The organism is Aeromonas sp. 130281 (assembly GCF_056642115.1).
The window spans coordinates 1-56,313 of sequence record NZ_JBWVQS010000011.1 but is presented as its reverse complement, the minus strand read 5'-3'; the positions used below and the strand labels follow the sequence as shown (position 1 = coordinate 56,313).

General features: G+C 63.2%; 49 protein-coding genes and 2 pseudogenes (1 of these 51 only partly in view). 24 read left to right on the top strand and 27 right to left on the bottom strand.

All coding sequences use genetic code 11. The features are described 5' to 3' along the window. Positions 1-339 carry the end of a methyl-accepting chemotaxis protein gene (locus AC1IN8_RS19575; RefSeq protein WP_479760247.1) on the top strand. The gene continues 1,656 nt to the left of window position 1, outside the view, so the window shows 339 of its 1,995 coding nt (coding positions 1,657-1,995); its start codon lies beyond the left edge, outside the window; the stop codon is at positions 337-339. A 62-nt stretch (positions 340-401) separates the two neighbouring features. On the opposite strand, the gene AC1IN8_RS19570 is transcribed toward AC1IN8_RS19575, so the two are convergent. Together AC1IN8_RS19570 and AC1IN8_RS19565 are read right to left on the bottom strand one after the other, a co-directional pair. Further along, a complete protein-coding gene (locus tag AC1IN8_RS19570; RefSeq protein ID WP_139436257.1) occupies positions 402-815 on the bottom strand; it encodes a hypothetical protein in 414 nt (137 codons plus the stop codon). A gap of 147 nt (positions 816-962) precedes the next feature. After that, positions 963-1,964 carry a sensor domain-containing diguanylate cyclase gene (locus tag AC1IN8_RS19565; RefSeq protein WP_247627465.1) on the bottom strand — a complete coding sequence of 334 codons (1,002 nt, stop codon included), beginning with the start codon at positions 1,962-1,964 and terminating at the stop codon, positions 963-965. A gap of 399 nt (positions 1,965-2,363) precedes the next feature. Here AC1IN8_RS19565 and glnK point away from each other — a divergent pair, with 399 nt between their 5' ends. Both glnK and AC1IN8_RS19555 read left to right on the top strand, forming a co-directional pair. After that, positions 2,364-2,702 carry a P-II family nitrogen regulator gene (glnK, locus tag AC1IN8_RS19560; RefSeq protein WP_139436253.1) on the top strand — a complete coding sequence of 113 codons (339 nt, stop codon included), beginning with the start codon at positions 2,364-2,366 and terminating at the stop codon, positions 2,700-2,702. Between the two features lie 25 nt (positions 2,703-2,727). Continuing rightward, the gene (locus AC1IN8_RS19555) at positions 2,728-3,969 is read left to right on the top strand and encodes an ammonium transporter (RefSeq protein WP_319914175.1); all 1,242 of its coding nucleotides are present in this window, start codon (positions 2,728-2,730) and stop codon (positions 3,967-3,969) included. Positions 3,970-4,030: 61 nt separating this feature from the next. On the opposite strand, the gene AC1IN8_RS19550 is transcribed toward AC1IN8_RS19555, so the two are convergent. The 3 genes from AC1IN8_RS19550 to AC1IN8_RS19540 all read right to left on the bottom strand — a co-directional run bounded on the left by AC1IN8_RS19550 (position 4,031) and on the right by AC1IN8_RS19540 (position 7,205). Next, on the bottom strand, positions 4,031-4,966 hold the full coding sequence (locus AC1IN8_RS19550) for a helix-turn-helix domain-containing protein (RefSeq protein ID WP_479760245.1): 936 nt from the start codon (positions 4,964-4,966) through the stop codon (positions 4,031-4,033). Positions 4,967-5,385: 419 nt separating this feature from the next. Further along, positions 5,386-6,567 carry an SGNH/GDSL hydrolase family protein gene (locus tag AC1IN8_RS19545; RefSeq protein WP_479760243.1) on the bottom strand — a complete coding sequence of 394 codons (1,182 nt, stop codon included), beginning with the start codon at positions 6,565-6,567 and terminating at the stop codon, positions 5,386-5,388. Between the two features lie 29 nt (positions 6,568-6,596). Beyond that, complete coding sequence (locus AC1IN8_RS19540) at positions 6,597-7,205, bottom strand: TetR/AcrR family transcriptional regulator (RefSeq protein ID WP_479760241.1); 609 nt, start codon at positions 7,203-7,205, stop codon at positions 6,597-6,599. A 211-nt stretch (positions 7,206-7,416) separates the two neighbouring features. Here AC1IN8_RS19540 and AC1IN8_RS19535 point away from each other — a divergent pair, with 211 nt between their 5' ends. After that, complete coding sequence (locus AC1IN8_RS19535) at positions 7,417-8,379, top strand: alpha/beta fold hydrolase (RefSeq protein WP_479760239.1); 963 nt, start codon at positions 7,417-7,419, stop codon at positions 8,377-8,379. Positions 8,380-8,645: 266 nt separating this feature from the next. Then, positions 8,646-9,044, top strand: coding sequence for a VOC family protein (locus AC1IN8_RS19530; protein WP_479760237.1), 399 nt, complete (start codon positions 8,646-8,648; stop codon positions 9,042-9,044). Positions 9,045-9,340: 296 nt separating this feature from the next. On the opposite strand, the gene AC1IN8_RS19525 is transcribed toward AC1IN8_RS19530, so the two are convergent. The 7 genes from AC1IN8_RS19525 to AC1IN8_RS19495 form a co-directional block, all read right to left on the bottom strand. Continuing rightward, a complete protein-coding gene (locus AC1IN8_RS19525; RefSeq protein WP_479760236.1) occupies positions 9,341-10,093 on the bottom strand; it encodes a hypothetical protein in 753 nt (250 codons plus the stop codon). A gap of 88 nt (positions 10,094-10,181) precedes the next feature. Further along, positions 10,182-12,221, bottom strand: coding sequence for an exodeoxyribonuclease V subunit alpha (recD, locus tag AC1IN8_RS19520; protein WP_479760234.1), 2,040 nt, complete (start codon positions 12,219-12,221; stop codon positions 10,182-10,184). A gap of 8 nt (positions 12,222-12,229) precedes the next feature. After that, on the bottom strand, positions 12,230-15,847 hold the full coding sequence (recB, locus tag AC1IN8_RS19515) for an exodeoxyribonuclease V subunit beta (RefSeq protein WP_479760233.1): 3,618 nt from the start codon (positions 15,845-15,847) through the stop codon (positions 12,230-12,232). After that, positions 15,847-19,200, bottom strand: a complete 3,354-nt coding sequence (gene recC, locus AC1IN8_RS19510; protein WP_479760231.1) for an exodeoxyribonuclease V subunit gamma — start codon at positions 19,198-19,200, stop codon at positions 15,847-15,849. The genes recB and recC overlap by 1 nt, the downstream gene beginning before the upstream one ends. A gap of 229 nt (positions 19,201-19,429) precedes the next feature. Continuing rightward, positions 19,430-19,822 carry a DoxX family protein gene (locus tag AC1IN8_RS19505; RefSeq protein ID WP_106885601.1) on the bottom strand — a complete coding sequence of 131 codons (393 nt, stop codon included), beginning with the start codon at positions 19,820-19,822 and terminating at the stop codon, positions 19,430-19,432. Positions 19,823-19,907: 85 nt separating this feature from the next. Then, positions 19,908-20,594, bottom strand: coding sequence for a pirin family protein (locus tag AC1IN8_RS19500; protein ID WP_171272794.1), 687 nt, complete (start codon positions 20,592-20,594; stop codon positions 19,908-19,910). Positions 20,595-20,626: 32 nt separating this feature from the next. Then, on the bottom strand, positions 20,627-20,959 hold the full coding sequence (locus tag AC1IN8_RS19495) for a hypothetical protein (protein ID WP_139436234.1): 333 nt from the start codon (positions 20,957-20,959) through the stop codon (positions 20,627-20,629). 257 nt (positions 20,960-21,216) lie between these two features. On the opposite strand from AC1IN8_RS19495, the gene AC1IN8_RS19490 reads away from it, so the two are divergent. Both AC1IN8_RS19490 and AC1IN8_RS19485 read left to right on the top strand, forming a co-directional pair. Next, on the top strand, positions 21,217-22,131 hold the full coding sequence (locus tag AC1IN8_RS19490) for a LysR family transcriptional regulator (RefSeq protein WP_005330088.1): 915 nt from the start codon (positions 21,217-21,219) through the stop codon (positions 22,129-22,131). Positions 22,132-22,567: 436 nt separating this feature from the next. Further along, complete coding sequence (locus tag AC1IN8_RS19485; RefSeq protein ID WP_005330085.1) at positions 22,568-23,332, top strand: helix-turn-helix domain-containing protein; 765 nt, start codon at positions 22,568-22,570, stop codon at positions 23,330-23,332. A 45-nt stretch (positions 23,333-23,377) separates the two neighbouring features. Here the strand turns inward: AC1IN8_RS19485 and AC1IN8_RS19480 are convergent, their stop codons facing one another. Beyond that, entirely contained in the window at positions 23,378-24,190 is an 813-nt protein-coding gene (locus tag AC1IN8_RS19480) for a UTRA domain-containing protein (RefSeq protein WP_479760229.1), read from the bottom strand. A gap of 182 nt (positions 24,191-24,372) precedes the next feature. Here AC1IN8_RS19480 and AC1IN8_RS19475 point away from each other — a divergent pair, with 182 nt between their 5' ends. The 6 genes from AC1IN8_RS19475 to AC1IN8_RS19450 are packed head-to-tail and all read left to right on the top strand — an operon-like array spanning position 24,373 to position 29,640. Next, positions 24,373-25,419 carry an ABC transporter substrate-binding protein gene (locus AC1IN8_RS19475; RefSeq protein WP_047440511.1) on the top strand — a complete coding sequence of 349 codons (1,047 nt, stop codon included), beginning with the start codon at positions 24,373-24,375 and terminating at the stop codon, positions 25,417-25,419. Positions 25,420-25,428: 9 nt separating this feature from the next. Further along, complete coding sequence (locus AC1IN8_RS19470; RefSeq protein WP_479760227.1) at positions 25,429-26,262, top strand: alkaline phosphatase family protein; 834 nt, start codon at positions 25,429-25,431, stop codon at positions 26,260-26,262. After that, positions 26,262-27,158 carry an ABC transporter permease gene (locus AC1IN8_RS19465; RefSeq protein ID WP_479760225.1) on the top strand — a complete coding sequence of 299 codons (897 nt, stop codon included), beginning with the start codon at positions 26,262-26,264 and terminating at the stop codon, positions 27,156-27,158. Before AC1IN8_RS19470 ends, AC1IN8_RS19465 begins: the two co-directional genes overlap by 1 nt. Beyond that, positions 27,151-27,927 (top strand): ABC transporter permease, encoded by a 777-nt coding sequence (locus tag AC1IN8_RS19460; RefSeq protein WP_479760223.1) that lies wholly within the window; start codon positions 27,151-27,153, stop codon positions 27,925-27,927. The genes AC1IN8_RS19465 and AC1IN8_RS19460 overlap by 8 nt, the downstream gene beginning before the upstream one ends. Positions 27,928-27,933: 6 nt before the next feature. Further along, entirely contained in the window at positions 27,934-28,941 is a 1,008-nt protein-coding gene (locus tag AC1IN8_RS19455; RefSeq protein ID WP_479760222.1) for an ABC transporter ATP-binding protein, read from the top strand. A gap of 39 nt (positions 28,942-28,980) precedes the next feature. Beyond that, positions 28,981-29,640 (top strand): HAD family hydrolase, encoded by a 660-nt coding sequence (locus AC1IN8_RS19450; protein ID WP_205642993.1) that lies wholly within the window; start codon positions 28,981-28,983, stop codon positions 29,638-29,640. A gap of 23 nt (positions 29,641-29,663) precedes the next feature. Here the strand turns inward: AC1IN8_RS19450 and AC1IN8_RS19445 are convergent, their stop codons facing one another. Next, on the bottom strand, positions 29,664-31,274 hold the full coding sequence (locus AC1IN8_RS19445; protein ID WP_479760220.1) for a sensor domain-containing diguanylate cyclase: 1,611 nt from the start codon (positions 31,272-31,274) through the stop codon (positions 29,664-29,666). A gap of 109 nt (positions 31,275-31,383) precedes the next feature. Here AC1IN8_RS19445 and AC1IN8_RS19440 point away from each other — a divergent pair, with 109 nt between their 5' ends. Further along, positions 31,384-31,827 (top strand): DUF2214 family protein, encoded by a 444-nt coding sequence (locus tag AC1IN8_RS19440; RefSeq protein ID WP_139436217.1) that lies wholly within the window; start codon positions 31,384-31,386, stop codon positions 31,825-31,827. A 120-nt stretch (positions 31,828-31,947) separates the two neighbouring features. Further along, positions 31,948-32,859 (top strand): DMT family transporter, encoded by a 912-nt coding sequence (locus tag AC1IN8_RS19435; RefSeq protein WP_479760218.1) that lies wholly within the window; start codon positions 31,948-31,950, stop codon positions 32,857-32,859. 95 nt (positions 32,860-32,954) lie between these two features. Here AC1IN8_RS19435 and AC1IN8_RS19430 read toward each other — a convergent pair whose 3' ends face one another. Together AC1IN8_RS19430 and AC1IN8_RS19425 are read right to left on the bottom strand one after the other, a co-directional pair. Further along, positions 32,955-33,812, bottom strand: a complete 858-nt coding sequence (locus AC1IN8_RS19430) for an AraC family transcriptional regulator (protein WP_479760217.1) — start codon at positions 33,810-33,812, stop codon at positions 32,955-32,957. Further along, positions 33,809-34,297: a GNAT family N-acetyltransferase gene (locus tag AC1IN8_RS19425; RefSeq protein ID WP_319914155.1), complete on the bottom strand. Its 489-nt coding sequence runs from the start codon at positions 34,295-34,297 to the stop codon at positions 33,809-33,811. Before AC1IN8_RS19425 ends, AC1IN8_RS19430 begins: the two co-directional genes overlap by 4 nt. 153 nt (positions 34,298-34,450) lie before the next feature. On the opposite strand from AC1IN8_RS19425, the gene AC1IN8_RS19420 reads away from it, so the two are divergent. Continuing rightward, positions 34,451-35,899: a catalase gene (locus AC1IN8_RS19420; protein ID WP_479760215.1), complete on the top strand. Its 1,449-nt coding sequence runs from the start codon at positions 34,451-34,453 to the stop codon at positions 35,897-35,899. Between the two features lie 465 nt (positions 35,900-36,364). On the opposite strand, the gene AC1IN8_RS19415 is transcribed toward AC1IN8_RS19420, so the two are convergent. Beyond that, positions 36,365-36,682 carry a YnjH family protein gene (locus AC1IN8_RS19415; protein WP_205642988.1) on the bottom strand — a complete coding sequence of 106 codons (318 nt, stop codon included), beginning with the start codon at positions 36,680-36,682 and terminating at the stop codon, positions 36,365-36,367. A 223-nt stretch (positions 36,683-36,905) separates the two neighbouring features. Between AC1IN8_RS19415 and AC1IN8_RS19410 the strand changes: the two are divergent. Continuing rightward, positions 36,906-37,967, top strand: a pseudogene (locus tag AC1IN8_RS19410) (hypothetical protein); the annotation flags it as partial. 434 nt (positions 37,968-38,401) lie between these two features. Here AC1IN8_RS19410 and AC1IN8_RS19405 read toward each other — a convergent pair. Continuing rightward, on the bottom strand, positions 38,402-38,779 hold the full coding sequence (locus AC1IN8_RS19405; protein WP_106885584.1) for a hypothetical protein: 378 nt from the start codon (positions 38,777-38,779) through the stop codon (positions 38,402-38,404). Between the two features lie 195 nt (positions 38,780-38,974). Here AC1IN8_RS19405 and AC1IN8_RS19400 point away from each other — a divergent pair, with 195 nt between their 5' ends. Both AC1IN8_RS19400 and ydiK read left to right on the top strand, forming a co-directional pair. Next, on the top strand, positions 38,975-40,354 hold the full coding sequence (locus AC1IN8_RS19400) for a bifunctional NUDIX hydrolase/phosphatase PAP2 family protein (protein WP_479760213.1): 1,380 nt from the start codon (positions 38,975-38,977) through the stop codon (positions 40,352-40,354). 10 nt (positions 40,355-40,364) lie between these two features. Continuing rightward, the gene (gene ydiK, locus AC1IN8_RS19395) at positions 40,365-41,450 is read left to right on the top strand and encodes an AI-2E family transporter YdiK (protein ID WP_479760211.1); all 1,086 of its coding nucleotides are present in this window, start codon (positions 40,365-40,367) and stop codon (positions 41,448-41,450) included. A 106-nt stretch (positions 41,451-41,556) separates the two neighbouring features. Here ydiK and AC1IN8_RS19390 read toward each other — a convergent pair whose 3' ends face one another. Next, positions 41,557-42,564, bottom strand: a complete 1,008-nt coding sequence (locus AC1IN8_RS19390; RefSeq protein WP_479760209.1) for a hypothetical protein — start codon at positions 42,562-42,564, stop codon at positions 41,557-41,559. A gap of 237 nt (positions 42,565-42,801) precedes the next feature. On the opposite strand from AC1IN8_RS19390, the pseudogene AC1IN8_RS19385 reads away from it, so the two are divergent. Beyond that, positions 42,802-42,936: pseudogene (locus AC1IN8_RS19385) on the top strand (AI-2E family transporter YdiK); the annotation flags it as partial. A 201-nt stretch (positions 42,937-43,137) separates the two neighbouring features. Further along, complete coding sequence (locus AC1IN8_RS19380; RefSeq protein WP_427230029.1) at positions 43,138-43,842, top strand: SDR family oxidoreductase; 705 nt, start codon at positions 43,138-43,140, stop codon at positions 43,840-43,842. A 70-nt stretch (positions 43,843-43,912) separates the two neighbouring features. Here AC1IN8_RS19380 and AC1IN8_RS19375 read toward each other — a convergent pair whose 3' ends face one another. From AC1IN8_RS19375 to AC1IN8_RS19365, 3 genes are read right to left on the bottom strand one after another with little or no spacing between them, the layout of a single operon-like run. Next, complete coding sequence (locus AC1IN8_RS19375) at positions 43,913-45,034, bottom strand: agmatine deiminase family protein (RefSeq protein WP_479760206.1); 1,122 nt, start codon at positions 45,032-45,034, stop codon at positions 43,913-43,915. 17 nt (positions 45,035-45,051) lie between these two features. Beyond that, a complete protein-coding gene (locus AC1IN8_RS19370) occupies positions 45,052-46,164 on the bottom strand; it encodes an extracellular solute-binding protein (protein ID WP_479760204.1) in 1,113 nt (370 codons plus the stop codon). Between the two features lie 41 nt (positions 46,165-46,205). After that, positions 46,206-47,258, bottom strand: coding sequence for an agmatine deiminase family protein (locus AC1IN8_RS19365; protein ID WP_479760203.1), 1,053 nt, complete (start codon positions 47,256-47,258; stop codon positions 46,206-46,208). A 115-nt stretch (positions 47,259-47,373) separates the two neighbouring features. Between AC1IN8_RS19365 and AC1IN8_RS19360 the strand changes: the two genes are divergently transcribed. After that, positions 47,374-48,279 (top strand): LysR substrate-binding domain-containing protein, encoded by a 906-nt coding sequence (locus AC1IN8_RS19360; RefSeq protein WP_479760201.1) that lies wholly within the window; start codon positions 47,374-47,376, stop codon positions 48,277-48,279. A 60-nt stretch (positions 48,280-48,339) separates the two neighbouring features. Continuing rightward, entirely contained in the window at positions 48,340-50,241 is a 1,902-nt protein-coding gene (dhaR, locus tag AC1IN8_RS19355) for a dihydroxyacetone kinase operon transcriptional regulator DhaR (protein ID WP_479760272.1), read from the top strand. Between the two features lie 89 nt (positions 50,242-50,330). Here dhaR and AC1IN8_RS19350 read toward each other — a convergent pair whose 3' ends face one another. From AC1IN8_RS19350 to AC1IN8_RS19330, 5 genes are all read right to left on the bottom strand, one after another. Continuing rightward, positions 50,331-51,413 (bottom strand): glycerol dehydrogenase, encoded by a 1,083-nt coding sequence (locus AC1IN8_RS19350; protein ID WP_479760199.1) that lies wholly within the window; start codon positions 51,411-51,413, stop codon positions 50,331-50,333. A gap of 150 nt (positions 51,414-51,563) precedes the next feature. Next, a complete protein-coding gene (gene dhaM, locus AC1IN8_RS19345; RefSeq protein WP_479760197.1) occupies positions 51,564-52,280 on the bottom strand; it encodes a dihydroxyacetone kinase phosphoryl donor subunit DhaM in 717 nt (238 codons plus the stop codon). Position 52,281: 1 nt separating this feature from the next. Beyond that, entirely contained in the window at positions 52,282-52,911 is a 630-nt protein-coding gene (dhaL, locus tag AC1IN8_RS19340) for a dihydroxyacetone kinase subunit DhaL (protein ID WP_479760195.1), read from the bottom strand. Positions 52,912-52,926: 15 nt separating this feature from the next. Continuing rightward, positions 52,927-53,997: a dihydroxyacetone kinase subunit DhaK gene (dhaK, locus tag AC1IN8_RS19335; RefSeq protein WP_454009042.1), complete on the bottom strand. Its 1,071-nt coding sequence runs from the start codon at positions 53,995-53,997 to the stop codon at positions 52,927-52,929. A gap of 230 nt (positions 53,998-54,227) precedes the next feature. Then, a complete protein-coding gene (locus AC1IN8_RS19330; protein WP_162519284.1) occupies positions 54,228-55,586 on the bottom strand; it encodes an NCS2 family permease in 1,359 nt (452 codons plus the stop codon). Positions 55,587-55,788: 202 nt separating this feature from the next. On the opposite strand from AC1IN8_RS19330, the gene AC1IN8_RS19325 reads away from it, so the two are divergent. Then, entirely contained in the window at positions 55,789-56,121 is a 333-nt protein-coding gene (locus tag AC1IN8_RS19325; RefSeq protein ID WP_042001328.1) for a cupin domain-containing protein, read from the top strand. The last annotated feature ends 192 nt before the right edge of the window (positions 56,122-56,313 follow it).

Sequence of the window (56,313 nt, the reverse complement as noted above, 5' to 3'; positions counted from 1 at the left end):
ATGCTGTCACGGCTCACCCAGGGGGTGGCCGAGGCCGTGGTCGCCATGGAGCAGACCAAGCGCAGCTGCCAGGCCGCAGCCGACACCACGGGTCAGGTCACCGGCGGGCTCGACAGCATGGCCGACTCCGTGGTGCAGATCCACGATCTCAGCAGCCAGATCGCCACCGCCGCCGAGGAGCAGAGCCGGGTGACCGAGGAGATCAACCGCAACATGGTGAGCATTCGCGACATGCTGAACCTGCTGGTGCAAAACGGCAGCCAGACCGAGCAGAGCGCAGCGTCACTGCTCGGCTCCAACCGCCAGCTGCTGGCCCTGGTGCGCCGCTTCAAGGTGTGATGGCGAACGCCAGCCAGCAAAAAGGGGCCCGCGGGCCCCTTTTTCATGCACGTCACCAGGACTCAGGCCTTGTTGGCCAGGTTCAGGGTCTTGACGGTCTCGCCTTCGAACTTGATCACCACGTTCTTCTGCGCCACTTCGGAATCCTTCAGCAGGGACTTGGTGGTCTCGGCCAGCAGCGGAGAGGCCTTGTTCAGGGCGCTCAGATCATAGGTCCACACTTCCAGACCAGCATCGGTCTTGGTGCTGGCCGGGGCGCCCAGCTTGTCCTTGATGGCCTGCTTGTTGGAGCCGCCTTCCTTGATATCCAGGGCCGTTTTGATCGCTTCGTTGGAGGCGCTGTCCACGGCAGTACCGGCCATCTCTTTGGCGGTGCTGGTGACGCTGCTGGTCACGGAGTCGGTCAGGGAATCCATCAGGCCGGCGTGGGCAACCAGGGGCAGGGCGGTCAGGGCAATCAGAAGGCACTTTTTCATTAAGATACATCTCACAGGAATGAAAGAGCGCGCATCAGACCAGTGTGCTCGATTGGAGTCAAGATGATCCCAAGGTCAAGCCGCATTCGGGGGGCAAGGGTCATTCCCTTGAGTGAAGATGGCGGCGGGGATGGATAGCGGCGCCCCCTAGCCAGAGAGCTGATCCTTGCCCGCCAGCTTGGCCCGGTAGAGCGCCCTGTCCACCCTCGCCATCAGCTGGTTAAGGGGCTCATCCGGCCTGGATTCCACCAGACCGAAACTCAGGGTGATGGGCTCCACCCCCTTGACCCTGGCATGGCCCAGTCGCTGTCGCAGCTTTTCGGCCACCACGTGGGCCTCCGCCAGCCGGGTGTTGGGCAGCACCAGCATGAACTCGTCGCCCCCCCAGCGGGCCAGCAGATCGATCTCGCGGATGGCGCCGCGCGTCAGGCGCACTATGTCGATCAGGGTCTGATCCCCCACCCCGTGGCCGTGGCGATCGTTGATCTGCTTGAAGTCGTCCACGTCCATGGCGATCACGGCGAAGGGCTCCTTGAAGCGCCGGGCCCGCTCATACTCCAGCCGGACGGCCTGCTCCAGCCGATAGCGGCTGGCGGCCCCGGTCAGGGAGTCCGTCTCCGCCAGGCGGCGGTTCTCCTCCACCTGATGCTGGAGCGCCAGGTTGAGCCGCTCCAGCTCGGCGGTGCGCTCCGCCACCTGCTGCTCCAGGGTGCGATTGTGCAGCTCCAGCCGGGCGTAGAGCTCCCGCTGGGCATGAATGTCACGGTGCGCCCCTATCATCCTGGCCACGGATCCGTCCGGGTTGCGCGCTATGATGCGGCCACAATCCTCAACCCAGATATAGTCGCCGTTGCGGCAACGACAGCGGTACTCGGCCCTGTAGTCGGCACTCTGGCCGCTCAGATAGGCATCGAAGCGATCCATCACCCGCGGCAGATCGTCCGGGTGTATCACGTTTTCCCAGGTGAAGACGTTGTTGTCGAGGGAGTGCGGCTCATAGCCCAGCATCTGGTACCAGCCCGGATTGCGATAGACGAAGCCGGTGTTGGCATTCCAGTCCCAGACCCCGTCGCTGATGACCTCCAGAATGCCGTGCACCGCGGCGTCGTTGAGATCCGGGATCCTGATAGTGTCATTGTCCTGCAGCATGGAATCCATCCTTGTTCTGCTCCCCCGCGCCACTGCGGGTGACTCGAGTCCGACGGTTGAACATCATTGAAAAATGCGGCCGCCTGCCGGGCTACCCGACGACGACTGCCTGCCTGCAATCCCTGTCATGACAAGGTTATCGGCCGTCCCCTGGTTCCCCTGAATAACAGTAGCAGCAGGGCCTGCCGCCGGTCTTGAGCGCCGTCACGCCTTCCCCCTTTTATCTTCCCGCCCCTTGCACCAGGGCGGTGCACCGCCTTGGCGCAACCCTGCCCAAATGGGGCGTCTCTCGCCAGCCTCTCGGGCACGGATGAATTAAATCATTGAATAAATAGGGGAAAATTCTTGGCGCAATATTTGCGTTTGCCTGAATGAAGCACCAAGGATTGGGGACATTGCATGAAGTTAATCACTGCCATCATCAAGCCGTTCAAACTCGATGACGTTCGCGAAGCCCTCGCCACCCTCGGCGTAGAGGGGCTGACGGTCTCCGAGGTCAAGGGATTTGGCCGTCAGAAGGGGCACACCGAACTCTATCGAGGCGCCGAATACCAGGTGGATTTCCTGCCCAAGGTGAAGCTGGAGATCGCCACCCAGGCCGACAACGTCGAGCCCATCATCGAAGCCATCAGCCAGGCCGCCCACACCGGCAAGATAGGCGACGGCAAGATCTTCGTCTGCGACCTGCTGGCCGCCGTGCGGATCCGCACCGGCGAGACAGACACAGACGCCCTTTGATACGACTGGAACAGAGGAATACGACATGGAAGAGTTGATCACATCCGTCAGCGAGCTGCGCTATGCACTCGACACCTTCTACCTGCTGATCTCCGGCGTGCTGGTCATGTGGATGGCCGCCGGGTTCGCCATGCTGGAGGCGGGCCTGGTCCGCGCCAAGAACACCACCGAGATCCTGACCAAGAACATCCTGCTCTATGCCATCGCCTGCGTCATGTACCTGCTGGTCGGCTACAACATCATGTACGTGGACAACGGCGCCGGCGGCTGGCTGCCGAGCTTTGGCAGCCTGATGGGCAGCCAGGCGGACGACGCGGGCCACTCCCTGCACGCCGACTTCTTCTTCCAGGTGGTCTTCGTGGCGACCGCCACCTCCATCATCTCGGGGGCGGTGGCCGAGCGGATGAAGCTCTGGTCCTTCCTGCTGTTCTGCGTGGTGATGACCGGCTTCATCTATCCCGTCGAGGGCTACTGGAGCTGGGGTGGCGGCTTCCTGAAAGAGGCGGGCTTCTCCGACTTCGCGGGCTCCGGCATAGTCCACCTGGCGGGCGCCGCCGCGGCCCTGGCCGCCGTGCTGCTGCTCGGCCCCCGTCGTGGCAAATATGGCAAGCAGGGGGAGATCCACCCCATCCCCGGCTCCAACCTGCCGCTCGCGACCCTGGGCACCCTGATCCTCTGGATGGGCTGGTTCGGCTTCAACGGCGGCTCCCAGCTGGCGCTCTCCAGCGCCGCTGACGCCACCGCCATCGGCACCGTCTTCGTCAACACCAATGCCGCCGCGGCGGCCGGTGTGGTCGGCGCCCTGCTGGTCAGCAAGCTCACCTGGGGCAAGGCGGATCTCACCATGATCCTCAACGGCGCCCTCGGCGGCCTGGTCGCCATCACCGCCGACCCGGCCTCCCCCAGCCCGCTGTTCGCCAGCCTGATCGGCGCCCTGGCCGGTGCCCTGGTGGTCTACGCCATCGTCGCCTTCGACCGCCTCAAGATCGACGATCCGGTCGGCGCCATCTCGGTACACGGGGTCTGCGGCCTGTTCGGCCTGATGGTGGTGCCCTTCTCCAACGCGAGCGCCACCTTCGGCGCCCAGTTGCTGGGGGCCGCCGTCATCTTCGGCTGGGTCTTTGCCGTCTCTCTGGTCGTCTGGAGCCTGCTCAAGGCCACCATGGGTTTGCGGGTGAGCGAAGAGGAAGAGATGCTGGGCGTGGATCTCCACGAGTGCGGCGTCGATGCCTACCCCGAGTTCGTCAGCATCAAATCCAGCACCTGACACCGCCACGTGCGGGGCCCGGGGGAGACCTCGGGCCCCGCTCTTTTTTTGGGGGGCGCCCTCAGCGCCCCTTGAAGGCGGGGTGATGCAACCGGCGATAGTGACTCGGGGCCAGGCCGTGCTGGCGCTTGAAGGCGGTGGAGAAGTGGTATTCGTTCTTGAAGCCGCACTGGGCGGCCAGCAGTTTCACCGAATCGGCCCGGCTCGCCAGCAGGAGCGCAGCACGCTGCAGCCGCAGCCGTTGCAGCAGCGCCATGGGGGCCAGCGCGAAGTGCTGCTGACAGAGCCGATAAAGCTGGCGCTCCGAGAGGTGCAGGGCGTCGGCCATCCGCCCTATGTCCCAGCACTCGGTCAACGATTCCTTGAGCAGCAGCTCTAGGCGCAGAGCCAGCCGCTCGCCGCGACTCTGCCCCTCCCCCTTCTGCAGCAGGCGGCGCAGGTAGAAACCGAGCTGCTCCACCAAAAGCGCACTGAGCAGCGGGTCCTGATGGCGCTCCTGCTCCGCATAGAGGTTCTCAATGGTGCGCAGCAGTGTCCCCTGCTGGGAGGTGCAGCCCAGACGAGGGCGGCTCGCAAAGGCATCCCAGGGGGAGTCCTTGTGCAGCAGCAGCCACACCAGATCCCAGTCGCCCCTAGCCGTCGGTTGCGGCTGCTCCGGCGCTGGCCACTGCGCTTCTGGCAATCGCGTCTCTGACAATCGCGTCTCTGGCAATCGATAGCAGAGCGGCTCCCCCGCCGGGATCAGCGCCCACTCCCCCACTGGCAGCCGCTCGAAGCGATCCCCCAGCAGCACCTCCCCCTCACCCCCCAGGGTCAGCAGGAAGCAGTGCACGTCCGCCAGGCGGCGCTCGATGCGATAGCGGGTGCGCAGGCGGGAGTAGCCCGCCAGCCAGACCCGCTCCTGCGCGAGGGCGGGCAGCAGGCTGTCGCAGCAGATCTGCTCGCGGCAGTCGGGGGAGACGTCGATAAGCTCGGGGTTGGCAGTGTCGGACATCATCAGAACGGGCTCAGCCATGTCGAAGGGGAAGGCCCCAGCATAACATCAAGGGCATAGAGTCACAGGAGAGCAGCCATGCATCTCCATCACGTCGCCATCCGGGCGCAGGATCCGGAGGCGCTCAAGGCATTCTACTGCCCCCTGTTTGGCGGGCAGACCAATGGGCGCGACCACAAGCCAAGCCGTTCAGCTCCTGCTTGGTGCGCCTCGAGGGGGCGCCAGCCTGGCGCTGATACACAGCCCCAGCGACTGGCGGCGCAGTCGAAATAAGGGTCACTGCCTGGCCAGCTCGTCGATCCCCGGATCCGCTCCCGGGCAGCGGCATATATACACATGAGGCAGTCGATGGATACGAGGGGTTATTGTTGAGTGAATCGCCCCGCAACATGGCGGGGCGCTTGAGGCAGCCGGAAAAGCCGTCAATCCCTCCGGATAACGGCCAGCGGCACTGACCGTGCGACCCGCTGATGTCCTTCAAGATTGAGATGAAGGTGATCCCCGACATCGTAGTGCGCGCCGAGCCGCGACATGCACTCCGGATCCCGCACCAGCAGGTCGCTGTCAATCACCGCATCAAATTCCCCGCTGGTGCGCATCCAGTGATTCACGGCCTGCCGGACAACCTCTTTTTCAGGCTGATAAAAACGTTCAATACCATACTCACCGGCTCCTCGCAGCGGCACCAGGGTGACGCCTGTCATGCGGATATGGTATTCCCGCGCCCTCTTCAGTAATTGCCGATAGCCGTTGATCAGCACCGTTGCCGCCGGCACCGGACTATCCGGATCCAGTGCCGTGCCCGCCAACCCGATATCATTCAGTCCGACCTGCACGATACAGCTGGTGACACCGGGTTGCTGCAGCACATCACGCTCGAAACGCGACAGGCTGGCGATGCCGACGCCGTCTTTCAGCAACCGGGAACCCGACTGCCCGGCATTCACCACCGCGATATTGTCGGCAACAAGGCGTTCTGCCAAAAAATCTGTCCAACGGCCATAGCTGTCCATCTCCACGCCGTTGCCATCCACCATAGAATCACCGATGACGACCAGAGTGCGGCACGCGGATCCCGGCTGAACCTGGACGCTTTCAACCAGCAAACGGGAGCTGATTCTCTGACCGTCGCCGGCCTCTTCCCTGACGGCCTGATTGCCCGGCTCAAGCAACGAAAAATGACGGGCATCCCAGTGGAAGGTATTGACCGGAATCGGCTCCGGCAGATAGGTCCGCAGAGTGATCACCGATAGCGAGGGAATATCCAATGGAATTTCATCACTGCACAGAGTGCCCCCCGCTGGAATTGTCGCGCCGGCTTGCCCATTAAAGGTGACAACCAGTGCACCGCACAGATCAGGCACGGAAATATGGCTCTCGCCTATGACCAGCGGCTGGGCGCCATAACGATTGGAAAAGATCAGCCGCAGCTTTTGACCGCCCAGGCTGATGCGCAGTGACTGCCGGAGTGTCTGATCCCCATGAATGGGTGGTATATCCGATGGAAACGGAAACGCCTCTCCCGATGCGGGCTGGGAGCTGGAAAGCCAGGTGCATATCCACCCGTCGCGCACTGGCGGGGCTGAAGGCACTGAATATGACATCAGAAATTCTCCTGAAAGAAACAACCGAGTTATTGCGCGCCCGGCGGGGCCGTCATGACATCGAAGCCCTGCATGGCGATATCCGTCATTGCCAGCAGACGCGCCCGACTGACGCCATCCCGGGCCTGGATGGAGATCCCGTGAAACACGGTCGCCACATAATCCCCGAGCCCCTGTATATCGGTGTTTTCCGGCAGTTCACTGGACTGAACGCCCTGCCGGATGCGCTCAATGATGCCGTCTATCCGCTCCTGGCGGTAACCGGCCAGCCATGCCATGATCTCTTCGTTATCACGGCCATAGTTGGTCAGCGACAGGACCACCATGCAGCCGTGAGGCCTATCGTCACGGGTGTAGGCTTCGACCGCGTTCACCAGCAGTTGCCTGACAGCCTGGCGGGTGTCCGGCTGTGACAGGGCGGCGTCAGCAAAAGCCCCCTCTTCGGCCAGATAAAGCGCTATCGCCTCACGGAAAAGATTTTCCTTTGAGCCGAAGGCGGCATAAATCCGTGCAGACGCAATCCCCAGTGCAGCCACCAAGTCAGACAGGGAAGTCCCTTGATAGCCACGCTGCCAGAACACCTCTTTTGCTATGCGCAACGCCTCTTCACGATCAAATTCTCTTGGTCTGCCAGCCATAACACACTCTCCGCATCTGTCATTTCAGACCAAGGCTACCAGTTCATTGTCGACTAACAAAGAATTATTTTTTGGTGATTGACAAAGATTGAGCCACCCTCTTACCCTATTCGCTGTTGATCGACAAACAATAGCCAGCATCCCGGTTGGCAGACGCCTTGTCTATGGCCTTCTGCGGGTATTTTTTATAGATAATTCAAACGGAAAGGGTATGAATACATTCTTCAGAGTATCTCTGGCGGCAGTCATGCTGCTCACATTGCAGGGCACCGCGGTCGCGGCAAACACACAACGCCCGGCAGTGACGTCAGTAACAGCGCAGGTCAGTGAAGCCGACTTTCAGCATCACTATGTCAAGGTGGCGGGGCAGAAGATCCATTATGTGACGGCGGGAAAGGGGGAGCCCGTGTTGCTGATCCCGGGCTGGCCGCAAACCTGGTATGCCTGGCGTCATGTGATGACCGGACTAGCCGCCGAAGGCTATATGGCGATAGCGGTTGATCCGCCGGGAACCGGTTATTCCGATCGACCGAGCACGGGTTATGATACCGGGGCGGTGGCGACCACATTGCACAATATGATGAATCAGCTCGGTCATAAGCAATATTCGGTTGTCGGTCACGACATCGGCATGTGGGTGGGTTATGCCCTGGCCAGTGATTATCCCGCAGACATCAAGAAAATCGCACTGACCGAAGCGGTTATTCCGGGCCTGGCGCCGGCACCGTCCATCTTCGTCGATCCCCAGGACAATATTTTCCTCTGGCACTTTATGTTTAATCAGGTACAGGACTTGCCGGAAATGCTGACGGCTGGCAAAGAGCGGGAATATCTGAATTTTATTTTTGACCGCTGGTCCTATCGTCGTGATCGCGTCGCCGCACAAACCTATATAGATGCTTATTCCTCCCCTGGCGGATTGCGGGCAGGCTTCGCGTATTACCGGGCGATTCCGCAGACCATCGCACAGAATAAACAGCGGGCAGAGAAAAAACTGCTGATGCCGGTGCTGGCAATAGGTGCGGATCATGCCACCCGTGACGCCCCCCAGCAGACGATGCAGGGACGAGCGGTGAATTTGCAGGGCGCCATGCTCGGTGAATGCGGTCACTTCGTCACGGAGGAGTGCCCGGAACAGCTGATGACGGTATTGCTGCCGTTTTTGAAAAAATAAGTCCGCGCTCTTTTGCGGGTGATATCAAGACAGGCCTCCGACTCGGGGGCCTTCTTCTTTATGCTCGACATAAACAGGCCAGCGAGTCTTGGTTTCACACCGGCTCAGCGTGGCACAGTTGGCTCTTGGCACTCACCCGATCTCGGTTGCGCCGCAATCGACTGAAGATGATTGGCAGTTTCAGACATTATCAGGACGGGTTCAGCCATGTCGAAGGGGCAGGCCCCGGCATAGCATTGGGGGTATCAACTCACAGGAGACCCGCCATGCATATCCATCACGTCGCCATCTGGGCGCAGGATCTGGAGGCACTCAAGGCATTCTACTGCACCCTGTTTGGCGGGCAGGCCAATGAGCGCTACCACAACCCGACCAAACAGTTTTCCTCCTACTTCGTGCGCTTCGAGGGGGGCGCCAGCCTGGAGCTGATGCACACCCCCATACTGTTTCCGGCAGATCTTGCTCTGCCACACCCGCTGCAGGGGCTGGCCCATATCGCCTTCTCCCTCGGCAGCGTGGAGGCCGTAGACAAGATGACAGCCCGCCTCAAGCTGCTCAAGGGCGCCGAGGTGAAACACCTGGACGGCCCCCGCTGGACCGGCGACGGCTATTACGAGAGCACCTTTCTGGATCCCGAAGGCAACCGGCTGGAACTGACCATCTAATGGCTGAATGATCCCCTCACCCTGCCCTCTCCCAAAGGGAGAGGGGATAAAGCAGTACCGGAAATATGATCGCCAGCCACGAGAATTAAATTAACGAAGCGTAAGCGGAGGTGGTAAAGGCGAACTTTACCCCCTTCTCCCCTTGCGGGAGAAGGGTTGGGGATGAGGGGTTGGAAAAAGAGATCACATGGAAAACATCGGGCCTCGCTACGCTCAACCACAACCGACACAATCGGTAGGTTGGTGCTGAACCTGAGAAGCCCAATATACGAGATAAACTACAAGCAATGAAAAAATCAGAATGGAATATCATCATCCCATAAATAGAATTTATTTCTAACGTCTGATATTTCATTTCTAATTTTTTCTATTTCATCAACCTTATTATCGCTTAGGATTTTATTTTCTATTGAGTTCAATAGTTTATCAAGGTTTGTCACAACCTTCCTAATATAATCTCGCTGTTCTGAATCCTGTGCAGACAAGTTTTTATTGGCATCTTCCAATTGTCTAATAGATAGACTCATTTTATTGTTTTCAGAACGAAATTCCTTCGATCTAAGTTCGAAATCAGAAAGCAATTTTGAATATTTTCCCTTAAGATTTATTATTTCACGGATGAGTTCTAATTTTTGCTCTGCCCATAAATCTAGTTTCTTGTCCTTTAACTTAACAACATATTCATCTGTTGACTCAATTTTTGCACTCACTGTTTCCTTTCTCCTAAGAAAGGCATCTTTCTGTGCTTTATTGCTATTCTCATCTCTTACTTTATCAATGCAATTATCATGTATAAAACTGTAGACCGCATTTAAAATAGGAAGCAATACTAAATACCCAATAGATACTAAAAATGGAATTACCAGATCGTCTGTAAAGACCCAGTTTTTATTCTTTATAATGTCAAGCTTTCCTTGGTTGCCTTCCAATATAAACCTAGCCACCCCATTTATATTCAAAAACATCCAAGACAAGACGAAAGCACCGATAATAGGATTATTTAGTCTAGATGTGGCATTATCTTTCAATGACTTAAGTAAATCCTTCATCAATAACCTCTAATCAGAATCGATTTATGATAATACGTAGCAAACTTCTTTTCCCATAGAGGTAAATCCTTTACCACCGTCCAATCGCTCACTCCCCCAACCTCTCCGCCAATCCGGAATAACGCTCGGTCTTTTTCCGCACGGCCTGTGCCAGCAGGGCGCGATCGCCGTAGAGATCGAGGCGGGCCTTGGCGCGGGTGATGCCGGTATAGACCAGCTCACGGGTCAGCAGCGGGCTTGGGCTGTCGGGCAGCACCAGCACGGTATGGGCAAACTCAGAGCCCTGGGATTTGTGGATGGTCATGGCATAGACGGTCTCATGGGGGGGCAAGCGGCTGGGCAACAAGGCTCGCAAGGTGCCGTCCGGCTGCTCGAACCAGACCTTCAAGCGGCCAGTTTCATCCGGCAGGCAGAGCCCCATGTCGCCGTTATAGAGCCCGATGCCGTGATCGTTGCGCACCACCATCACAGGGCGGCCCGCATACCAGTCGCCGTCGCGGGCGATGAGCCCCGCCCGTGACAGGGCCAGTTCGAGCCGCTCGTTTAGCCCCAACACCCCGAACGGGCCGTCCCGCAGGGCGCAGAGGATCTGGAAGCCGTTGAACGCCTTGAACACGGCGGACGCCTCTTCCCCCGCGCGAGCCGCCTTCAGATAGCTGCCGTAACCGGCGACCCCCTGGGCAATCAGGGCGTCATAGGCCTCCCCCGCCCAGGGATGCAGGCTGATGTCGGCAAATCCCGCACTCCAGACAGCTTCCACCGCAGCGGCATCGCCACCGTTGCAGGCCCGCGCCAGCTGGCCGATGCCGGAGTGCTGATCGAAGCGCCAGCTCTTGGCCAGCAGGCAGAGGCTGTCGCGCACCGGGGCACCTGCGGGCGAGCCCTGCAGGCGGTAGCCGGTCTGACGGGAGAGCCACTGCGCCTGCGCCGGGCTGATGCCCTGTTCGATAAAGCTGCAGATATCCCCGAGCACGGCCCCCGCCTCCACCGAGGCGAGCTGATCCTTGTCACCGAGCAGGATGAGGCGGGCGTGGCTTGGCAGCGCGTCCAGCAGGCGCGCCATCATGGGCAGGTCCACCATGGAGGCCTCGTCCACCACCAGCAAGTCGAGGTGCAGCGGGTTGCCTGCGTGGTGGCGGAACTGGCTGCGCCCGGGGATCACCCCGAGCAGCCGGTGCAATGTGCCCGCCTCGGTGGGGATGGCCTGGGCCCACTCCGGGGGCATATCCAGGGCCTGCAGGGCAGAGCCGATACTCTCGGTGAGGCGCGCCGCCGCCTTGCCGGTGGGGGCCACCAGCCGGATCGCCGGGGCCTTGCCCCCTTGCAGGCCGGTCTCCACCAGGATGGCCAGGAGCTTGGCAACAGTGGTTGTCTTGCCGGTGCCGGGGCCGCCGGAGATGACCGCGAAGGGGCGCGCCGCCGCCGTGGCCGCCGCCAGCTTCTGGCCGTTGCAGCAGAGCGCCTCGGGCACCAACGCATCCAGCTTGCTCAGCTCGCTTGCCGCCTGGGCGCTGGCCAGCAGGGCCTCGATGGCGGGCCAATCCACTTCGCTCGGGAACACCAGATCCAGATACTTCTCGACGAAGTGGCGGGCCGAGAAGTCGGGAGCGAGGCGGGCTTTGAGCAGCGCCGAGAACACTAGGCCGTAGTCGCGGGCAAAGAGCCGCGACAGGGCCGGGGCAATCTCCGGCCATTCGGCTCTTTCACTCAAGGCGCGCAGATGGCGGGCCACCCCCAGCTCAAAGTCGTGGTAGCGGGTGAGGTAGAGGCGATCGCGCCAGAGCCGCAACGGCCAGCGCGGGGCAAGCCCCTCATCCTGTTCCGTACCCACGAGCGGATTTGCCGCAAACAGGGCGGGCCAGCGGGCAGGATCAGCCAGATCCCCCAGCAGATCCCGGCTCTGATCCGGATCCAGCCCGAAGGGGCGCAGGGAACCGGCCGTTAGCATCTCCAGCGGCAGGCAGACGTGGCCGCGCCCAAGCTCGAAGCAGGCGAGCGCGGCCCCCAGCACCAGCTCGGGGCCGCCGCCCAGATCGGCCACCAGCTTGGCAAATTGCAGATCCAGCTGGCGGATACGCCCCGCCAGCGCCAGGGCTTTCAGCCGTTCGATCATACCGTCGCTCTTCATCTCGCCCCTCATGCCTCTGCCTTGTTTGATTTTTCTAAACGATGATCGTCAGGCTCCACACCTTCACTAAACAACTTGTCGAGCCCCAGCACCAGTTCACGGCTCGGGCGGGTATGGAATACCCCCCCCTGCGGCATGCCGCGCAGGAACAGATAGAAGACGCCGCCAAAGTGCCGGTCAAAGTCGTAGCCCGGCAGCCGCAAGCCGAGCAGCCGGTGCAGCGCCAGGGAGTAGAGCTGGTATTGCAGGTCGTAGCGGTGTTCCGCCATCGCCCGCTCCAGCGCCGGACGGCTGTAATCGGCGGGGCTCATGCCGAGGTGGTTGGATTTGTAGTCGAGCAAATACCAGCGCCCCTGCCACTCGAACACCAGGTCGATAAAGCCCTTGAGCATCCCCTGCACGGCGGCGAAGCCGAGCGGCTTGTTGCCCCGCGACAGGGGGTCGTGCTGCTGGCAGAGGGCGGTGAGCGCCGGTGCCGTCACCCGCCCCATTGGCAGGAAGAACTCCAGCTCCACCTGCTTGCGCCCGGGGGCCAGATCCCGCAGCCGCACCGGATCGCCAAGGCCGGTATCCAGCGGGGTATCCAGCACCGCCTCCACCTGCTGTTGCAGCACGGGGGCCCAGTTTTCGTCGAAGCCATCTTGCGCCAGCAGGCCAGCGATATGCTGCGCCAGCGGCTCGCCCGCCGCGCTCTCGAAGTCTATGGTCTCGAACAGGCTGTGCAGCAGGGTGCCGGGGCGCGCCCCCTTGGGGAAGGTGAAGATGGAGGGCTGGGGCGCTGCCACTTCCCCCGGTTCGGCCAGCAAGGCTGCACTCGCCGCCTCGGTGACCACCTCGTCATCGAAGCCGGGGTTCGCCAGGACCCCCTTGCCGTGGCCGTTCCCCTGAGCCGCCAGCCCGGAGTAGGAGCTGATCCACCAGTCCCGCTCGAGGGAACCGGTAAAGTGGCGCACCTGGGGCTCCCCCAGCTGTTCCTCTTCTTGCGGCAGCGGGGCCGGACGGGTGAGCGAGGGCTCACCGACCGCCACCCCGGGCAGCGCCTGGGCAAGCTCGGTCAGGGCGGTCGCCAGGGTAGTGGCGTCCCCCTCTTCCCCCTTTTGCAGCAGGTAGCCGATGGCGGTCTGGTGCAGCTCTGTCTTCTCCGACTTGCCGTTGCCCGAGCGCACCGGGGCCAGCCCCAGCCAGGTGGCGTAGACCCCCCGGGTCAGGGCCACGTAGAGCAGCCGCAAGTCTTCGGCGAGGCGCTCCCTGTCTGCTTCCGCCAAGGACCCCTCGGCGCCGGTCAGATCGAGAATGGTGCGATTGCCCGCCTCGTCAGCCTCGTGATAGAGCGGGGTCTCGGCGGTTCTGTGGCTGCAGATGAAGGGCAGGAACACCAGGGGGTACTCCAGCCCCTTGGATTTGTGGATGGTGACTATCTGCACCAATTTGCGCTCGGATTCGAGGCGTAGTACCTGCTCCGCATCCTGGCCGCCCGGGTGGCTCACCGCCTCCCCCAGCCAGCGCAGCAGGGCATATTCCCCGTCCAGCTCGCTGCTCACCTGTTGCAGCAGCTCGCCGAGATGGAGGAAGTTGGTCAGCCGCCGCTCGCCATAGGGGCTCGCCAAAAGCGAAGAGGCAAGATTGCGCCGGTGCAGCAGTGCCCGCAACATGGCCAGCACGCCGCGGCGATGCCAGATCGATCGGTACTCCATAAACTCCTGCACCGCGCTCTCCCAGGCCCGCTCGTCGCTGGCCAGCCCATCGAGCGCCTTGGCGTCGAGATCAAACAGGCCGGTGGCGAGCGCCGCCCTAAGGCTGCGCTCCTCGCTCGGGTTCTGGCAGGCGTGCAGGATCAGCAGTATCTCCCTCGCCTCCACCTGCTCCAGCACGCTCTCGCGGTTCGACAGATAGACGGAGGCGATGGCGAGGCGCGCCAGCTCCTGCTGCACCAGCTTGCCCTCGGCGCCGGTACGCACCAGCACGGCGATATCCCCGGCCTTCACCGCCTGATCACCTATCAGCGCCTTGCCCTCGCGGGCCAGGGTCAGCAGACGGTGGATCTCGGCGGCGGTGGCGCGGGCCATCTTGCTCTGATAATCCCCCCGGTTGAAGGTGGGCTGGCCGCTCAGCTGCCAGCAGTGGAGCACTGGTGCAATTGCGCCATCGATCTGCAGCGCCTTGCTCTTGCCCTGCGCCTCCACCGGCAGGAAGGGGATATCCGCCTCGTAGATAAAGGGATCCTTGGCCCGCTCGAACAGGCCGTTGACCGCCCCCACCAGGGCGCCGCTGGAGCGCCAGTTACGCCCCAGGGTGTAGTGGGCGCTCACATTTCGCCGCGCCTGGATGTAGGTAAAGATGTCGGCGCCGCGAAAACCGTAGATGGCCTGCTTGGGGTCACCGATCATCAAGAGCGCAGTGTCTTGGTGGCCGCCGTAGAGGCGATGGAAGATGCGGTACTGCTGGGGGTCGGTATCCTGGAATTCGTCTATCATCGCGACCCTATAGGTGGCGCGAATGCGCTCGCAGAGCCGCTCGCCGAGGCTGGAGCCAAGCGCCCCGTCGAGGTCTTTGAGCAGGTCATCGAACGAGAGCTGATGGGCCTGCCGCTTGCTCGCCTGCATCCGGCTACGCACTACTTTGGCGGCCCGTTGCAGGATCAGATCCCGAATACCGGGGCGGCTCGCCAGCAGTTGGTCAATCTGGCTGAACAGCGGCAGGGTCGGTAATGCCTTCCCCTTACTCAGCTTGGCCTCCAGGGTTTCCTGGCCGAAGCGCTCGAGATCCTTGGGCAGCGCGTAGCCGCTCGTCTCGTCCTGCGCCCAGTCGCCTATCTTGGCGAGCCACCCTTCGTAGTTCTTGCCGGTATAGAGCTTGATTTGCCCCTCTGTCTGGCGGCGGATCTCGTCCGTCTGCGCCAGCCAGGCATCTTTCACCGCCCCGATGCGGGCCATGGCCGCCTGATGGCGGGCGGCCAGGGTTTCGTCACCCAGCGCGGGGTGGATCTCCAGCTCGCTGTTGTCGAGCCAGCCGTTCATCTCCCGCAGCAGGGCGGCGGGGCTCGGCCAGAGCGCGCGCACCGAGCTCGCCAGGGTCTTGTCCACCGGATAGAACTCGGCACGCCAGTAGTCGCTCACCGCCTGCAGCCTGAGCTGGCTGTCGTCGGTCAAAAATTCGGTTTCGAAGAGGGCGCCCGACTCGAAGGCGTTCTGTTTGAGCATCCGCTGGCAGAAGCCGTGGATGGTGAAGACAGCCGCCTCGTCCATCTGCCGCTCGGCAGCCAGCAGGCGGCGGGCCGCCAGCTCGTGATCCTCCACCTCGTCCAGCAACTGGGCCAGCAGGGTGTCACTGCTGTGACCGCGCATAAAGGCGAGGCGCGCCTCGTGGATGCGGCCGCGGATCCGCCCCCGCAGCTCGGCGGTGGCCGCTTCGGTAAAGGTCACCACCAGGATCTCGGTCACCGACAGCGGCCGCTCGTGGGCGCTGGGCTGACCGGCATCGGCCCCCTCTTCGATGAGCGGGCCGTGCCCCAGCAGCAGGCGCAGGTAGAGACCGGCTATGGTGTAGGTCTTGCCGGTACCGGCGGAGGCTTCGATCAGTCGTTCACCATGGAGGGGAAAACGCAATGTATTGAGCGGGTTAGCCATTATTTCAGCTCCTCCAGGGTCTTGAGCAGCGGGGTCAGGTGTTCGCGGGCCAGGGCCTGCAACTGGTCCAGCACGGCGTCATCCAGCTCGGGGAAGCAGCGGGCGACATAAGGGTCTTGCCCCTCCCCCGTCACCATGTAGCCACCGTTGAAACGGGTGAGGGCCGCCTTGTCGGCCGCCTCCGGCTTGTCCGGATCCTTCTCGATCGCCTTGAGCCACTCCCAGGCGGTGTTGGGGAAAAACGGCAGCGGCCGCTTCATCCCCTGGGCCCAGAGCGCCACCAGGGCCGCCAGCCTGGGCCGCGCCTCGTCGGCAGGCAGCGCTGGCAGCCGCAGACTCTGTTTGGCATCGAACAGCAGGGTGTCGCCGGGGGCGCAGCTCAATGAGAGGCAGAGGTGCTGAACCCAGCCCAGCAGCAGATCCTTGCCGTTGAAGCTGCCGGGTTTGACCACCAGCGCTCGCCCCTTCTGGGTGTCGATCCACCCTTGCAGCTGGCCCTGGGTCAGGGAGATATCGATCTCCACCGCCTGTTTTTCAGCCTCATCAGCCGCAACCCAGGGGCACAGCCGATCCGCCAGCTTGCCCATCTCGGCATCCAGATCGTCCAGCAGCAGGCTGCCGAACCACCCTTGCGGCAGCAGGCCGGTGAGCTGCAACCGTTCGCGACGCACTGTACTGTCACCTTCCGCCAGATGAGCGTCGAGCAGCAGATCTTTCAGCTGATAATGTTGCAGGCCATCCAGCTCGAACGGCTCGCTGTCCTCGATGTTGGCCTCATTCAACTCAAACCACACCTTGAGGCGGCGGTTGAGGAAATATTTGGTGGGCTGTCGATAGAAGCGCAGCAGCTCCGCCAGCTCCAGCCCCTGCTCCTTGCCCCATTCGGGTGGCAGCGGCAGCTCGCCGCTCTGGAAGTTGGCGGCGCCGCGCACCGGATTGAGGGCGGGCAGCCAGTCGGCGGCATAGGTAAAGAGCCGCGAACCCGCCTGCGGGTAGAAGTAGTTGCGGCTGTAGGGGGTGAGCGGGTGCGCCACCATCAGGTGCTGAAGCAGCCGCTTGCCTGAGGTCTCGTCATCGAGGCTCTCATCCCCCGCCAGCACGAAGCCCTGCCGCACATAGTCGATCAGCTCCGCCAGCAGCACTGAGGGCACCTTGTCGCTGTTGTCCTGGGCGCTGAAGCCCTGATAGCTGATATAGAGCCCCTGCTGGGCGCTCAAGAGCGCCTCGAGGAAGAGGTAGCGGTCATCATCGCGGCGGGAGCGATCCCCGCGCCGCGACGCCACCGCCATCAAGTCAAACCCCATGGGGGCCAGGGTGCGTGGGTAGACGCCGTCGTTCATGCCGAGCAGACAGACCTGCTTGAAGGGGATGGAGCGCATCGGCATCAGGGTACAGAAGTTGACCTGACCGGCGAGGAAGCGCTGGCTGGAGCGGGACTCTCCCAGCACGCTGCCGAGGTAATCCTGCAGCAGGGAGGCCGAGATGGGCTGCTCGAAGCGGGCCTCCCCAAGCTGGGTCTGCCACTCGGCCAGCTGGCTGCGAATGAGCTGGAGCTGACGCTCTTCATCCTCGTCGGCCAGATAGAAGCGCTCCAGCAGCGCCAGCAAGCAGGCGTGCCACTCCGTCAGCGGCTGGGCCTGTTGCAGCCGGGGCAAAAACTCGGCCAGGGAGTCGACAAACCAGGCGAGCTTGCCGAGCGCCAACCCCTGTTGGCCTTCGATATCGGCGTAAGGCAGGATGCCCGCCACCGGCTCGCCATCCCCCATGGCAAAGCCGAGCAGCATGCGGCGCAGGCCGAACAGCCAGCTGTTGCCGGACATGGGCGGCAGATCGAAGCGCTCGGGATAGCCATCATCCAGCCCCCAGCGGATGCCGGTCTCCTGCACCCAGACCCGCAGCTGGTTGAACTCGTCGTCATCCAGCTCGAAGCGGCGCAGCACGGCAGGCACCTCGAGAATGGCAAGCAGCTCCCCCGCCCCCAAGCGAGCGTTGGGCAGCTTGAGCAGGGCGAGGAAGCTTTGCAGCAGCGGGCTCTCCTGACTCGCCGCCCGATCCGAGACCGCGAAGGGGATCTGGCCACGCGCGCCAAACACCGCCTGAATGTAGGGGCCGTAGCTGTTCACGTCCGGCATCATCACCACCACATCTTTCGGGGTGAGGGACGGGTCCTGCTCGAACAGCGCCAGCAGCCGGTCGTGCAGCACCTCGAGTTCCCGCATCGGGCCGTGACAGGCGTGGATCTGCAGGGATCCATCCGCCGGGCTGATGGGGCTCTTGTGGTGGCTGGCGTCGAGACTGAACTGACCGGCCCCTCGCTCGGCCAGCTCCAGCACATCCTTCTGGATGGCGCGCAGCAGGCTGACGTTGCCCTGCTCGTCCACCTCGTCGATGTCGACGAAGGCCTCGATTTGCGGCACCTCCAGCTCCATAAGCTGATGCAGGTAGTCGCGCCCCAGCTTGCCCATGGAGGCGAGCAGCGGGTTGGCGGGGCCCTGCAGGGTCTCGAGATCGGTGCCGGGCTTGAGCTTGTTCTCGAGGCGCGCCAGGGTCTTTCTGTCCAGCAGATCCCCCCAGTAGTAGCGGCAGGGGTTGGTGACGAACAGATGCACCTCCACCTCCGGCCGGCTGCCGAGGGCCAGCAGGGCCTCCACATAGCGCGGTGGCAGCGCCGAGATGCCGAACACAAACACCCGCTGCGGCAGCTTGCCCGGCAGCTCCCGGGTGCGCGCCAGCTCGTGGATAAACTCCTCGTAGAGGTTGGCTCTGTGGTAGCCGCTCGGACTCAGTGCCAAGGTGCGGGCCACCAGCTCGCGCCACAGCTCCGGCTGCCAATCCTGACCGCTCACCCCGGCCAGCTCCAACCCCAATCCCTCCCCCTCTTCCCAGCGGGCGATCCAGTCAGGCCGGTAGACCAGATACTGGTCGAACAGATCCGCCACCTTCTGGCAGAGCTGCCACAACCGCACCTGCTCGGGATCCTTGGCTGGATCCTCCTCATCTCCCCCGCCCAGATAGGCGGCGAGCGGGGCAAAGGCGGGCCTGCCGAGCAGGGCGGGCAAGATGGTCATCAGCTGCCAGCTCATGGAGCCCTTGTTGTAGGGGCTCTGGCGGGGCACGTCCGCCAGCACCTGGGTGAACATCTCCCAGATAAAGCTGGCGGGCAGCGGAAAGTCGATATTGGCGGCGATGCCGAAGGCCTTGGCCAGCTCCAGCTTGAGCCACTGGGCCATGCCCGGGCTCTGCACCAGGATCTGCTCGTGCTCGAAGGGGTGAGAGAGGGGCGCCTGCCGGATGCGGCTCACCAGCAGCTCCTTGAGCAGATCCAGCTGATTGGAGTGGTAGAGGGTAAACATGGACGACTCCCGCCAATTTCATGAAGAGGGGTGCGCGCCGGAAAAGGCGAGCCATTTCCGTCACTTCACACGAAATGGGATTGTCGGGGATCGGGGGATAAGATGCAAAAGGCGCTTGCCGCCGCCAGGGGCCTCGTCACAGTACCGGCATTCGTCCCCTGGCGGGCATAAAAAAGCCGGTGCAGCTGCACCGGCCAAAAGGCGTTGGAAAACTTGAACTATCAGGGTATTACCAGCACTTGCCGAGGCGGGCATCCAGGCTGAAGGCGCCAGGACCGGCTGCCGCCAGGGCCAGGAAACCACCGGCCACAGAGAGGTTCTTCATGAACATCAGCATCTGCATCTGTTCGGCAGGCTGATAGTGGAAGATGAAGGCGGCCATCAGGGTGAAGCCGGCCAGCAGCACCGAGAGGCTGCGGGTAAAGAGACCCAGCACTATGGCGAGACCGCCACCCAGCTCCAGCAGGATCACCAGGGGCAGCATGAACCCGGGCACGCCCATGGCTTCCATGTAACCCTGGGTACCGGCGTAACCGCCGATCTTGCCCCAGCCTGCCATCACGAACATCAGCGCCAGCAAAATACGACCCGCCAGCAGTGCCACATCTTTCATCTTGTCCATCGTCAGATTCCTTTGATTACCCATCTTGGTAATAAACAGTGTAAGAGCTAATTGTTAACTCATTCATTTCGCCGTGATTTATCTATCAGGGCAGATCAAACAGCAGGGCTTCACTCCCCTCGGAGGCGGTGAGCGTCCAGGACGCCTCATCGCGACTGAGCAGGCCGTCGCCGGGTCGGGCAGCCAGACCGTTGCCAGTCAGCTCCCCTGAAATCATATGCAGGTAACCATGGCGCCCTTGCAATGCCCATTCGAGGGTTTCCCCTGCGGCAAGTTGCAGTCGCCAGATGCGGGCCTGCTGGCGGATCCTGAAGGATCCATCCTCCCCATCCGGTGACGCGACCAGCGTCAGCCCCGGCTGGGTGGCTATCTTCTTCTGCTGATAACCCGGGGTAGTGCCGACTTCGTTCGGCTCTATCCAGATCTGCAACAGGGAGAGGGGCTCGGTCTGCGAGGGGTTGTACTCGCTGTGCCGGATGCCGGACCCTGCGCTCATCAGCTGGAAATCCCCCGCCGGGATCTGCTCGGCATGGCCGAGGCTGTCCCTGTGCTCTATGGTGCCGCTCAGCACGCAGGTGAGGATCTCCATGTTGGCATGAGGGTGGGTAGCGAAACCGCCACCCGGCGACACCAGATCCTGGTTGATGACCCGCAGGACGGAGTGCCCCATCCAGTCCGGGTCATAGTAGTGACCGAACGAGAAGCTGTGGCGTGCATCCAGCCAGCCGAAGTTGGCATGACCCCGTTCTGCTGCGGCTCTCAATTTCATCATGGTGTGCTCCTCCAATACCTTGAAACGGTTGATTAGCGCTGGCGACCGTCACCCAGACCGAACGGGATGCGGTAGCTGCTGCTCTCGCTGCCCAGGCTGACCGTCAGGTTGCCCTGGGTGCGGCTCGGGATCTTGACCTGCTGGGTGCCCATCAGGCTGGCGTGAACCGATGCCAGCAGATCGCCAGACTCATCGCGCACCTCCAGCATGGGGTTGGCCTTGCCAGCCATGGCGGCGGTCGCGTTCCAGTTCACGAACAGCACGCCAGGGGCGGCATTGATGTCGGCCGGTACGGCAGCCTGGGCGAAACCTGCGGTCATCAGGCCTGCAACGGCCAGCATCTTGATTACGTTTTTCATGTTCATTCACTCTCTTGGTTTTTATGTCATTGCCAAGGCCGGTCTGGCCCGAATCAATGCATCCATGCAAGAGGTTATTCAAATAGTGTGTTGTTCTTTCACCTACAGCAGACATCGTTCTGTGTGATGTCTCAGCCTGGAACTACCTTTTATTTGGCCGCTTGGCCTTCCTGCCTAAGCGTTGATTGAATATTAAAGTCACTTGCCCTAAGTTGTTAGCGAGATAATCTGGCAAACATGTTCAAAAAAATTGAAGGTTAGATATGGCCAAGGAATCGAACAAGGAACGGGCGCTGACCCTGGAGGCGATCCGGGTGCTGGACGCCATAGACCGCCGTGGCAGCTTCGCGGCCGCCGCCGACGAGCTGGGCAAGGTGCCCTCGGCGCTGAGCTACACGGTGCAGAAGCTGGAAGACGAGCTGGACGCCATGCTGTTTGATCGCAGCGGCCACAGAACCAAATTCACCCCCGCCGGGCGCATGCTGCTGGAGCAGGGTCGTCTGCTGCTGGAGGCGGCCGAGCATCTGGTGGGGGAGACCCGGGCCCTGGCCCGGGGCTGGGAGACCGACATCACCATAGCCGTCGATGCCCTGGTGCCGCTGCAGGCGCTCTACCCCCTGGTGGAGCGGCTGGCCGAGCTGACGGATACCCGGCTGCGGCTGCGGGCCGAAGTGCTGGCGGGCAGCTGGGAGTGTCTGGAGGATGGCCGCGCCGACCTGCTCATCTCCTCCCTCAACCCCGACATCACCCTGACCGGCATCAAGCACCAGCCCTTGCAGGAGGAGGTGATGCTCTATGTCGCCCACCCGGATCACCCCCTGCACGGGGAGCCCGAGCCCCTGGCGGACGAAACCCTGCGCCGCTACCGCGCCATCGCCATTGCCGACACGGCGCGGCGCAAGCCCGCCCTCACCTATCGCCTGCTGGACAAGCAGCCGCGCCTGACCGTCAGTACCATGGGGGAGAAGCGCGATGCCCTGCTGGCGGGCATTGGTGTCGGCACCATGCCCCTGAGCTGGATAGAAGAGGACATCAAGGCAGGACGACTCAAGGTGATCGGCCCCGAATATCGCCATCAGGTGCAGGTCGTGCTGGCGTGGCGGCGCGATACCATGGGCAAGGCCAAGAGCTGGCTGGTGCGGGAGATCCCCAAGCTGTTCCCCTGCAAGGGGGAATAGTCCCTCGGGAGGGCGGCGCAGGAGGTGCCAAAAGATGCGCCTCTTCCTTGACGGCGGGCTCAAATTCGGAGAAAAGAAAAAAAGCGGACCTCTTGCGAGTTCCGCTCAATGCCAGGAAAGAATAAAACCTTGCGGTTAAAAAAACCCTTAAATTGGAAGCAAACAATCGTTTTCTCAACCAGGAAGGTATTGAATCCGATTCGTGTTGGATTATGTGCGATGTAATATGCATCACCAGCAAAATGTTGGAAGGTTGAAGGATATGCACCACCGAGTGTCATTATCTGCCACCTTGCACCACAACTGGTCAGGCCATTTCAGCCGTTATCACCGGATTACTCTCCTCTGGTTTTTCTAGGTGTCAAAAATTGAGCCCGATACAGATAAATGACTCACTTTCTGGCACGACTAAAAATGCAGATAAAGGAATAGTTGCATGACCTACAGCCAGACCCTGGCCAACCACATTCTCGACACCCTGAAGAAGACCCTGACCGACAAGGGGATCCGCTATCAGACCCTGGCGGAAGCCATGGGGGTATCCATCGCCACCGTGAAACGGATGATGAACAAGCCCTCCCTGCCGTTCGATACCCTGCTGGAGATCTGCCATCTGGTGGGGTTGTCGTTCGAGGAGCTGCTGGATCGCACTCAGGACGCCCAGAGCCGCCGCGCCGTCTTCACCCAGGAGCAGGATGAGGCGTTTCACAAGGAGCCGGGGCTCTACGCCTTTCTCGCCAACATCTTCTGGCGCGACAAGACGCTGATCGATCTCAAGCGGGAGTACGGCCTGACCGATGCCTCCTGCTACCTCTATCTGCGCAAGCTGGAGAAGCTCGGCATATTGCAGCTCGGCATCGACAACAGTTACCACTTCCTCATCAGCGAGCGGATCAGCTTCGAGCAGCACAGCCGCTTCGCCCGCCAGCAGGCACGCCAGGCCATGTCGGTGCTGGGGGACTATCTGGTGGAGAACATGCACAAGTCGAACAACTACATGGCGCTGTGCCAGCTCCACCTGGACGAGAGCGAGGCCATGGCCCTGATCGATCGCATGAAGGAGTACTGGCATCAGGAGCTCAAGCTCAACCGCCCCGCCATAGGCCAGCGGGAGGGCAGCAAGACCTACACAATGTCGCTGCAACTGGCGGACTGCGGCTACCAGAGCTTCGACGACCTTATCCCCAATATCGACAACTGATCCCGGCGGATCCTGCGGGATCCGTCCGTTTTCGCTGGCGTTCCGTTATCCCGTAAGTTGAGCTTGCTGCGATCTGCCTGTTGCCGGTTGCAGCGCCCGCGTATCCAGACAGATACGGATGGCATCCGGTCGCCAGTGCTCGATATCGCAATCCACCAGCGCCCCCCGCTCGTCATAGTTGACCCGCACCAGCCGCAGCACGGCGCTCCCCTGGGCCAGATTGAGGGCGCGGGCTATCTCTCCCCGGGCCGCCGAGGGGGTGATCTCCAGACTCGCCCCCCCCTGGCCTATGCCATAACGCTGCTGATAGAGCTCGGTAAGGGAGCTGGCCAGCGGCGCGCTGGCGATATCGGGAAAGCGGCTCGCCAGCAGATGGTGGCTGACGTGCAGCACTGGGCGCCCGTCGATAAGGCGCAGGCGGCGGATTTCATAAAGTGGAGTGAAGGGTTCCAGCCCCATCCGGCTGCACAGCTCGCTGCTGGCGAGCTCGCCGCCGTGGGCCAGCACCCGGGTTTCGGCGGTGCGCTGCTGCTCGCCGATCCACTGGTGAAAGTGGGTGTGGATGGCGGGATCGTAGGTGAGTCTTGGCGGCGCCACAAACCAGCCGCGCCGCTCGGCCCGGTAGATGAGGCCATCCGCCTCCAGGTTGGAGAGCGCCTCCTTGATGGTGATGCGGGTGGTGGTGAAGCGCTCGCTCAGGGCCCGTTCGGCGGGCAACTGCTGCCCGGCCCCCAGCTGGCCGCTGCCGATATAGCGGCGCAGGGTCCGGCAAATCTGTTCGCACTTGGAGGGGCTGCGGCCATCGGTCAGCCCCTGTTCACTCAATCGCTCTGTCACTGTCACGTCCCTGTCGGTCATTCCGGTGTGCGCCCCCTGGAGTAGACCAGCGGCTGTCGGTCCCGAGTTGTAACCGCTATGGATGACAGCGCCATGACAGGGCGATTGTCACGAAAACGCCATCAAAGCGCCCCGCCACCGTCATATTTCCCCTCTAGCATCCCTCTCGAACCTTAACTGACCTAGTCCAGAGGGATGGGATGATGAAAAGCGTGATCGCAAGTGCACTGGCCCTGGTGGCCATCAGTCAACCGCTGTTTGCCGCCGAGAATATCGCGGATCTCGAAAAGGCCGCCCGCGGTGAAGGCCAGCTCCACAGCATCGGCATGCCCGACAGCTGGGCCAACTGGAAGGATACCTGGCAGCAGCTCGGCAGCATCTACGGCATCAAGCATCAGGATACCGACATGAGCTCGGCCCAGGAGATCGCCAAGTTCGCCGCCGAGAAGGCCAATGCCACCGCCGACATCGGCGACGTGGGCGGCGCCTTCGGCCCGGTCGCGGTCAAGCAGGGGGTCACCCAGCCCTACAAACCTTCCACCTGGGCCGATATTCCGAACTGGGCCAAGGATGCGGACGGTCACTGGATGCTGGCCTATACCGGCACCATCGCCTTCCTGATCAACAAGGATCTGGTCAAGGCGGCCCCCACCAGCTGGCAGTCCCTGCTGGGCGGCGACTACAAGGTGACCCTGGGTGATGTGGGCGTGGCCTCCCAGGCCAACAACGGCGTGCTGGCGGCGGCCTATGCCACCGGCGGCAGCGAGAAGAACCTCAAGCCTGCCTTGGAGTTGTTCGGCCAGCTGGCCAAGCAGGGTCGCCTCTCACTGAACGACCCGACCATCGCCAACATCGAGAAGGGCGAGGTGGAAGTGGGTGTGCTGTGGGACTTCAACGCCCTGAACTACCGCGACCAGATAGACCCCAAGAAGTTTGACGTGGTGATCCCGAGCGACGGCTCCGTCATCGCCGGTTACACCACCATCATCAACAAGTGGGCCAAGAACCCCAACGCCGCCAAGCTGGCGCGGGAATACATCCTCTCCGATGCCGGTCAAATCAACCTGGCACGCGGCTACGCCCGCCCCATCCGCAGCAATGTGACCCTGCCGGATGATGTGAAGGCCAAACTGCTGCCGGCCGAGCAGTACGCCAATGCCAAGCCGGTGCAGGATCACGCCGCCTGGGAGCAGAGCTCCAAGGCCCTGCCGCGCCAGTGGCAGGAAACCGTCATGATCAACATGCAGTAAGGGGATCCAGTGCAACACAAGGTGATAGTGGTACTTGTGGATGGTCTGGCAGCCGAGGTAGCCCATTGCATGGGCTACCTTTTCGGCATGGTGGAGGCAGAGCGCGGTCTCTATACGACCCTGAACTCTGCCCTGCCCTCTCTCTCCCGACCCCTCTACGAGTGCATCCTGACCGGCGTGCCGCCGGTGGCGAGCGGCATCACCCACAACGGGGTGAGTCGCTTCAGTCTGCATGACTCCATCTTCCATCTGGCCCGTGCCGCGGGCAAACGTACCGCGGCGGCCGCCTATTACTGGATGAGCGAGCTTTACAACAAGAGCCCCTGGCTGGCAGCCCGGGATCGCTATACCCATGACGAGCAACTGCCTATCCAGCACGGCTGCTTCTACTGGGATGACAACTATCCCGACAGCCATCTGCTGATGGATGGGGAGTGGCTACGCAGCCAGTACGACCCCGATTTTCTGCTGATCCACCCCATGGGGGTGGACGACGCGGGCCACAAGTTTGGCCTGGATTCCCGCCAGTACCGCAATCAGGCGCGCCGCATGGACAGCCTGCTGGCCGATCTGCTGCCCCAGTGGCTGGCGGATGGGTATCAGGTGGTGGTCACCTCGGATCACGGTATGAACAACGATCTGAGCCACGGCGGCACCCTGCCCGAAGAGCGCACAGTGCCGCTCTGGCTCTTTGGCGATGCCTTTGTGGCCCAGTGGCCGGAGGGCGCGACGATCGCCCAGACCCAGCTCTGCGCCCTGATGGCCGATCTGCTGGGGGTTCCCCACGACAAGCCGGTGGCGCCCCCGCTGCTCAAGGCGGCCTTTATGCGCGAGGTGCACTGATGATGCCTACCACCACCAAGATCCTCGCGGATCAACCCGTGAAGCCACGCCGGGCACGCCGTCACTGGCTGCCGGCCCTGGTACTGCTGCCCTTTGTCCTCTTGATGATCCTGTTCCAGCTCGCCCCCATGGTGTGGGTGCTGGTGGGCAGCTTTCAGACCCCGGATGGCTGGGGCCTCGACCATTACCGGGAGATTTTGAGCTCCCCCTTCTACCTGCAATCCTTCGGCAACTCGTTGCGTATCGCCGGTATCGCCAGTCTGGCGGGGCTTGCCATCGGCACGCTCGGTGCGGCGGCGCTGCGTCACAGCGGCGAGCGGGTCAAACGGCTGTTGCTGGCCTTTGTCACCATGACAGGCAACTTCAGCGGGGTGCCGCTGGCGTTCGCCTTCATCATAGTGCTCGGCATCAATGGCGCGGTGACCCTGCTGCTCAAATCCTGGGGCCTCATCGACGGCTTCAACCTCTACTCGGGGTCGGGCCTTATCCTCATTTACACCTACTTCCAGATCCCCCTCGCCCTGCTGCTGCTCTATCCGGCGTTCGATGCGCTGCAGGATGAGTGGCCGCAGGCCGCCGCCCTGCTGGGGGCGAGCAAGGGCCAGTATGTGTGGCACGTGGCGCTGCCGGTGCTGACGCCTGCGCTGCTCGGCACCCTGATCATCCTGTTCGCCAACGCTGTGGGGGCCTATGCCTCCGCCTACGCCCTCACCACCGGCAACTTCAATCTGGTGACCATCAGGGTGGCGAGCCTGGTCTCCGGCGACATCTTCCTCGAGCCCAACCTGGCGGCGGCGCTGGCGGTGATCCTGATGGTGCTGCTGGGGGTAGTGACGGCCGCCAATCAGTGGCTGCTGAAGAAGAGCTATGTGAACAAGGGGCAATCCCATGCATGATTTGCAACCGAGCTGGCCGCGCTGGGTGCTGGGGGCCCTGGTGGCTACCCTGCTGCTGCCGCTGCTGGCTACCTTTCTCTATTCGATTTCCACCCGCTGGGGAGCGACCCTGCTGCCGGACGGCTTCACCCTCGACTGGTATCTCAAGCTCTGGGGCGATCCGCGCTTTCTCGCGGCCTTTGGCCGAAGCCTGCTGGTCTGCCTCGCCACCCTGCTGCTGGGGACTCTAGTGCTGGTGCCCACCGTGCTGGTGGTGGCCTACTACTTCCCCAGGCTGGATCCCTGGATGAACCTCTTGATCCTGCTCCCCTTCGCGGTGCCGCCCGTGGTCTCCTCTGTGGGATTGCTGCAGATCTACGCCGACGGCGTCCTGCCCATCATCGGCACCCCATGGATCCTGATCGGCACCTGGTTCACCGTGGTGCTCCCCTTTATGTACCGGGCGCTGGCCAACAGTTTGCAGGGCGTGCCACTCAGGGATCTGATGGATGCCGCCCATCTGCTGGGGGCGAGCAGTGCCCGCGCCTTTCTGCTGGTGGTGATCCCCTCTTTGCGCAAGGGGCTGCTGGCGGCGCTGTTTCTCTCCCTCTCCTTCCTGCTCGGCGAGTTCGTGTTCGCCAACATGCTGGTGGGCACCCGCTACGAGACCCTGCAGGTCTACCTCTACAACATGAGGTCCACCTCGGGCCACTTCACCAGCGCCCTGGTGATGAGCTACTTCCTGCTGACCCTGCTGCTCACCTGGGCGGCCAACAGATTTCATCGGTGATCCAAGATGTTTCATTTAGAAGTCAATCAGTTGCACAAATCCTACGGCGATACACCTGTGTTCGAGAGGATCGAGTTCGGCATCCGCAAGGGGGAGCTGGTGACCCTGCTCGGCCCCTCCGGCTGCGGCAAATCCACCCTGCTGCGGGCGCTGGCCGGGCTCACTCCGGTGGATGGCGGTCAGGTGCGGGTGGCCGGGGAAGAGATCACCTGGCAGGCACCCCAGAAGCGGGGCATCGGCATGGTGTTCCAGAGCTATGCGCTCTTCCCCAACATGACGGTGTGGGACAACGTCGCCTTCGGCCTCAAGATGAAGCCCCAGCCGGGGCGCGAGCTCTCGGCCAGCGTGAAAGAGGCGCTGGCGCTGGTGGAGTTGACCGGCTTCGAGCGCCGCTATCCGGCCGAGCTCTCCGGTGGCCAGCGCCAGCGGGTGGCCCTGGCGCGCGCTCTGGTAGTGCAGCCACGGATCCTGCTGCTGGATGAGCCGCTCTCGGCGCTGGATGCCCGCATCCGCCGCAGCCTGCGCCAGCAGATCCGCGAGATCCAGCAGCGCCTCGAGCTCACCACCATCTTCGTGACCCACGATCAGGAGGAGGCGCTCACCCTGTCGGACAGGATCTTCCTGATGAACAAGGGCTCCATCGTCCAGAGCGGCACACCGGAGCAGATCTACACCCGCCCCGCCAGCGAGTTTGTGGCGGGCTTTATCGGCAACTACAACCTGCTCGGCGCAGAGCAGGGCAAGTCGCTGTTCGGCCCCCGTTTTCAAGGCAAGCTGGCGCTGCGGCCGGAGTCCATCACTCTGCTGCCCGCCGGGGCGACCAGCAGCGAGCCCAGCCTGCCCGGCATCGTCCGCCAGCAGCAGTTGCTCGGCAACGTCATCCGTTATCAGGTGGAGTGCGAGGCGGGGCTGTTGACGGTGGACTGCCTCAACCGCTGTGCCGGCGATCTGCTGGCCGTGGGCAGCGCCGTGACCCTGGCGGTGGCCCGGGATCAGCTCTGTGAGGTAGCATGAGGCCGCATTTCATTTCCATTTTCACTGCGAGGAGCGCCCATGGCACTGGCACTGTTTGATCTGGACGAGACCCTGATTGCCGGGGATTCCGCCAGCCTCTGGCTGGAGTACATGGTGGCCGAGGAGCTGGCCCCGGCGGGCATGGTGGCCGAAGAGCAGGCCATGATGTCTCTCTACCATCAGGGCAAGATGGACATGCACCAGTACATGGCCTTCACCCTGCAACCCCTGGCGGGCAAGACGCGCCAGTGGCTCGACTCCCTCTGCACCCGCTTTGCCGAGCAGGTGCTGCGCGAGCGCCTCTACCCGGAGGGATTGGCCCGCATCGAGTGGCACCGCCAGCGTGGCGACGAGCTGGTGCTCATCTCCGCCTCCGGCGAGCACCTGGTGGCCCCCATGGCAAAGATGCTGGGGATGGATCACTGCGTCGCCATCCTGCTCGACGAGGAGGAGGGAAGGCTGACCGGCCAGACCCGCGGCACCCTGAGTTTTCGCGAGGGCAAGGTGGCCCGCATCAATCAGCTCTTTGCCGGGCGGGAGCAGATCTGGCAGGGGAGCTTCGGTTACAGCGACTCCCACAACGATCTGCCCATGCTGCGGGCGGTGAGCCATCCTCATGCTGTCAATCCGGCCCCTGCCCTGCGCCAGTGCGCCTCGGAGCTGGGCTGGCCCCTGTGGGCGTGGCAGTTGCTCCCTTGAGCCGCTGAATGAAGAAGAGGCCCTCAGGCCTCTTCCTTGCTCAGTACCCCATCGTCTTCCGGCGGCACTTTCTGCTGCGCCAAGGGGGCGACATCCCCCAGATAGATGCGGTTCTTGCCATCCCGCTTGGCGCGATACACCTCGGCATCGACGATATCGAGCAGCCCCTTGGCATCCAGACCGGGGGCGCTCGCCACCAGGCCGCCGCTGAAGGTGATCCCGAGGCCAGGTTCACGCCAGTCCAGGGACGCGACCCCTATCCTGTACTGCTCCAGCAGCATCTGGCAGAAGTGGATGTCGGGGTTGGCGAACAGCACCACCAGCTCCTCGCCGCCGTAACGGCAGACCCAGCCGTGATCCTCCAGCAGCTGGTTGCCCAGCTTGGCCACCCGCTTGAGCACCACGTCCCCGGTCTGGTGACCATAGTTGTCGTTGACCAGCTTGAAGCCATCCAGATCGATCATGGCCAGACAGAAGCTGTGCTGCTCCAGCAGCAACCGGTTCAGCCGTTCGTCAAAGAAGCGGCGGTTGTAGAGGCCGGTCAACTTGTCCAGATTCGCCTGCTGGCGCGCCTCGTGATAATCCTTGCTCACCTCCGCCAGCTCGGCGTAGACGTGCCTGAGCTCGTGCATGCCCCCATGGGGCACCCCATCGGGTGGCATCCTGCTGGCGCGGATCATGGTGGAGATCTCGTCCAGCATCCGCCTGAAGTAACGGGACCAGACCAGGGCCAGCAGCGCATAGAGCACGCAGGCCAGCAACACCACCCCGAGCACGTTGAGGGAGGCGCTCGCCACCACCGCCTGGATGCTCGACGCCGGCAGCACGCTGATCAGCACCCAGTTGCGATCCGGCAGGCGGCTGTAGGCCACGAACTGCCGAGAGTCCGAGTCCAGGAAGATGCCGTCCTCAGCGCTGAAGCGGGAGAGCCAGCTCGGGTGCGTCATGGGCTTGAGCAGCCGGGAAGGATCGGGATGGGCCAGCACCTTGCCGGACTGATTGACGATCATCTGATAACCGTTGTCCAGGTGCCGGTTCAGCTGGGCGGAGAAAGGGGCAAGCACGGCATCGACCGCGAACACACCGCGCACCCTGCCCTCCTGGTCGGTGAGCGCCCGTGCGAGCGCGATCACCAGATTGCCGTTGGTGTAGTCGTAATAGGGCTCGGTCCAGACCATCTTGCCCACATGCTGGCTGGCCAGCCGATACCAGGGGCGCGTCCTGGGATCGAAGCCCGCATCCGCCTGCCACTCGGGGTAGATAAGCATCTGGCGCTCGGCGGTGCCGACATAGATGTAGATGAGATCCGCCATGACCCCCTTGTAGAGCTGCCACTCCTTGAGGTAGCTCTCGGCATTGTGCAGGCGGGGGTCGCTGATGTCGTCCACCTTCACCTGGTCGTAGATGAGGGTGAACTGGCGTTCCATTTCGTGCAGGTAGGGTTCGATGAAGACGTGACGCAGCTGGTGGTTGGTGGCGAGCAGACGGTGTTGCAACTCTCGTTGCAGGCTGCGCTCCATGTGCAGGTAGTAGATGGCGCCCAGCATCAGCACGGGAATGAACAACAGCAACAGGCCCAGACGCATCCGGGCAACCAGGGACCAGGTCTTTTTGGAGACTGCTCGTTTATCCAACCCTGACTCCTGCTATCCCCCGACGTCGTGTAGTGTCAGAATATCAGCCCCGCTCTATGGCGTCCAAAGGGAAGCTTGCCATGTGGCCAACGAGAAGGAACAGGCTCGGATGTTGAACCCGGAACTGCTGACCGCGCTCCATTATTGCGCCGTGATCACCCTGACCGGCGCCATCACCTCGGAGTACTTTCTGTTCCGGCGCGGCATGTCCATCGAGCAGGTGCGCAAGCTGCTGCTGGCAGACAGCCTGGCGGCGCTGGCGCTGCTGTTCATCTTCATCACAGGCGTGCTCATGGTGCTCGCCCACCCGCTGCAACCGGCGGCCCTGCTGGCCAATCCCGGCTATCGCACCAAGCTGCTGCTGTTCTTCGCCATGGCCCTCAGCTTCGGCTACCCCAGCCGGCTGTTCCATCACTGGCGCCGCTCCCTGCGTCAGGGGCGTGCCCCCATAGTCTCCATCCAGCAGCAGTTCTGGGTGATCTGGATCCTGCGGGGCAACCTGCTGCTGCTCGCCCTGCTGCCCCTGCTCGCCAGGCTGGCTGGCGGCTGGTAGCCGCCTCGGGCTGGCGCCCATCGGATTGCAAATCACCGGCGACAAAGCCCCCCGCTGACGGGTATCGTACTGGGAGGGGCCCGAGTGCCTCTGTCACTGCTCTCTCAGGGATGAATCCGTATGCGTTCAAACATGATGTTATTGATGGCCGCCGCCATCTGGGGGCTGGGCTTCGTCGCCCAGCGCCTGGGGATGGATCACATGGGGCCTTTCACCTTCAACGGCCTGCGCTTCCTGCTCGGGGCCGCCTCCCTGCTGCCGCTCCTGTGGTGGCTCAAGTCGCGCCAGCCCAGGCCGCAATCCGGATCATCCGCAGGCGATCGCCGCCTGCTGCTGGTCGGGGGTCTGATCGCCGGGGGCGTGCTGTTCAGCGCCGCCTCCCTGCAGCAGGTGGGGCTGCTCTACACCACGGCCGCCAAGGCGGGCTTCATTACGGGTCTCTACATCATACTGGTGCCCGTCATCGGCCTGGCCCTGCGCCACAAGACAGGGGCCAACACCTGGATTGGCGCCCTTATCGCCATGGCCGGGCTCTATTACCTCAGCGTCACCGAGGAGTTCACCATAGGCTACGGTGATCTGCTGCAGGTGATCGGTGCCCTGTTCTGGGCCATTCACCTGCTGGTGCTGGATCACTACTCGAACCGGGTCGCCCCCATCCGCCTTGCCGGGGTGCAGTTCGTGGTGTGCGGCCTGCTCAGTCTTGGTACTGCCTTTGTCATCGAGACCCCGACCCTCGGCGGCGCCGTGGCGGGATGGCAGGCCCTGCTCTACGCGGGGCTGGTGTCGGTCGGCATAGGCTACACCCTGCAGGTGGTCGGCCAGCGCGGTGCCCACCCGGCCCACGCCGCCATCATCTTGAGCCTGGAGACGGTGTTCGCCGCCATCGGCGGTGTGCTGCTGCTGGGGGAACATCTGGACGAACGCGCCATCGTAGGTTGCGCCCTGATGCTGGCAGGCATGCTGATCTCCCAGATCCGCTTGCGCTGGTGGTGGAAGTCCCGGCGGGACAAGGTGCCCAGCCAACCCTGAACGAGCGAACCTTGGTGGGCTACATCCTGATGCAGGTATGGCGCCCCCCCAATAAAACGAGGCGCCCTTGGGCGCCTCGTTTTATTGCCGTCTGCCTAGCGCACGCTGGAGAAGAAACTCACGTCGTCGCGCAGGGGATCGTAGCTCACGCTGTGATAGAGCTCGAAGCAGGGGCCGTCGCCGAACGCCAGCCCGGCGGAGACTATGTCGCCTATGTGCTCCTGCCAGCGCGGTCGGTACTGGTTGCGATCCGTGATGAGATAGCGGGACTGGGCATAACGCCCGGCGGGGATGAGCTGGATCTCCACCTCCCCCTCGCCCCCGGTCTGGGGCGGCACTGTGATGCCGATGTCGGTGCGGCACTGGGCTGGTGGCGTCACCTCGGGGTTGTCGTGGTAGATGAAAATCCACTCCCCGTCCTCCAGCCCGCGCGCAGCAGCCCACTGGTGCAGGCGGTTGCTGACGGCGTCATAGCCCTCGCCATAGGGGCCTGTGACCCTGACATAGGCCAGGGTGCGGGCGTCCATCTCGACGGTGTTCATGGTGTTGCTCCTTGCTGATGAGTGGTCTTCAGCATAAGGGAGTACCCCTTGCCATGCGTGTCCTTCCTTGCGATCCAGGTGTCCGTTCTTGCCCTTGTCGCGGCGAAACGCTCCCGGGGTGCAGCCATAGTGACGGCGAAACGCCTTGGCAAAGGCCTGGGAGCTGCCAAGCCCCGCCCCCAGGGCGATGGCGGTGACGCTGGCATCGGTATAGCAGAGCTGCCAGGCCGCCCGCTGCATCCGCAGCCGGCGACACATCTCGCCGGGGGACTCCCCCACCACGGCGGTGAACACCCGGTGGAAGTGGTAGAGGGAGAGACAGGCGCGGCTCGCCAGCTCCTCGATGGAGAGATCCGGCTCCTGCTCCAGTGCCCGCAGCACGGGAGTCAGGCGCTCGCGATAGTCGATCATGAGCGCACTCTCGCCATATAGAGGGTGTCCACCAGCACGCCGTGGCGCAGGCCGTAATCCCGGGCGACACCTTCCTGCACGAACCCGAACTTGCGGTAGAGCGCCTGCGCCGCCTCGTTGTCACTCCAGACGGTAAGCTCGAGGCGAGTCAGCCCGAGCCAGTTGTCCGCCAGATCCAGCGCCGCCGCCATCAAGTCCGAGCCCACGCCGCGCCCGGCCCAGTCATCACGCACCGCCATGCCGAGGCTCGCCACGTGGCGCCGACGCGGGTTGGGCTCCTGCCACAGGGTCAGGTTACCCACCACCAGACCATCGGATTCGGCCAACAGGCTGTAGACTCCGTCGCGCGGTTCAAGCTTCTGCTCCCACTGCTGCAGGGAGGGAAAGGGCAGTTGCAGGGTACCGGCCTGGGCTTTGGGCATGGCGTAGAGATCGCGCAGGGGGGCGGCATCTTCCGGCCCGGCGCGGCGAATGGTGATGGACATGAGACCTCCTGATTGGCTGAGTCCCATCTTGCCGCAAGGCTGGCGTTCGTTTCCACCCCCCATCAGCGAAACCAATCAAAGGGTTAGGCACACTCCATTGGAGCCGGGCGCGCCCTTCCCCTAGTCTGGCGGCTCATCACAAGGAGATGCCCCATGACTGACAAGACCCTGCACAGCGCCAACGGTGCCCCCGTCGTCGACAACAACAACAGCCTCACCGCCGGCCCCCGCGGCCCCGTGCTGATGCAAGACATCTGGTTGATGGAGAAACTCGCCCACTTCGACCGCGAGCGCATTCCCGAGCGGGTGGTTCACGCCAAGGGCTCGGGCGCCTACGGCACCTTCACCATCACCCACGACATCAGCGCCTTCAGCAAGGCCGACCTGTTCAATGCCATCGGCAAGCAGACCCCGGTCTTCCTGCGCTTCTCCACCGTGGCCGGTGAGAAGGGGGCCGCCGACGCCGAGCGCGACGTGCGCGGCTTCGCCCTCAAGTTCTACACAGAGCAGGGCAACTGGGATCTGGTGGGCAACAACACCCCCGTCTTCTTCATCCGGGATCCCCTGAAATTCCCCGACTTCATCCACACCCAGAAGCGGGATCCGCGCACCAACCTGCGCAGCGCCACCGCCGCCTGGGACTTCTGGTCACGCCATCCGGAATCCCTGCATCAGGTCACCATACTGTTCAGCGATCGCGGCATCCCCAGGAGCCTGCGGGAGATGAACGGCTACGGCAGCCACACCTTCAGCTTCATCAACTCGGCCAACGAGCGCTTCTGGGTCAAGTTCCACTTCAAGACCGAGCAGGGCCACAGCTTCTACACAGATGAGGAGGCGGCTAAGGCCGTCGGTCAGGACAGAGAGACCAGCCAGGCGGATCTCTACAACGCCATAGAGCGGGGCGACTTCCCGCGCTGGAAGGTCTATGTGCAGGTGATGCCGGAAGCCGAGGCCCAGACTTACCAGATCCATCCGTTCGACCTCACCAAGGTGTGGCCGCACAGCGACTACCCGCTGATCCCGGTCGGCATGCTGGAGCTCAACCAGAATCCGGACAACTACTTCGCCCATGTGGAGCAGGCCGCCTTTACCCCGGCCAACGTGGTGCCCGGCATCGGCTTCTCGCCGGATCGCATGCTGCAGGGCCGGCTCTTCTCCTACGGTGACACCCAGCGCTATCGTCTCGGCGTCAACCACGGCCTGCTGCCGGTCAACGCCCCGCGCTGCCCGTTCCACCACGGCGCCCACCGCGACGGCGCCATGCGCAGCGACAGCAATGGCGGCGCCAGCCCCAACTACCAGCCGAACCGCTTCGGTACCCAGCAGCCGAGCGAGCAGCACGAGCCGGCCCTGAGTCTGGAAGGAGCCGCCCTGCACTACGACTTCCGTGACCATGACAGCGACTACTACAGCCAGCCGGGCAACCTGTTCCGCATCATGGACGAGGGGCAGCGTTCACGGCTCGCCGCCAACCTGGCACGCTCCCTCATCAATGTGGAGGATGACGCCATAGTCGCGGCCCAGCTCAAGCACTTCGAGCAGGCCGACCCCGAGTACGCCAAACGGGTCGAGCTGGCACTGGCCGCCCTGCAGCGCTAAGCCGCAAGCAGCCAACATCTGCAAACGCAAAACGGGGGCCTGATGGCCCCCGTTGTCGTGATGCTGACGGTGATAAATGCAAAAACGGAGCCCGAGGCTCCGTTTTTCAATGCGGTATCCATCCCGGACGCAGCGCCCTCGCGCGCTTCCCGCTCCCTTGCCAACAAGGGTTTGAACCACCCGTTACGGCAACCAAGCAGTGCATTGGAAGAGCACCGCCGAGCTGGTGATAAATAAAAACGGAGCCCGAGGCTCCGTTTTTCAATGCGGTATCAATCCCGGACGGAACGCGCTTCGCGCTCTTCCCGCTCCCTTGCCAACAAGCGTTTGTACCACCAGCTACTGCGACGACGTTGTGCATTGGAAGAGCGACGAGCCATTTCTTAGGTTCCAGCCAAGAGAAGAAAGGAGCTGCATTATGCGACAGGGATCACGCCCGTGTCTGTAGCTGGATCAAGAAAAGGCTCACTGACCCACCCTGATCGTCTCCCTGTTGGCCGCCCCCTCGTCGACGGGCTCGTAGCTGGCGGGTTCGCGCCAGGCCAGGGGCCCGTTGCTCTCCTGGTCGTTTTGCGGGCCGCACTCCAGCCAGAGATCCCCCTGCTGGATACGAGATCCGAGGGAATATTTCTGATCCTGATACCAGCAGACCCGCTCAGGCAGCGAGCCCAGGGGCAACACCAGATCCGTGCCCACCGAGTGGCTGAGGGTGTTCGACGCCGGGGCCGCCTGGGCAGGGAGGAGCCCGCCGAGGGCAAACAGACAAAACGCGGTTCGGATCATGAGTGACACCTGTGACAACGAGAGAGTGATCCCCTAAAGCGACCACCAGCGTCGCCGACTTGACCAATAAGTGTCGGCTCATCTGGCATTCCGGAAGCAATATGATAGCCTGCCAGCGCCCGCCGATCCCCATGGGTGAAGGGCCGGGCCAGTTCGGGTCATGCTGTCGGGAAAAGACAGTATATAGCCTTATTAATCAAATAATTACTTGGATATGTTGTCGATGCGTATCATGCCGTTGCTCAAGGCCGCCTGCCTGAGTCTGATGTTGTCCGCCTGCGTGGCCCCCCTGCTGCTGATGAGCCCCACCAGCCAGCTGATGTGGGCCCTGCTCAAACCCCTGGTCGGTTTCGATCCGAACGAGGCCAACCTGTTCGAACAGCCGCTGATCAAGGACAGGATGACCGCCATGCTGGGGCCCAACTACGACAGCACCATGCAGCTGCTCAAGACGGCCAACGAGTTGCAGCAGGAGGGGCCGCTGTTTTACGTGGTCTCCCGCTACGCCCCTGTGCCGGATGTGGCCAAACAGGCCGGCATGGTGTGGAACGCCGACACCAACCAGCTCTCCGTCATGTTGCAGAAGGGCGACGGCGCCACCCAGGTGTTTGGCGAGAACCTGACGGCGGCGACCCCGACCTGGCCGAGCGCCATGCAGGAGTGGCAGGCCGGCAAACCGACCGCCACCGCCCTCACCGACGCCGGCAAGGTGATGACGGGAACAAGCGGTTCCCTGCTTGGCAATGTGATGGGCAACCTGCAACAGAGCGCGACTCAGGCCCTGACCGACTCGACCAGCCAGATGATCGGCAGTGCCACTGCCTCGGCGCAGCAGCAGGCCAGCAAGGCAGTGAGCGACTCCGCCAAACAGGCGGTCGGCAGTGCCACTGCCTCGGCGCAGCAACAAGCTAGCAAGGCTGTGAGCGACTCGGCCAAGCAGGCGGTCGGCAGTGCCACTGCCTCGGCGCAGCAACAAGCCAGCAAGGCGGTGAGCGACTCGGCCAAACAGGCGGTCGGCAGTGCCACTGCCTCGGCGCAGCAACAGGCCAGCAAGGCTGTCAGCGACTCCGCCAAGCAGGCGGTCGGCAGCGCCACCGCCTCGGCGCAGCAACAGGCCAGCAAGGCGGTGAGCGACTCCGCCAAACAGGCGATCGGCAGCGTCACCGCCTCGGCACAGCAACAGGCCAGCAAGGCCGTGAGTGATTCGGCTACCCAGACGGTGAGCGATGCCACCGATATCCTGCGGCAAACCAACCAGGCCGTGACCCGCTCCGCCCAGCAAGCGGTCAACGATACCGCCAAGCAGGCCGCAGCCGGTGCGCAGCAGCAAGCGGGCAAGGCCGTCAGCGACACCGCCAAGCAGGCGGCAGCCAGTGCGCAGCAACAGGCAGGCAAGGCCGTCAGCGATACCGCCAAGCAGGCCGCAGCCAGTGCGCAGCAGCAGGCAGGCAAGGCCGTCGGCGACACCGCTACTCAGACCGTCAGCACGGCGCAGCAACAGCTGAACAAGGTGGTCAGCGGGGCGACCGGCACTGTGCAGGCGCAGGCCGCCAAGGTGGAAACCCAGGGGATGAAGCAGAGCGATCAGGCCAGGGCGGATGCCGAGGCCGAGCTGGAGAAGCTGCTCAACTAAGTCGTGTAAGAGGGCGACCCCGTGCACCATGCAAACAGGCCATCCGAGGATGGCCTGTCGTTTATCTGCGAATGGGCAGGGGAGCCTTACAGGTGGCGGTCCTGCTCGGTGGGCTTGGCCACCTTGTCTTCGCTGTGCTCGATGGCGGTGCGGATGAGGTCGACGCCGGCCCGGATGATCAGCACTCCCATGTTGACCAGCTTGACGCAGACCCACATGAAGGTGATGAGCAGGATCAGCTTGAGCACTGTCTGGAAGGCTTCCAGGAAGTTCTGCTCCAGCTGGCTGGTGAGGCCATTGGCACTGGTCATCAGCCAGGTGTAGACCTCGCGCACGAACGGAATGCGGCTCGGCATCTCCAGCACGTCCAGTGCGGCAGGCAAGGCCTGGAAGATGACGATGCTGCCAAACAGTATCAGGATGACGCCGATGGCAATCCCCAGGAAGAAACCGAACTGTCGCATGAAAGGCCCCAAGATGTGTTGAATGAGAAGAACAATAGCCGCCAATACTAGGGACTGCCCGGGCCGACGGCAATCCTTGCGCCCCAGATTGGGCCGAGACACTCCCGCCCTGCACCGGCCATCCACCGGAAGTCATTGCCCAAGTATCTGATTTCTGTGACCCTTGTCCCCATCTATTCCCTTAGTGGCACCATCATGCCCAGACTCGCTCTCTTACTGCTTCTGCTGCTCGGCTCCCTGTCATCCTCCCTGTTCGCCGCCGAGGCGCCCCCAGGTGCGGCCGCCTGCGTGATCCGCCACCAGCAGGATCTGTTGCTGGTCCAGGACAGGATCTCCGATCGCTACAGCCTGAGTGGCGGCTACATAGACGGGGGCGAGACACCCGCCCAGGCGGCTCTGCGGGAGCTGTTCGAGGAGACGGGGCTCCATGGCCGGATCACCGGGGAGCTGGGGCGCTGGCAGCGCGCCATGGTATTCGCCTGCCAGACGCTGACCCCCATCCGGGCCCAGCGCGGCTCGGGTTTTGTCTCCCTGCTTGAGGCCCCGAACCTCGGCGGCGAGATCCTCAACGCCAGGCTGATCGATGCCGCCAGCCTGCCCCATGATCAGCGCCGCTTCCCGACGCAGCTCGACTGGATAACCCCAAGGCTGGCCGAGGTGCCCGAGAGCGAGGTGCAGTGGGTGCCGGACTTCAGTCCCGAAGGCAGCGCCCTGCACAGGGCAGAGCTGCCGCTGATCCAGCGCCTGCAGCAGTGGCTGGGGCCAGACGCGCGCTGGCTTGAGGTCGGCAATCTGCTGGGATCGGCGGCCTTCCAGCTGGCCCTGCTCCCCTTCTTGCTCCCCCTGCTGGGCTGGCCAAGGCTGCGCAACCTGCTGTTTGCCATGGTGCTGCTCACCCTGCTGGTGCAGCTGCTCAAGGAAGGGGTAGCCTGGCCCAGACCCTTCCACCTCGATCCCATGCTGGGGCAGCGGAGCGCCCAGGGCTTTGGCATGCCGAGCGGCCACGCCGCCTCGACCCTGCTCTACTGGGGCCTGCTGCTCGGCACCCTGACCTCCCTCAGAGCCTGGCAGGGCATGGTGCTGGCCCTGCTGCTGGCGGCCCTGGCCGGGCTGGCCCGCATCTGGCTCGGCGTGCACTTCCTCTCGGATGTGGCGGCCGGCCTGGGTCTCGGCGCCCTGCTGCTGGCACTGCGCGCCCCCCTGGCGGCACTGGCGCAGCGCCAAGCTCCCTGGGCTCTCCTGCTGCTGGCCTGCGCCCTGACGGGCTGGCTGACCCAGTCCACCGCCCTGGCGGGGCTCGCCATGTTCACCCTGGGACTGGTATCGGGTAATCTGCTACAACTCGAACGACACCCAGCTCCCGCCCTCCATGCCACTCTGCTGGCCCTGGCGGGCGGCCTGCTCATCAGCGGGGGGCTGTTCGTGCTCCCTGTGCTCACCGACAGCTCCGTGCTGCTCCTGGCGGGAAAAGGGTTACTCTATGGCTGCCTGGGGTTCTGGCTGAGTGCCGCACTCTGGTGGCTGCTGTCTTTTATCAATACTGGCGCCGGATCCCGGCGCCCCACCCCTCGTTAAAGGGAACGCAATGCATATGAAAAAAGTGGATTTGGCCAAGATCACCCTGGGCCTGCTGTTTCTCAGCCTGCTCATCATCTCGTGCTTCATGGTGCTGCGCCCCTTCCTGCCCGCCCTGGTCTGGGCCACCATGATCACCATAGCGACCTGGCCGCTGATGCAGATGGCCCAGCGCCTGCTGTGGGGCAAGCGCACCCTGGCCGCCCTGCTGATGAGCTGCATCCTGCTGCTGATGTTCGTCATCCCCCTGTTCATGGCGCTGGCCAACGTGGCGGAGAAGGCACCCATGCTGATCGATCTCGGCACCGAGCTGAGCCACTCCCCGCCCCCCGAGCTGCTCTGGTTGCAACAGGTGCCTCTGGTGGGCGACAAGCTGTTCGAGTTCTGGCAGCAGATCCTCGCGAGCGGCGGCCAGGTGCTGTTCGCCAAGCTGGCCCCCTACTTCGGCCAGACAGCCCGCTGGCTGGCGGCCCAGGCGGGCAACCTCGGCCTGCTGTTCGTCCACTTCCTGCTGACGGTGGCCATCTGCGGTCTGCTCTACCACTCCGGGGAAAAAGCCGCCGACGGCATTCGCCGCTTCGCCCACCGGCTGGCTGGCCAGCGCGGCGACAACGCCGTGGTGCTTGCCTCCCAGGCCATCCGCGCCGTCGCCATGGGGGTGGTGGTGACCGCCCTGGTGCAATCCTCGGTGGCCGGGATAGGCCTGCTCATCGCCGGCATTCCCTACACCATGATCCTGGTGGTGCTGATGTTCCTGCTGATCGTCGCCCAGATAGGCCCCTTCCCCGTGCTGCTGGCCAGCGTGGGCTACCTCTACTGGAGCGGGGATACCACCTGGGGCACCTTTCTGCTGGTCTGGTCCCTGCTGGCGGGCACCATGGACAACTTCCTGCGCCCCTTCCTCATCAAGCGCGGCGCCGACCTGCCGCTGATCCTGATCCTGGTGGGCGTCATCGGCGGCCTGCTGGCGCTGGGGATCATAGGGCTCTTTATCGGCCCCGTGGTGCTGGCGGTGGGTTACACCCTGCTGGATGCCTGGATCAAGGAAGGTGACCAACCGGCGGCCGCTGTTGCTGAGCCGCCCAAGGCAGAGTGACGATTCAGCCATTAATCGCTGATGCAAAGAGCCGCCCAGTGGGCGGCTCTTCTGTTTTTGGCGATAGCATCAGGATCATATCCATTTTTGTTGTGGTGCGTTTGGGTCAGAAAGGTGGATGTTCTAATTTCAGCTTCTTTCGCAATGAATCGGCTTTCCGCTTGACACCGATCTTTGGATTGATCCGCAAGGCCTCATCGAAGGCGGCAATGGCCGCTTCGTTGTTGCGTAAGAACTCATGGGCCAATCCTTGAATCTTGAGTGCGACGGCCTTCCAGTTTTGATCCTTTTCGGCACCGAGCGAAAGAGCCCTAATAGCTGCCTCAAGCGCTGTGCTGGCAAGTTGATCGTTAAGTTCGGGAGCCTTAACAATCTCTTCGGCAGCCAACAAAATTATGTCATACCTATCGCATCGTAGCCGAGCTGCATCGAATTTCTCTGAATCAATGAAATTCCCCAGAATGTCGTAGTAAAACGTACCAATATTTTTTATGACAACACCAATTTTCGGAATGTCCTCGATAAACTTGTATCTGTCAGCCCAGCCGGTAGGAGGATATATGGAAAACAACTCGACGGTATTTTCCACATCAAATGCAGTAAGTCGATTTCCGTCTTCGCCTACTGGAGAATTGGCTGTTTGGCAGACTGCAAAACGACCAGTATCGGATATGGTGCTGTTATATAGATTGGCTTCAAACTTCCTCTTAATTAGTTCACGTCCAGAGGAAGAAATAACGTAGAACGTTCCAGATAGCTCGCTCCCGAAGTGCCAGTCCTCAATAGCGAAGTTGCCATTGTCTGCGACACTACCCGAGTTGGGGCGTTCCAATTTCCCCTGCAACACAATTATGTCTTGCATAACGTTATAGAGGATATAGCGTCCGTAACCGCTTTCTCGATGGCCACCCCTATGATTTAGATCATCGCTATCATTCCAGCATATTGCCCACTCGCCGGAGCGCGATTTTCTGAATGACCCAAAGAAACCCAATGACGGTATTTCAACAAATTTGTCGTGGAAGGAAATGACCTTTGACGGAGCAGACCGTGAAGGCACGTGTGCCGTATTTTTGGTCTTGTTGCCTCCGAAGAGGAAATTGAACAAGCCCATGGGCTCCCCTTAAAATAATTAGATGGAGGGCAGTACAAATCCGGTAATAGAGCCTTCGATATAACTCCAAACCTCGCTAATAACCGCCACGAAAAATCATTTTAAATCATAAAATAACCAACTTGCCTCAGGCGCTGAACGTATTCGCCAGCCATCCTCTTTTGGCTCTAATTTTTGCCACTGGGCAAAAATACACGCAAGGAGCAGTAATAGAAAGTGCCACTCTACCCAGGATCAGCCGACTTGCCGCTGAACCTAGTGGGCGTCATCGGCGGCCTGCTGGCGGTGGGTTACACCCTGCTGGATGCCTGGATAAAAGAGGGGGAGCAAACGCCCGCCGCAGAGGCGCCCGTGTCGCCCCCGGTGGAGTGACCCGCCCGCAAGAGAAACAAGACGCCGCCCACTGGGCGGCGTCTTTTTTTGCACGGCTTGGGCCCGGTCGCGCCCACATAGAACCAAAGTTCGAATCGTCTCGCCAAAATACGAACCAGGGTTCGAATCCGCCCCCTCCCTCCCCTGGGATCCCCTAGCCCCTGCCGCCACAATGGCTGCTCCATTGAAGGAGGAGACAAGATGAACGAACTGAGAGCAACACGCGCCCTGATCAGCGGTGGCGCCAGTGGCATAGGGCTGGCCATCGCCGAGGCCCTGGCCAGCCAGGGGGTGGAGCTGGTGCTGGTCTCGCGCCGCCTGGGACTGCTGGAGCAGGAGGCGGCGCGGCTCAGCGCCCGCTACGGGGTGAGGGTACTGCCGCTTGCGCTGGATCTCTGCGACGGCGATCAGGTCCGCGCCCGCCACGCCGAGGCCCGGGAGCGGCTCGGTCCCATCGACCTGCTGGTCAACAACAGCGGGGTGGGCAGCGACTACCTGGTGCAGGACTTGCCGGAGTCGGAGTGGGACAGGGTCATGGACACCTGTGCCAAGGGGACCTTTCTGCTGACCCAGGCCTGCCTGCCGGACATGCTGGCGAGCCACCATGGCACCGTCATCAACATCGCCTCCCAGGCCGCCAAGAACGGCTACGCCCGGGCCAGCGTCTACTGCGCCGCCAAGTTTGCCGTGCTGGGGTTCGCCAAGGCGCTGCGGGAGGAGGTGCAGCATCAGGGCATTCGGGTGCATACCCTCTGCCCCGGTCTGGTCCAGGTGCCGCCCCCGGCCTGCCCGGGCGATCGCAAGCCCGGCTGGCTGCAGGTGGAGGATCTGGCCGAGGCCGTGCTCTACACCCTGCGCCAGGGCGCCCATGTCCAGCTCGACGAGATCGGCATGACGGGGATCTGAGGGGCTGTTGTACCAAGGGACATGACCCGGAGCGTCGAGTCGCCCCGGGTCATGAGTCGGCAGAGGAGGCTCAGGCCGGTTGATGCAGGGTGATGCAGTGAATGCCGCCGCCCCCTGCCGCCACCGGGTCTATGTTGACCTGCACCACCTTGCGGCCGGGGTAGAGCTTGGCCAGCAGATCGCGGCAGTAGCTGTCGGCTGCCTTGTCGCCAAACTCGGGGGCGATCACCGCGCCATTGATCGGCAGGTAGTTGATGTAACCGGCGGCAAAGTCCGGGCTGCGGCTGAACTTGTTGTCCCGCCCGCCCAGAGGTGGCGGCAGCTGATGCAGCTCCAGCTTGTTGCCGTCGGCGTCCGTCGCCTGCTGCAGTATGGCGAGATGCTGGCGGGTCACCTTGTAGTCGTAGGAGTCGGGATCCTTGTCCATGTTGATCACCACCACCCCGGGGCGCACGAAGCGGGCGTAGAAGTCCACGTGGGCGTCCGTGATGTCGCGGCCCTTGATCCCCGGCAGCCAGATGATCTTGCGCAGCCCCAGGTTGGCCTTGAGCTCTGCCTCCACCTGCGCCCTGGTGAGGCCGGGGTTGCGGTTGCTGTTGATCCAGCAGCTCTCGGTCATGATGGCGGTGCCGTTGCCATCCACCTCGATGCCGCCCCCCTCGCCGATGATCTCGCTCTGCAGGTAATGGGCATCCGCCTGGCGGCTCACCAGAGAGGCGATGCTGGCGTCATGGCCGTGCTCCTGCTTGTCCCCCCAGCCGTTGAAGTTGAAGTCCACCAGCCCGAGCTCCCCCTGCTCATCCTGCACGAAGACGCCGCCGGTATCCCGCAGCCAGATGTCGTCCATCAGGGCGTGGACGAAGTGGGTGTTGCGCTCGCCGCACAGCTGGCGCGCCAGAACCTCGTCATCCTGGTGGCAGAGCACGTTGACCCGGGTGTAGGGCGCCATGGCCTGCACCAGCCGGCCTATGGTGGCCTGCACCTCCTTGTAGTTGCGACCCCAGATCTCGCTGGTGGCACCGAAGGCTACCCAGACCAGGGCCTGGGGGGAGGACTCCTCCGGCATGTGGTAGCGGCCAGCGGCACCGGTCTCGCTGGCGGCGAAGGCCGAGCGGGCGCCGGGCAGGCTGCCGAACCCGGCAATGGCGCCGAGGGCGACCAGTTGTTTCAATACGTGGCGTCGGGAAAACATCTTTCTACTCCTGGGGTTCAGAGGCTGCTCTTGAAACGAGTCCAGGCTCGCATCCGGGCACGCATCTGGGGTTGTGCAATGTCTTTGCCCGGAATGAGCCGCTGGTAGCTGGCTTCGTCCAGGTAGATATCCGGGTTGGCCGTCATGGTGGCATCCACCATGGGTCTGGCCCTGGCACTGGCGGTTGGATAGCCGGTGCTGTTGGTGATGGCCGCCATGTTGGCCGGGCGCATCACGAAGTTGATGAAGGCGTAGGCATAGTCAGGATGGAGCGCATCCACCGGGATCGCCATGGTATCCATCCAGACGGTGCTCCCCTCCTTCGGCAATCTGTACTCGAAGTCGACCTCCTTGCCCGCCTCGGCGGCGGCGCGCCTGGCCTGGGTCATGTCGCCGCTGTAACCCAGGGAGAGGCAGAGATCGCCGTTCACCAGCTGGGTCACCGGCTGGGACTGGAACTTGCGGATATGGGGCTTGAGCCCCTTGAGCAGCGCCAGCGCGGCATCCAGATCCTCGGCCTTGCCACTGTGGGGATCCCGCCCCAGGTAGTGCAGCACCACAGCCAGCACCTCGTCGGGGGAGTCGATGATGGAGATGCCGCAGTCGGCAAATTTTGCCGCCAGATCGGGCTTGAACAGCAGATCGAGACTGTTGACCGGGGCATCCGCCATCCGCTGCCGGATCATGGCTGCGTTGTAGGTGAGCCCTATGGTGCCCCAGGTGTAGGGCACCACCGCATCCCGTGAATGGGGATAGGCTTGCTGCAACCGCCGCAAGCCAGGCTCTATCTCCCCCAGATGCTGCAACCTGCCCTGATCCAGCGGTTGCAGGCTGCCCGCCCGCATCAGCCGCTCCGCCACCGTATCGCCGGGGAAGATGAGGTCATAACCGCTGCGACCGGCCATCAGCTTGGCCTCCAGGGTCTCGCTGCTGTCCATGACGTCATAGATGACCCGGATCCCTGTCTCTCTGGTAAAGGCGCTGAGGGTATCGGGGGCGAAGTAGTCCGCCCAGTTGTAGAGCCGCAGCACCTTCTCCTCTCCTGTTGCCGCATCGGCCTCCCCGGCCTCGGCCGAGAGGCTCAGCAGCAGGGCCAGGCAGCCCATCCAGCTTGGTGTCTTCCTGATCATGATGTGGTTACTCCCTGTGATTGGCCGCCGCCGTGCAACGCTCAGCCCCGCAGCGGCCAGGCGGGCTGCTGCTGGGTGATGCAGTGGATACCACCGCCGCCGTGGGCCAACCGGTTGATCGAGACCGGCACCACCTCCCTTTGCGGGAAGGCGCCTTGCAACACAGCAGCCGCCTCCCGGTCGCTCGCCACCCCGTAGGCGGGCATGATGACGGCGCCGTTGGCGAGGTAGAAGTTGGTGTAGGAGGCACAGAAGACCTCGGCCTCGGTGTCTATGGCCTCGCTCGCGTCGTACAGATCCTGCAACTCGAAGGCGCGCCCTCTGGCATCCGTGGCCAGGGCCAGGGCCCGGCGGTTCTCCCGCACCACGAGGCCGTAGGTCGAGGCGGCATCCCGGGTGGCATCCACCAGCAGCTGGCCGGGGCGACTGAAGGCGCAGACCCCGTCCACATGGCCGTCCGTCATATCGCCGGTGACATGGTCGGGATCCCCCGGCAGCCAGATGGTCTTCTCGATGCCGAGCAGGCGGCTGAAGATCCGTTCGATCTCCCCCTTGCTGATCCCCGGGTTGCGGTTGCTGTTGAGCAGCACGGATTCCGTGGTGATCAGGGTGCCTTCGCCGTCCACGTGGATGGCGCCCCCCTCGTTGGCCAGAAAGCTGCCGATACACTCCAGCTCCAGGCTGTTGAGGATGCGCCGCGCCAACCCCTCATCCAGACCGTGAACCGACTTGCCGCCCCAGGCGTTGAAGCGCCAGCTCACCCCGGCGCTGCCCAGTTCCGGGTGGCAGATGAAGGTGGGGCCGGAGTCGCGGCACCAGCTGTCATCCACCGGGAGCGGGACCAGGGTCACCCTGTCGTCACAGAGGGCGCGCGCCTCGGCCAGCGCGGAAGGGTCGACCACCAGCCTGACCGGTTCGAACCGGACGATGGCGTTGACCACCCGGGCGAAGTCCTGTTGCACCTCGGCCAGGGTAACGCCCCAGCCGGATTCCCACAGCGCCTTGTTGTGGGGCCAGACCATCCAGGTCGCGGCGTGCTGGCACCATTCGGCGGGCATGAACCAGCCCTTTGCCACTATTCCCTGTTCCCGCATATTCCCTCTCCGATTAGGTACTATTAAGGTTGCTGACGATGGGAATAGACTATCCCCGCATAACACGGCGAACAAACGATCGATTTTCAGTGCAAGTGATAAGTGGAGCTAATCAATGATGTTCAAGCACTGGCCCCCGCTCAACGTGCTGCGGGGCTTCGAGGCGGCGGCTCGCCTCGGCAGTTTTCATCAGGCGGCGCAGGAGCTGCATCTCACCCAGTCCGCCATCAGCCAGCAGATCCGCTCCCTGGAGGAGCTGCTCGGCCAGCCGCTGTTCCACCGGCAGGGGCGCTCGGTCGCCCTGACCGATGCGGGGCAGGATCTACTGGAGACCACCCAGAGCGTGCTGTTGCAACTGGCGGTGGGGATCCAGCGCCTCGAGCAGTACCGCAAGCCGAACCAGCTGGTGCTCAACACCAGCAGCGCCATCGCCCGCCACTGGCTGCTGCCCCGGTTGGGGACGTTTCATCGCCAGCACCCCGACATCGATCTCTGGCTCTTCACCAGCGACGAGGTGCCCGACCTGGCGGAGCAGACCATAGATCTCGCCCTGCGCTGGGATCTCGCCCCCCAGGCCCAGTGTCGCCACCAGCCACTGCTGGCGGACAGGTTGCTGCCGGTGGCCGCCCCTGCCGTGCTGGCCCAACCGGCGGCAGAGCGCACCACCCTGCACGGTGAACGGGAGCTGGATTGGCACCACTGGACCCTGAGAGGGGGGGAGGATCTGCAGCTGCAGACCCGGGGGCTCAACTTCTCCGATCCCGGCCTGCTGCTGGAGGCGGCCAGCGCCGGGCTCGGCGTGGCGCTGGTGAGCGAACGGCTCTCCCAGCCGGCCAGGGAGCAGGGGCAGTTGCTGCCGCTCTCCGCGTTCAGGGTCAAGGGGCCCCAGTGGAGCCTGCTGATCCACCAGGAGAGCGAGGGGATGCCGGAGTGCCGCGCCTTCTGCCACTGGCTCGACCAGCAATTTGCCGAGGGGGCGGAGATCGGGATGCCATTGCCGCCCTCTGAGGCAGGTCACTGAATCGGGCCGGCAAGAGTGGTTAAATGGTCGGCCTCTCTCTTGCCGGATATTGCTGTGACCATGCCATCCGACCACCAGCACCTTCAGCCCTGGCCTGACTATCTGCAGGCATCCTGGTTGCGCTGCGCCCACCAGACCAGCGCCACCCTCTGGCACCCGCCCCACAGCGCCAAGGGGCAGACCTTGCAGAGCCTGCGTCAGCGCAAGCGGGAGTTGCTCACCACTGGCGAGATGGCCCTCGAGGATCTCTACGAATTCATGGAGGGGCGCCCCTGCGCCCTGCTGCTCACCGACGAGAGCGGCTGCCTGCTGGCCCGCACCGGCCATCGCGAGACGCTGGCAGAACTCGAAGCGCTGGGGTTTGGCCCCGGCGCCTTCTTCAGCGAGGGGCGCATCGGCACCAATGCCATCAATCTGGCGGCGCTGGAGGGGGTGCCGCTCTGCGTCAGCGGCCCCCAGCACTTCAACCAGACCCTGCACCCCTGGCACAGCTGCGCCAGCCCGGTCTACAACAGCAACGGCCGTCAGGTCGCCATCATGGCCCTGGTCTGCCGGGTGGAGGAGGCAACGGTCGGCGATCTGGCGCTCACCGTCAGCGCCGGGCGCGAGCTGGCCCATCTGCTGCAGATGGAGACCCTGATGCAGGAGTCCCAGCACCATCTGAGCGAGCTTTACGCTTTGCTGGATGGCATGGATGACGGCGTGCTGGCCTGGGATCCCCAGGGTCGGCTGCGCTACCTCAACGCCCTGGCGGCACACCGGCTGCGGCTCGATCCGGCGCTTTGTCTCGGCCAGCCCCTGGAGCAGCATTTGCTGTTGCCCCAGCGTTTGCAGCTGGCCATCAAGGGGCAGACGCCACTGAGTCATGTGGAGGTGACGCTGGAGCGGCTCGGCGCTCAGGAGGGGGAGTTTATCAATGCGCTGATAAGCCTCAAGCCGTTGCCGGGACCGGAGGGGGTCAGCTTTATCGCCCTGCTGCACCCGGTCGATCGGCTGCGGGCCATCCACCAGCTACGCCAGACGGTGCCCGAGCTGTCGGCGCTGGTGGGGGAATCGAGCGCCATGCGCAAGCTGCTGCGCTACGCCCGGCAGGCGGCCCAGAGTCAGGGGCCGATCCTGCTGCGCGGCGAGGAGGAGGTGGGCAAGGCCCAGCTGGCGGAGGCGATCCACTTTGGCAGCGAACGGGCCGCCGGGCCGCTCATCACCCTCAACTGCCAGGCGCTGCCGAGCGAGCGGATGGCGCTGGAGCTGATGGGCTCCGACGAGGCGGGGCAGGAGCGGGCCGGCAAGTTCGAGCTGGCCCACGGCGGTACTTTGGTGCTGGAGCAGGTGGAGTGCCTCTCTGCCCCCATGCAGGCGGCGCTGCTGCAACTGCTCAAAACCGGTCGCATCCAGCGCTTCGATTCGGCCCGCATCCTGCCGCTCAAGGTGCGGATCATCGCCACCAGCAGCGCCCCGCTGGAGCAGCGGGTGCAGGAGGGGCTGTTTGGCCGCCAGCTGCTCTATGCCTTGCAGGCGTGCGAGCTGTGGCTGCCGGGGCTGCGGGAGCGCGCGGCCGATCTGCCGGGCCTTATCAGTCAGCAGCTAGGAGCGCAGGGGCGCGAGCCGGTGCGCCAGTTCAGCCCGGCGGCCCTCGATTGTCTGCTCGCCTATCCCTGGCCCGGCAATCTGGGGGAACTGCGCAGCGCCGTCGAGCATGCGTTGCTCCACGCCGGTCAGGGGCCGATCCCGCCGGAGGCGCTGCCCGCTGCCATTCGTCACGGCTATCAGCAGGTGGCGGACGAGGTGGTGGGGCAACCGCTGCTCACCCTGGCGGAGCTGGAGCGCCAGGCCATCCTGCGCTGCGCCCACGCCTGCAAGGGACAGGTGAGCCAGATGGCCCAGCATCTTGGCATTAGCCGCACCACCCTCTGGCGGCGGCTCAAGCTGCTCGAGATCGATCCCGTCGACTATCACGGCTGACGGTGAGCCGTCGCCAAGAGGCCCGCAGAAAACGAAACGGCCCCGCAGATGCGGGGCCGTGTTATATGACAAGGTCAGCGGTGGCGCGGTTACAGCCCCAGCTGGTGGGCGGTGACAATGGCCGCCAGCACATCCTCGGCGGTGACCTTGAACGGCATGTTGTGGATGGTCTCCCCCTCGGCGGTGGAGGCTTTGGCCACCTCCATCAGGCGCGCCATATCCAGCTCCTTGACCCCCATCATATGCAGGTTGGTCGGCAGGCCGATCGAGCGGCAGAAGGCCAGCACGGTGTCGATCTCCGCCATCGGCGCGTTCTCCAGCACCAGCTGCACCAGGGTACCGAACGCCACTTTCTCACCGTGGTAGAGGTGGTGACACTCGGCGAGCTGGGTCAGGCCGTTGTGAACGGCGTGGGCGGCGGCCAGCCCGCTGCTCTCGAAGCCGATACCGCTCAGATAGGTGTTGGCCTCGATGATGTTCTCCACCGCCTTGGTGCAGAGCCCCTGCTCCACCGCCAGCTTGGCCTTGTAGCCATCGGCCAGCAGGGTCTTGTAGCAGAGCTCGGCGATGGCCTGCGCCGCCAGGGTGGAGGCACCACCGGCCATGGTCTGGCAACCGGAGACCTTGTTGGCGCGCGCCTCGAAGTAGGTGGAGAGGGCATCCCCCATGCCGGAGACCAAGAGCCGCACCGGGGCGCGGGAGACCACGCCGGTGTCCATGATGACCATGTCGGGGTTGGTCGGGATCATCAGGTATTCGCTGAACTGCCCTTCCGGGGTGTAGATGACCGCCAGCGCGCTGGTGGGGGCATCGGTGGAGGCGATGGTGGGCACTATGACCACCGGCACCTTCTGGTAGAAGGCGACCGACTTGGCGGTATCCAGGGTCTTGCCGCCGCCGATGCCTATGATGACGTCAAAGGGTGTCTGGTTGCAGCGGGCCAGCAGGCGGTCGATCTCTTGGCGGGAGCACTCGCCGTTGAAGCAGTCGAACTCGGGCTTGATGCCCGCGCCGTGGAAGCTGGTGGCCACGGTATCGCCAACCAGCTTGGTGACGAAGGCGTCGGCCAGAATAAGCGGTTTGGCGCCGAGCGCCTTGACGTAGTTGCCGATATTGGCGAGGGCCCCGTTGCCTTGCACGTATTTGCTGGGGCTGATGATGATGCGGTCCATATTCTATCCCTCTCTCTAGTTCATAAGACGTCTTTTGAAACTAACAGGGGCGAAGGGGCGGCTGTGCCGGGGACTCCTTCGTCTTTACTTGCATAACAGTGGCGCGGCGGCTGGCCGATAAGGCCGCAGCCGCGCCTTGAAGCAGGCCGGTCAGTCGCCGAAGCGATCAAGGGCCAGTTGCTGGAAGCAGGCCAAGGCGGCGCTGGCATCCTCCCCGCGTGCCAGCAGGGTGAGCCGGTCGCCCTGACGCACGTTGAGCATGGCGAGCCGGGTCAGGCTGCGGGGATTGGCCTCTTTGTCCCCCTTTTGCAGCTTGAGTTCAGCGGCAAAGGGCTTGAGGGCGGCCACCAGTCGGGCGGCGGGGCGCACATGCAGGCCGTGGGGGTTATCCACCACCACCTCGCAGCGCAGCCAGCCGTCGTCGGCTGCGGGGGCTGTCTCAGTGGCGGTCGGCGTAGCGTTGGCAGGCAGCATGGCTTGCTTGGGGCCCAGTGCGCCGAGTGCCTCGGCGGCTACCTCGTCCAGCGTCAGGCCGGAACCGGCCGCCACCACGGCGGCCAGGGTGCCCTCGACCAGTGGGGCTGGGCAGAGCCGCACCCTCGCGCTCAGCTCCGGGGGCAGCAGTTCGAGGGCGGTCTCGGCGCTGAGCAGGGCGCTGCCGAGATCCATCAGCACCAGCACGCCGCTGCCGTCATCCGCTTCTTCAATCGCACTCATCACGGCGATGGCGTCGGTGCCTATGGGGTGGTCGGGGTCATCGACCCCGGCCGCCAGCAGCAATCTGGCCGGGCTGCCGAGCTGGTCGGCCAGCGCTTTCAAGCCGGCAGCCAGCTGGGCGCTGTGAGAGACCACTACGATTCCGATCATGTCACAACCTCGCTCTGTCACGCAGGGCGGTCAGCAGCAGCAGGGTCGAGGTGGCCCCGGCATCCTGATGGCCGATGCTGCGCTCGCCAAGATAGCTGGCGCGCCCCTTGCGGGCCTGCATCTGTATGGTGGCCTCGGTACCGGCAGCGGCGGCCGCTACTGCCTTGTCCAGCGCTTCGTTGAGTGACAGCTCTTGCTGCTGGGCCTGTTGCAGGGCGGCCAGTGCAGGCCACCAGGCGTCGCACATGGTCTTGTCGCCCGGCTCGGCACGGCCGCGGGAGACGATCCCCTCGACCCCGTCGCTCAGCATTTTGCACAGCTGGCCGAGGCTCAGACTCTGGCAGGCGTCGCTGCTGGCCGCCGCCCGGATAAAGAAGGTGCCGTAGAGCGGGCCGCTGGCGCCGCCAACCGAGGAGAGCAATGTCATGCCGGTGGTTTTCAGCACCTGACCGATATCCTTGTCCGCCACCGCGGGCAGCTTCTCGGCCACCTTGGTAAAGCCGCGCTGCATGTTGAGGCCGTGGTCGCCGTCGCCGATATCGGTATCCAGCGCGGTGAGGTAGTCACGCTGCTCGGTAAAGATGTGTTCGCAGTCGAGCAGCCAGTTGACGATGTGATGTTTGCTTAGCATGAGAGTAAAGGCTCCTTAGCAGCCGCGACGCAGGGCGGGGGTGTGAACGGGGGCATCCCACAGGGTCATCAGTTCATCATCCACCTTGAGCAGGGTGATGGAGATGCCGGTCATGTCGAGGGAGGTGCAGTAGGGGCCAATCAGGTTGCGCACCAGATGGATACCCGCCTCTTCGCACAGGGTAGCGAGGCGACCATAGACGCCATAAAGCTCGGAGATGGGGGTGCCGCCGAGGCTGTTGACCAGCGCGATGACCCGGTCACCCTTGTTGAGCGGTTCGATAAAGGTGTGCTCTTCCTGCCAGCTGCCGGAGGCTCTGTCCCAGTGGCGCAGGGTGCGGCCATAGGGGGTGTTGTCAGCCAGCTCGCTGAACATGTCGTCCACCAGGGTATTGAGATCGGTGAAGGGGCGACGTTCGATGCCCGGCTCGCCGTGAATGCCCACGCCGAACTCCATCTCGTTGTCGGCCAGGGTGAAGGAGGGCTTGCCGGCGGCAGGCACGGTGCAGGCGTGGGTGGCAACGCCTATGGTGCGGCTCTGGTTGTTGATGCGGCGGGCCAGCGCCTCGCAGCGCGCCAGATCGTAGCCCGCTTCGGCGGCGGCCCCCACCAGTTTCTCGCACAGCACTGTGGTGGCAACGCCACGGCGACCTGCGGTATAGAGGCTGTCTTTGACCGCCACGTCGTCATCGATCAGCGAGAAGCCGACCTTGACGCCATCACCGTGCAGCAGCTCGACCGCGGTTTCGAAGTTGAGCACGTCGCCGGTGTAGTTCTTCACCAGAAACAGCACGCCCGCGCCTCCATCAACGGCCTGACCGCACTCGTACATCTGATCCGGGGTTGGGGAGGTGAAGATCTCGCCGGGGCAGGCGCCATCCAGCATTCCCTTGCCCACCAGACCGCCGTGCATCGGCTCGTGGCCGCTGCCACCGCCGGAGACCAGCGCCACCTTGCCCATCACGGGGGAGTCGGCGCGGGTGATGTAGTGGGGTTCGATACGTACCTTGAGCTCGGGGTGGGCGGCAGCCATCCCCATCAGTTGTTCACGGACCACGGCATCGACGGCATTGATCAGCTTCTTCATGGCTCACTCCTTGGCTTGCCACCACACGGGGTAGGCAGATGGTTGATGGAGCCAGTCTAACGGGATAAATCGGGAGGAAAATGACGGCAGGTTAGGTTCGGATTTGAAACAGGATTAGGTGCGTTGGCGTTTCAATCTGAAACTTGGCGGGGCAAACGGGAGAGAAACTGCTAGCGGCCTCACAGCCATGAAAAAGGGCCCCGCAGGGCCCTTCACTATCACCGGAAGCCTTAGATGGCCCAGCCACCGGCATAGAAGATCACCAGCGCGAGGGCGATGATGACGGTGCCGACGTTCAGCTTCTTCCACTCGGCGGCAAACAGACGACCGACAACCAGGGCCACGAAGCCCAGCATGATGCCGGTCACTATGTTGCAGGTGAGCACGATGAAGACGGCGCACAGCATGCCTGCCAGGGCATCGACCGAGTCGTTGAAGTCCAGCTTGGTGACGTTGCCCAGCATCAGCAGGCCGACGTACATCAGCGCCGGTGCGGTGGCGTAAGCCGGCACCAGGTAGCTCAGGGGCGAGAGGAAGATCATCAGCAGGAAGAGCACGCCGACCAGGGCGGCGGTCAGACCGGTCTTGCCGCCAGCCGCAGTGCCTGCGGCAGATTCGATGTAGACGGCAGCCGGAGCACCACCCACCACGCCAGCGACCATGCTGCTGACGGAGTCGGCAGTCAGGGCCTTGCCGCCGCTGATGATGTGGCCACGTTCGTTGATAAGGCCCGCCTGACCGGCCACTGCACGTATGGTGCCGGTAGCGTCAAACACGGCTGTCATCACCAGCGCCAGCACGGTGGGAATGACCACCGGATTGAGGGCGCCCAGCAGATCCATGCTGCCAACCAGCGAACCTTTCTCGCCGGTCAGGCTCGGCATGGCGAAGAAGCCCTGCCAGGTCACTTTCGGATCGAAGATGAGGCCGAGGATGGAGATGGCGATGATCACCATCAGGATGCCGCCCGGCACCTTGCGACGCTCCAGACCGAAGATGGCGGCCAGACCCAGCACCGTCATGATGACCGGGAAGGAGGTCACTTCACCCAGTTGAACCGGCAGACCGGCCCCTTCGTTCTTGATCACCATGCCGACGCCGTTGGTGGCGATCAGCAGCAGGAACAGACCTATACCGATGCCGGTGCCGTGGGCGATGCCGGAGGGGAGGTTGTCCAGAATCCACTGGCGCACACCGGTGACGCTGATCAGGGTAAACAGCACACCCATCAGGAAGATGGCGCCCAGGGCGACCGGAATACTCAGTCCCTGACCCAGTACCAGACTGAACGCGGTAAAGGCAGTGAGGGAGATGGCGCAACCTATGGCCATCGGCAGCTTGGCCCACAGACCCATCAGCAGGGAGCCGAAGGCGGCGATCAAGCAGGTCGCCACGAAGACGGGGCCCTGCTCAAAGCCGGCAGCACCCAGCATATTTGGCACCACTATGATGCTGTAGACCATGGCCAGGAAGGTGGTCAAACCGGCCAGCAGTTCCTGGCGGACAGTGCTGCCACGCTGGGTGATGGAGAAATAGGAGTCCAGAAACCCGCTATTGCCGGTGCGGGCCGTCATTTCTTGCGTTGCCATAACTCATCCTGAATGTGTGAAGGAAATCGTTTGCGTAATGGCGCGCAAAATAGCAAGAATTTGGCGAGATTGCAGCGGATCAGGCACCATTTTCCCGAACTTTTCCATTTAGAGCCTCATTAGAAACCTCAACTTCCACATGGGAAGCTCCCCTCCAGCTTCTACACTCTTAGCTAGCCCCACATCAGCCGGAGACAAGCCCATGCACACAGGCAACCTGCTTGGCCAGATCCCCTCCCCCCTGCCCAACGAGGTGTTCACCGACCTGGTCAGCACCAATCACTTCCGCATCGAGCGCATCCTCTCCCAGGGGCAGCAGACCCCCACGGGAGAGTGGTTCGATCAGGATGAACACGAGTGGGTGGCGCTGATACAGGGCGAAGCCATCCTGGTCTTCATCACACCGGATACCGGGGTCCAGGAGCGCGTCCACCTTGGGCCAGGGGATTACATCAACATCCCGGCGCACCTTCAGCACAGGGTGGAGTGGACCCACCCTACCGAGACGACCGTCTGGCTCTGCATCTACTACTAGAGAAATCACCTCGCCACAGTGACAAGGCACAACGAAAGAAGCTCAATCGACAGATTGGGCTTCTTGGAGATGCTGAAGGCACATAGCAAAAAGGCCTTCCCGTGAGGGAAGGCCTTTCAAATTAGTGGCGGAGCGGACGGGACTCGAACCCGCGACCCCCGGCGTGACAGGCCGGTATTCTAACCGACTGAA

Excerpts from the sequence above, each read along its gene's own strand:
- AC1IN8_RS19475 (WP_047440511.1), top strand. The coding sequence starts at position 24,373 with ATGAAAAGCGTGATCGCAAGTGCACTGGCCCTGGTGGCCATCAGTCAA.
- AC1IN8_RS19430 (WP_479760217.1), bottom strand. The coding sequence starts at position 33,812 with ATGATCGACTATCGCGAGCGCCTGACTCCCGTGCTGCGGGCACTGGAG.
- AC1IN8_RS19540 (WP_479760241.1), bottom strand. The coding sequence starts at position 7,205 with ATGGCTGGCAGACCAAGAGAATTTGATCGTGAAGAGGCGTTGCGCATA.
- AC1IN8_RS19350 (WP_479760199.1), bottom strand. The coding sequence starts at position 51,413 with ATGGACCGCATCATCATCAGCCCCAGCAAATACGTGCAAGGCAACGGG.
- AC1IN8_RS19530 (WP_479760237.1), top strand. The coding sequence starts at position 8,646 with ATGCATATCCATCACGTCGCCATCTGGGCGCAGGATCTGGAGGCACTC.
- AC1IN8_RS19500 (WP_171272794.1), bottom strand. The coding sequence starts at position 20,594 with ATGATGAAATTGAGAGCCGCAGCAGAACGGGGTCATGCCAACTTCGGC.
- dhaR (WP_479760272.1), top strand. The coding sequence starts at position 48,340 with ATGCCATCCGACCACCAGCACCTTCAGCCCTGGCCTGACTATCTGCAG.
- AC1IN8_RS19450 (WP_205642993.1), top strand. The coding sequence starts at position 28,981 with ATGGCACTGGCACTGTTTGATCTGGACGAGACCCTGATTGCCGGGGAT.
- AC1IN8_RS19330 (WP_162519284.1), bottom strand. The coding sequence starts at position 55,586 with ATGGCAACGCAAGAAATGACGGCCCGCACCGGCAATAGCGGGTTTCTG.
- dhaK (WP_454009042.1), bottom strand. The coding sequence starts at position 53,997 with ATGAAGAAGCTGATCAATGCCGTCGATGCCGTGGTCCGTGAACAACTG.
- AC1IN8_RS19360 (WP_479760201.1), top strand. The coding sequence starts at position 47,374 with ATGATGTTCAAGCACTGGCCCCCGCTCAACGTGCTGCGGGGCTTCGAG.
- AC1IN8_RS19375 (WP_479760206.1), bottom strand. The coding sequence starts at position 45,034 with ATGTTTTCCCGACGCCACGTATTGAAACAACTGGTCGCCCTCGGCGCC.
- AC1IN8_RS19400 (WP_479760213.1), top strand. The coding sequence starts at position 38,975 with ATGCCCAGACTCGCTCTCTTACTGCTTCTGCTGCTCGGCTCCCTGTCA.
- AC1IN8_RS19535 (WP_479760239.1), top strand. The coding sequence starts at position 7,417 with ATGAATACATTCTTCAGAGTATCTCTGGCGGCAGTCATGCTGCTCACA.
- AC1IN8_RS19455 (WP_479760222.1), top strand. The coding sequence starts at position 27,934 with ATGTTTCATTTAGAAGTCAATCAGTTGCACAAATCCTACGGCGATACA.
- recD (WP_479760234.1), bottom strand. The coding sequence starts at position 12,221 with ATGAAGAGCGACGGTATGATCGAACGGCTGAAAGCCCTGGCGCTGGCG.
- dhaL (WP_479760195.1), bottom strand. The coding sequence starts at position 52,911 with ATGCTAAGCAAACATCACATCGTCAACTGGCTGCTCGACTGCGAACAC.
- AC1IN8_RS19555 (WP_319914175.1), top strand. The coding sequence starts at position 2,728 with ATGGAAGAGTTGATCACATCCGTCAGCGAGCTGCGCTATGCACTCGAC.
- AC1IN8_RS19420 (WP_479760215.1), top strand. The coding sequence starts at position 34,451 with ATGACTGACAAGACCCTGCACAGCGCCAACGGTGCCCCCGTCGTCGAC.
- AC1IN8_RS19365 (WP_479760203.1), bottom strand. The coding sequence starts at position 47,258 with ATGCGGGAACAGGGAATAGTGGCAAAGGGCTGGTTCATGCCCGCCGAA.
- AC1IN8_RS19565 (WP_247627465.1), bottom strand. The coding sequence starts at position 1,964 with ATGCTGCAGGACAATGACACTATCAGGATCCCGGATCTCAACGACGCC.
- AC1IN8_RS19415 (WP_205642988.1), bottom strand. The coding sequence starts at position 36,682 with ATGATCCGAACCGCGTTTTGTCTGTTTGCCCTCGGCGGGCTCCTCCCT.
- recC (WP_479760231.1), bottom strand. The coding sequence starts at position 19,200 with ATGTTTACCCTCTACCACTCCAATCAGCTGGATCTGCTCAAGGAGCTG.
- recB (WP_479760233.1), bottom strand. The coding sequence starts at position 15,847 with ATGGCTAACCCGCTCAATACATTGCGTTTTCCCCTCCATGGTGAACGA.
- AC1IN8_RS19440 (WP_139436217.1), top strand. The coding sequence starts at position 31,384 with ATGTTGAACCCGGAACTGCTGACCGCGCTCCATTATTGCGCCGTGATC.
- AC1IN8_RS19550 (WP_479760245.1), bottom strand. The coding sequence starts at position 4,966 with ATGATGTCCGACACTGCCAACCCCGAGCTTATCGACGTCTCCCCCGAC.
- AC1IN8_RS19380 (WP_427230029.1), top strand. The coding sequence starts at position 43,138 with ATGAACGAACTGAGAGCAACACGCGCCCTGATCAGCGGTGGCGCCAGT.
- AC1IN8_RS19405 (WP_106885584.1), bottom strand. The coding sequence starts at position 38,779 with ATGCGACAGTTCGGTTTCTTCCTGGGGATTGCCATCGGCGTCATCCTG.
- AC1IN8_RS19325 (WP_042001328.1), top strand. The coding sequence starts at position 55,789 with ATGCACACAGGCAACCTGCTTGGCCAGATCCCCTCCCCCCTGCCCAAC.
- glnK (WP_139436253.1), top strand. The coding sequence starts at position 2,364 with ATGAAGTTAATCACTGCCATCATCAAGCCGTTCAAACTCGATGACGTT.
- dhaM (WP_479760197.1), bottom strand. The coding sequence starts at position 52,280 with ATGATCGGAATCGTAGTGGTCTCTCACAGCGCCCAGCTGGCTGCCGGC.
- AC1IN8_RS19505 (WP_106885601.1), bottom strand. The coding sequence starts at position 19,822 with ATGGACAAGATGAAAGATGTGGCACTGCTGGCGGGTCGTATTTTGCTG.
- AC1IN8_RS19495 (WP_139436234.1), bottom strand. The coding sequence starts at position 20,959 with ATGAACATGAAAAACGTAATCAAGATGCTGGCCGTTGCAGGCCTGATG.
- AC1IN8_RS19390 (WP_479760209.1), bottom strand. The coding sequence starts at position 42,564 with ATGGGCTTGTTCAATTTCCTCTTCGGAGGCAACAAGACCAAAAATACG.
- AC1IN8_RS19490 (WP_005330088.1), top strand. The coding sequence starts at position 21,217 with ATGGCCAAGGAATCGAACAAGGAACGGGCGCTGACCCTGGAGGCGATC.
- AC1IN8_RS19525 (WP_479760236.1), bottom strand. The coding sequence starts at position 10,093 with ATGAAGGATTTACTTAAGTCATTGAAAGATAATGCCACATCTAGACTA.
- AC1IN8_RS19370 (WP_479760204.1), bottom strand. The coding sequence starts at position 46,164 with ATGATCAGGAAGACACCAAGCTGGATGGGCTGCCTGGCCCTGCTGCTG.
- AC1IN8_RS19465 (WP_479760225.1), top strand. The coding sequence starts at position 26,262 with ATGATGCCTACCACCACCAAGATCCTCGCGGATCAACCCGTGAAGCCA.
- AC1IN8_RS19570 (WP_139436257.1), bottom strand. The coding sequence starts at position 815 with ATGAAAAAGTGCCTTCTGATTGCCCTGACCGCCCTGCCCCTGGTTGCC.
- AC1IN8_RS19425 (WP_319914155.1), bottom strand. The coding sequence starts at position 34,297 with ATGTCCATCACCATTCGCCGCGCCGGGCCGGAAGATGCCGCCCCCCTG.
- AC1IN8_RS19435 (WP_479760218.1), top strand. The coding sequence starts at position 31,948 with ATGCGTTCAAACATGATGTTATTGATGGCCGCCGCCATCTGGGGGCTG.
- ydiK (WP_479760211.1), top strand. The coding sequence starts at position 40,365 with ATGCATATGAAAAAAGTGGATTTGGCCAAGATCACCCTGGGCCTGCTG.
- AC1IN8_RS19480 (WP_479760229.1), bottom strand. The coding sequence starts at position 24,190 with ATGACCGACAGGGACGTGACAGTGACAGAGCGATTGAGTGAACAGGGG.
- AC1IN8_RS19485 (WP_005330085.1), top strand. The coding sequence starts at position 22,568 with ATGACCTACAGCCAGACCCTGGCCAACCACATTCTCGACACCCTGAAG.
- AC1IN8_RS19460 (WP_479760223.1), top strand. The coding sequence starts at position 27,151 with ATGCATGATTTGCAACCGAGCTGGCCGCGCTGGGTGCTGGGGGCCCTG.
- AC1IN8_RS19545 (WP_479760243.1), bottom strand. The coding sequence starts at position 6,567 with ATGTCATATTCAGTGCCTTCAGCCCCGCCAGTGCGCGACGGGTGGATA.